Annotated in this window: 42 protein-coding genes and 8 pseudogenes; 9 read left to right on the forward strand and 41 right to left on the reverse strand. The window is 67.7% G+C overall.

Annotated features, from left to right (window positions below; genetic code table 11):
* A partial coding sequence (locus TY51_RS21575) for a PHB depolymerase family esterase (protein WP_231558851.1) occupies positions 1 to 359 on the reverse strand: 359 nt, incomplete at its 3' end.
* A gap of 299 nt (positions 360 to 658) precedes the next feature.
* On the opposite strand from TY51_RS21575, the pseudogene TY51_RS01700 reads away from it, so the two are divergent.
* Positions 659 to 2,334 (forward strand): annotated as a pseudogene (locus tag TY51_RS01700) (alpha/beta hydrolase).
* Positions 2,335 to 2,422: 88 nt separating this feature from the next.
* Here TY51_RS01700 and iolB read toward each other — a convergent pair.
* From iolB to TY51_RS01760, 13 genes and pseudogenes are all read right to left on the reverse strand, one after another.
* A pseudogene (gene iolB / locus TY51_RS01705) lies at positions 2,423 to 3,147 on the reverse strand (5-deoxy-glucuronate isomerase); the annotation flags it as partial.
* A complete protein-coding gene (gene iolE, locus TY51_RS01710; protein ID WP_042245061.1) occupies positions 3,144 to 4,055 on the reverse strand; it encodes a myo-inosose-2 dehydratase in 912 nt (303 codons plus the stop codon). The gene iolE and the pseudogene iolB, both read right to left, overlap by 4 nt.
* A 10-nt stretch (positions 4,056 to 4,065) precedes the next feature.
* Positions 4,066 to 5,885, reverse strand: a pseudogene (iolD, locus tag TY51_RS01715) (3D-(3,5/4)-trihydroxycyclohexane-1,2-dione acylhydrolase (decyclizing)).
* 11 nt (positions 5,886 to 5,896) lie between these two features.
* Positions 5,897 to 7,809: pseudogene (iolC, locus tag TY51_RS01720) on the reverse strand (5-dehydro-2-deoxygluconokinase).
* A 22-nt stretch (positions 7,810 to 7,831) separates the two neighbouring features.
* Positions 7,832 to 8,617: a TIM barrel protein gene (locus TY51_RS01725; RefSeq protein WP_042245064.1), complete on the reverse strand. Its 786-nt coding sequence runs from the start codon at positions 8,615 to 8,617 to the stop codon at positions 7,832 to 7,834.
* Between the two features lie 7 nt (positions 8,618 to 8,624).
* On the reverse strand, positions 8,625 to 9,635 hold the full coding sequence (locus TY51_RS01730; protein ID WP_042245067.1) for a Gfo/Idh/MocA family protein: 1,011 nt from the start codon (positions 9,633 to 9,635) through the stop codon (positions 8,625 to 8,627).
* 10 nt (positions 9,636 to 9,645) lie between these two features.
* Positions 9,646 to 10,542 carry a sugar phosphate isomerase/epimerase family protein gene (locus TY51_RS01735; RefSeq protein ID WP_042245070.1) on the reverse strand — a complete coding sequence of 299 codons (897 nt, stop codon included), beginning with the start codon at positions 10,540 to 10,542 and terminating at the stop codon, positions 9,646 to 9,648.
* Between the two features lie 7 nt (positions 10,543 to 10,549).
* The gene (locus TY51_RS01740) at positions 10,550 to 11,572 is read right to left on the reverse strand and encodes an ABC transporter permease (RefSeq protein WP_042245072.1); all 1,023 of its coding nucleotides are present in this window, start codon (positions 11,570 to 11,572) and stop codon (positions 10,550 to 10,552) included.
* A 15-nt stretch (positions 11,573 to 11,587) separates the two neighbouring features.
* Positions 11,588 to 13,117 (reverse strand): sugar ABC transporter ATP-binding protein, encoded by a 1,530-nt coding sequence (locus TY51_RS01745; RefSeq protein ID WP_042245075.1) that lies wholly within the window; start codon positions 13,115 to 13,117, stop codon positions 11,588 to 11,590.
* Between the two features lie 49 nt (positions 13,118 to 13,166).
* Complete coding sequence (locus TY51_RS01750; RefSeq protein WP_042245078.1) at positions 13,167 to 14,105, reverse strand: sugar ABC transporter substrate-binding protein; 939 nt, start codon at positions 14,103 to 14,105, stop codon at positions 13,167 to 13,169.
* A gap of 237 nt (positions 14,106 to 14,342) precedes the next feature.
* Complete coding sequence (locus TY51_RS23010) at positions 14,343 to 14,954, reverse strand: substrate-binding domain-containing protein (protein ID WP_307533918.1); 612 nt, start codon at positions 14,952 to 14,954, stop codon at positions 14,343 to 14,345.
* A complete protein-coding gene (locus TY51_RS23015; RefSeq protein ID WP_231558852.1) occupies positions 14,837 to 15,379 on the reverse strand; it encodes a LacI family DNA-binding transcriptional regulator in 543 nt (180 codons plus the stop codon). Before TY51_RS23015 ends, TY51_RS23010 begins: the two co-directional genes overlap by 118 nt.
* A gap of 63 nt (positions 15,380 to 15,442) precedes the next feature.
* Positions 15,443 to 17,080 (reverse strand): hypothetical protein, encoded by a 1,638-nt coding sequence (locus TY51_RS01760; RefSeq protein WP_156117827.1) that lies wholly within the window; start codon positions 17,078 to 17,080, stop codon positions 15,443 to 15,445.
* Between the two features lie 174 nt (positions 17,081 to 17,254).
* Between TY51_RS01760 and TY51_RS01765 the strand changes: the two genes are divergently transcribed.
* On the forward strand, positions 17,255 to 17,716 hold the full coding sequence (locus tag TY51_RS01765) for a hypothetical protein (RefSeq protein ID WP_042245081.1): 462 nt from the start codon (positions 17,255 to 17,257) through the stop codon (positions 17,714 to 17,716).
* Between the two features lie 170 nt (positions 17,717 to 17,886).
* Positions 17,887 to 18,699 carry a glycosyltransferase family 25 protein gene (locus TY51_RS01770; RefSeq protein WP_197054601.1) on the forward strand — a complete coding sequence of 271 codons (813 nt, stop codon included), beginning with the start codon at positions 17,887 to 17,889 and terminating at the stop codon, positions 18,697 to 18,699.
* Positions 18,700 to 18,732: 33 nt separating this feature from the next.
* On the opposite strand, the gene TY51_RS01775 is transcribed toward TY51_RS01770, so the two are convergent.
* The 5 genes from TY51_RS01775 to TY51_RS01795 all read right to left on the reverse strand — a co-directional run bounded on the left by TY51_RS01775 (position 18,733) and on the right by TY51_RS01795 (position 22,851).
* Entirely contained in the window at positions 18,733 to 19,440 is a 708-nt protein-coding gene (locus TY51_RS01775; protein ID WP_042245084.1) for a fumarylacetoacetate hydrolase family protein, read from the reverse strand.
* Positions 19,440 to 20,192 carry an ABC transporter permease gene (locus TY51_RS01780; RefSeq protein WP_042245086.1) on the reverse strand — a complete coding sequence of 251 codons (753 nt, stop codon included), beginning with the start codon at positions 20,190 to 20,192 and terminating at the stop codon, positions 19,440 to 19,442. Before TY51_RS01780 ends, TY51_RS01775 begins: the two co-directional genes overlap by 1 nt.
* A gap of 4 nt (positions 20,193 to 20,196) precedes the next feature.
* Positions 20,197 to 21,012 (reverse strand): ABC transporter ATP-binding protein, encoded by an 816-nt coding sequence (locus tag TY51_RS01785; RefSeq protein ID WP_081994654.1) that lies wholly within the window; start codon positions 21,010 to 21,012, stop codon positions 20,197 to 20,199.
* The gene (locus tag TY51_RS01790; RefSeq protein WP_042245089.1) at positions 21,009 to 21,821 is read right to left on the reverse strand and encodes an ABC transporter permease; all 813 of its coding nucleotides are present in this window, start codon (positions 21,819 to 21,821) and stop codon (positions 21,009 to 21,011) included. The genes TY51_RS01785 and TY51_RS01790 overlap by 4 nt, the downstream gene beginning before the upstream one ends.
* Positions 21,822 to 21,921: 100 nt before the next feature.
* On the reverse strand, positions 21,922 to 22,851 hold the full coding sequence (locus tag TY51_RS01795) for an ABC transporter substrate-binding protein (RefSeq protein WP_231558853.1): 930 nt from the start codon (positions 22,849 to 22,851) through the stop codon (positions 21,922 to 21,924).
* A 356-nt stretch (positions 22,852 to 23,207) separates the two neighbouring features.
* Here TY51_RS01795 and TY51_RS24455 point away from each other — a divergent pair.
* The 3 genes and pseudogenes from TY51_RS24455 to TY51_RS01805 all read left to right on the forward strand — a co-directional run.
* Positions 23,208 to 23,594 (forward strand): annotated as a pseudogene (locus TY51_RS24455) (FadR/GntR family transcriptional regulator); the annotation flags it as partial.
* Positions 23,595 to 23,656: 62 nt separating this feature from the next.
* Entirely contained in the window at positions 23,657 to 23,848 is a 192-nt protein-coding gene (locus TY51_RS24460) for an FCD domain-containing protein (protein ID WP_373960223.1), read from the forward strand.
* Positions 23,849 to 23,920: 72 nt separating this feature from the next.
* Positions 23,921 to 26,143, forward strand: a complete 2,223-nt coding sequence (locus TY51_RS01805) for an NADP-dependent isocitrate dehydrogenase (RefSeq protein WP_042245095.1) — start codon at positions 23,921 to 23,923, stop codon at positions 26,141 to 26,143.
* A 38-nt stretch (positions 26,144 to 26,181) separates the two neighbouring features.
* Here TY51_RS01805 and yjfF read toward each other — a convergent pair whose 3' ends face one another.
* The 11 genes from yjfF to chvE are packed head-to-tail and all read right to left on the reverse strand — an operon-like array spanning position 26,182 to position 39,633.
* The gene (gene yjfF / locus TY51_RS01810) at positions 26,182 to 27,138 is read right to left on the reverse strand and encodes a galactofuranose ABC transporter, permease protein YjfF (protein WP_042245098.1); all 957 of its coding nucleotides are present in this window, start codon (positions 27,136 to 27,138) and stop codon (positions 26,182 to 26,184) included.
* A complete protein-coding gene (locus tag TY51_RS01815) occupies positions 27,135 to 28,133 on the reverse strand; it encodes an ABC transporter permease (RefSeq protein ID WP_042245100.1) in 999 nt (332 codons plus the stop codon). The genes yjfF and TY51_RS01815 overlap by 4 nt, the downstream gene beginning before the upstream one ends.
* Positions 28,130 to 29,623: a sugar ABC transporter ATP-binding protein gene (locus TY51_RS01820; protein WP_042245103.1), complete on the reverse strand. Its 1,494-nt coding sequence runs from the start codon at positions 29,621 to 29,623 to the stop codon at positions 28,130 to 28,132. The genes TY51_RS01815 and TY51_RS01820 overlap by 4 nt, the downstream gene beginning before the upstream one ends.
* A gap of 52 nt (positions 29,624 to 29,675) precedes the next feature.
* A complete protein-coding gene (gene ytfQ / locus TY51_RS01825) occupies positions 29,676 to 30,635 on the reverse strand; it encodes a galactofuranose ABC transporter, galactofuranose-binding protein YtfQ (RefSeq protein WP_081994655.1) in 960 nt (319 codons plus the stop codon).
* Between the two features lie 53 nt (positions 30,636 to 30,688).
* Complete coding sequence (locus tag TY51_RS01830) at positions 30,689 to 32,143, reverse strand: aldehyde dehydrogenase (NADP(+)) (RefSeq protein WP_042245106.1); 1,455 nt, start codon at positions 32,141 to 32,143, stop codon at positions 30,689 to 30,691.
* An 11-nt stretch (positions 32,144 to 32,154) separates the two neighbouring features.
* Positions 32,155 to 33,066, reverse strand: coding sequence for a Gfo/Idh/MocA family protein (locus TY51_RS01835; protein ID WP_042245109.1), 912 nt, complete (start codon positions 33,064 to 33,066; stop codon positions 32,155 to 32,157).
* Positions 33,066 to 34,808 carry an L-arabinonate dehydratase gene (gene araD, locus TY51_RS01840; protein ID WP_042245112.1) on the reverse strand — a complete coding sequence of 581 codons (1,743 nt, stop codon included), beginning with the start codon at positions 34,806 to 34,808 and terminating at the stop codon, positions 33,066 to 33,068. Before araD ends, TY51_RS01835 begins: the two co-directional genes overlap by 1 nt.
* Positions 34,809 to 34,819: 11 nt before the next feature.
* Positions 34,820 to 35,806: an AraD1 family protein gene (gene araD1 / locus TY51_RS01845; RefSeq protein WP_042245115.1), complete on the reverse strand. Its 987-nt coding sequence runs from the start codon at positions 35,804 to 35,806 to the stop codon at positions 34,820 to 34,822.
* A 3-nt stretch (positions 35,807 to 35,809) separates the two neighbouring features.
* Entirely contained in the window at positions 35,810 to 37,003 is a 1,194-nt protein-coding gene (gene mmsB / locus TY51_RS01850; RefSeq protein WP_042245117.1) for a multiple monosaccharide ABC transporter permease, read from the reverse strand.
* 7 nt (positions 37,004 to 37,010) lie between these two features.
* Positions 37,011 to 38,528 (reverse strand): multiple monosaccharide ABC transporter ATP-binding protein, encoded by a 1,518-nt coding sequence (mmsA, locus tag TY51_RS01855; protein WP_042245120.1) that lies wholly within the window; start codon positions 38,526 to 38,528, stop codon positions 37,011 to 37,013.
* A 49-nt stretch (positions 38,529 to 38,577) separates the two neighbouring features.
* A complete protein-coding gene (gene chvE / locus TY51_RS01860; RefSeq protein WP_081994656.1) occupies positions 38,578 to 39,633 on the reverse strand; it encodes a multiple monosaccharide ABC transporter substrate-binding protein in 1,056 nt (351 codons plus the stop codon).
* A gap of 119 nt (positions 39,634 to 39,752) precedes the next feature.
* Here chvE and TY51_RS01865 point away from each other — a divergent pair, with 119 nt between their 5' ends.
* On the forward strand, positions 39,753 to 40,691 hold the full coding sequence (locus TY51_RS01865; protein WP_042245123.1) for a LysR family transcriptional regulator: 939 nt from the start codon (positions 39,753 to 39,755) through the stop codon (positions 40,689 to 40,691).
* Here TY51_RS01865 and TY51_RS01870 read toward each other — a convergent pair.
* From TY51_RS01870 to hpbA, 5 genes are all read right to left on the reverse strand, one after another.
* Positions 40,688 to 41,638 (reverse strand): 2-hydroxyacid dehydrogenase, encoded by a 951-nt coding sequence (locus tag TY51_RS01870; RefSeq protein WP_042245125.1) that lies wholly within the window; start codon positions 41,636 to 41,638, stop codon positions 40,688 to 40,690. The genes TY51_RS01865 and TY51_RS01870 overlap by 4 nt on opposite strands.
* A gap of 48 nt (positions 41,639 to 41,686) precedes the next feature.
* The gene (locus TY51_RS01875; protein ID WP_042245128.1) at positions 41,687 to 42,724 is read right to left on the reverse strand and encodes a glycine betaine/L-proline ABC transporter ATP-binding protein; all 1,038 of its coding nucleotides are present in this window, start codon (positions 42,722 to 42,724) and stop codon (positions 41,687 to 41,689) included.
* On the reverse strand, positions 42,724 to 43,764 hold the full coding sequence (locus tag TY51_RS01880) for a proline/glycine betaine ABC transporter permease (protein ID WP_042245131.1): 1,041 nt from the start codon (positions 43,762 to 43,764) through the stop codon (positions 42,724 to 42,726). Before TY51_RS01880 ends, TY51_RS01875 begins: the two co-directional genes overlap by 1 nt.
* A 66-nt stretch (positions 43,765 to 43,830) precedes the next feature.
* Complete coding sequence (locus TY51_RS01885; protein ID WP_042245134.1) at positions 43,831 to 44,817, reverse strand: ABC transporter substrate-binding protein; 987 nt, start codon at positions 44,815 to 44,817, stop codon at positions 43,831 to 43,833.
* A gap of 62 nt (positions 44,818 to 44,879) precedes the next feature.
* Positions 44,880 to 46,916, reverse strand: coding sequence for an N-methyl-L-proline N-demethylase HpbA (gene hpbA, locus TY51_RS01890; RefSeq protein ID WP_042245137.1), 2,037 nt, complete (start codon positions 46,914 to 46,916; stop codon positions 44,880 to 44,882).
* Between the two features lie 137 nt (positions 46,917 to 47,053).
* Between hpbA and TY51_RS01895 the strand changes: the two genes are divergently transcribed.
* Both TY51_RS01895 and TY51_RS01900 read left to right on the forward strand, forming a co-directional pair.
* The gene (locus tag TY51_RS01895) at positions 47,054 to 47,713 is read left to right on the forward strand and encodes a TetR/AcrR family transcriptional regulator (RefSeq protein ID WP_042245140.1); all 660 of its coding nucleotides are present in this window, start codon (positions 47,054 to 47,056) and stop codon (positions 47,711 to 47,713) included.
* 82 nt (positions 47,714 to 47,795) lie between these two features.
* Positions 47,796 to 48,887, forward strand: a complete 1,092-nt coding sequence (locus tag TY51_RS01900) for a catalase family protein (protein ID WP_042245143.1) — start codon at positions 47,796 to 47,798, stop codon at positions 48,885 to 48,887.
* A 3-nt stretch (positions 48,888 to 48,890) separates the two neighbouring features.
* Here TY51_RS01900 and TY51_RS01905 read toward each other — a convergent pair.
* From TY51_RS01905 to TY51_RS01930, 6 genes and pseudogenes are all read right to left on the reverse strand, one after another.
* Positions 48,891 to 51,475: pseudogene (locus TY51_RS01905) on the reverse strand (molybdopterin-dependent oxidoreductase).
* Positions 51,472 to 51,797 (reverse strand): annotated as a pseudogene (gene nirD, locus TY51_RS01910) (nitrite reductase small subunit NirD). The pseudogenes TY51_RS01905 and nirD overlap by 4 nt, the downstream one beginning before the upstream one ends.
* A pseudogene (gene nirB / locus TY51_RS01915) lies at positions 51,794 to 54,222 on the reverse strand (nitrite reductase large subunit NirB). Before nirB ends, nirD begins: the two co-directional pseudogenes overlap by 4 nt.
* Positions 54,223 to 54,226: 4 nt before the next feature.
* The gene (locus TY51_RS01920; RefSeq protein ID WP_231558855.1) at positions 54,227 to 55,021 is read right to left on the reverse strand and encodes an ABC transporter ATP-binding protein; all 795 of its coding nucleotides are present in this window, start codon (positions 55,019 to 55,021) and stop codon (positions 54,227 to 54,229) included.
* 11 nt (positions 55,022 to 55,032) lie between these two features.
* Complete coding sequence (ntrB, locus tag TY51_RS01925; RefSeq protein ID WP_042245149.1) at positions 55,033 to 55,920, reverse strand: nitrate ABC transporter permease; 888 nt, start codon at positions 55,918 to 55,920, stop codon at positions 55,033 to 55,035.
* Between the two features lie 4 nt (positions 55,921 to 55,924).
* Positions 55,925 to 57,229: a CmpA/NrtA family ABC transporter substrate-binding protein gene (locus tag TY51_RS01930; protein ID WP_042245152.1), complete on the reverse strand. Its 1,305-nt coding sequence runs from the start codon at positions 57,227 to 57,229 to the stop codon at positions 55,925 to 55,927.
* Positions 57,230 to 57,671 lie beyond the last annotated feature (442 nt).

Genomic DNA, 57,671 nt, shown 5'->3' on the forward strand with positions numbered 1-57,671 from the left:
AACCAGTTCCAGCAGCGGTTGGGATGCGCCTCGCGCGGCTGCGCGGGATAGACGACGATCACGCCCAGCTGTTCGGCCAGCGCGTTCATGCCGGTGCCCTTGGCGAAATCTTCGGGCGTCTGGCCGCAGCCGTGCAGCATCACCAGCAGCGGCAGCGGCGTCCCCGCCCCGATCGCCGACGGCAGATAGATGCGGTACTTGCGCGTGCCAAAGGCGCAGGCATGGGTCCCGCTGTCGAACCGGGCGGATCGCGGGGCGACGGGGGACCGGGGCTTGGCGGCAGGCTTGGGCTTGGCGGCCTTTGGCGGCGTCGCGGCGGCGACGGCCGCCTGCGTCATGACCTTTGTGGCCGATTTCATGAACGCGCCCATCAGGCCGGCCATGGCGCTGGCGCCGGACTTGCGCCGACGGGTTCCGATCCGGATTCTGGGGCGCCTGGTCACGGGGTTCGGGGCAGCGTTCGGGTGCACATGGTCATCTGCGTCGCATGCGCCCGTGCGATGGGCAAGCGGCAACGCCGGTCGGGCGGTCATGGCAGCCATGACGCCTTGGCAGGTCAGGGCGCGCTTGCCCATTCGCGCGGCGTTTGACATTTTGCGGGCGAACGCCCCGACACCCGGCGCGGTGCAACGAAAAGGTCCCGCCGATGACGGCCGCCATGCTGACTTTCCTGGACTGGCTGGACCGGCGCACGTCGGGCGTGGGGCTGGTCACGGGGGCGCTGTTCGTCGCCGGGTCGCTGACCCCCAGCCTGATCCCGCGCAGCCCCCAGATCCAGGGCATCCTGGCGGGGTTCTGCTTTGCCGCGGGCTATGGGGTGACGGTGCTGGCGGGTGCGCTGTGGCGTTATCTGCAATTGCCGCGCATGACCGACCGACAGGCACGCCTGTTCGTGCCCGCCCTGGGCGCGGTGGCGCTGGTCATCGTGACGGTGTTCCTGGTCCGGTCGGCCGAATGGCAGAACGACATCCGCGCCGCCATGGCCCTGCCCCCCGCCGAGGGGGTGGCCCCCTTTCTCGTGGCCGGTCTTGGCACCGCGGTCGCGTCGGTCCTGCTGATCCTGGGCAAGCTGCTGGCAGCCCTTGGCCGGTATGTCAGCGCGCGCATCGCGCAGGTCCTGCCGCGCAGGCAGGCGCGGGTGCTGGGCATGGTGCTGACGATCCTGCTGACCTATCAGCTGTTCAGCGGCGTTCTGGTGCGCAACGTCGTGTCCAGCATCGACGGATCGGCGCAGGCGCTGGACGACCTGATCCCCGCCGAACAGGTGGCCCCCGACCAGCCCTGGCAGACCGGCAGCGCCGAATCGCTGGTCGCCTGGCAGGATCTGGGGCGCGAGGGGCGCAATTTCGTGGCCACCACCCCCGACCCGCAGGCCATCGCCAGCGTCACCGGACAGCCCGCACTGCAACCGCTGCGCGTCTATGTCGGGCTGAACGCGGCGGACACGCTGGTCGACCGGGCCGACCTGGCGGTGCGCGAGCTGGAACGCGCGGGCGGGTTCGACCGCAGCACGCTGGTCGTCGCCATGCCGACCGGCACCGGCTGGATGGACCCCGCCGCCATCGAGCCGCTGGAGCATCTGAACCACGGCGACGTAGCGACGGTCGCGTTGCAATATTCCTATCTGCAAAGCTGGATCTCGCTGCTGGTGCAGCCCGAACAGGCGGCCGAGGCCGGGCGCGCCTGTTCGGTGCCGTCCACCGCCGCTGGCAGCAGCTGCCAGAGGAGACGCGCCCGCAGCTGTACCTGTACGGTCTCAGCCTGGGCGCCCACAGCTCGCAGCAGTCGCTGCGCCTGCACGAGATGCTGGACCAGCCCATCGACGGGGCGCTGTGGGTCGGGCCGCCCTTCGTCAGCCAGCTGTGGCAGACCCTGACCGCCGAACGCGATCCCGGATCGCCCGCCTGGCTGCCCCGCCTGACGACCGGAGAGGTCGTGCGTTTCACCGACGGCCGTCAGTCGGTGCATGACGGCGGCCCCTGGGGCGAGGTGCGGATCGTGTTCCTGCAATACGGCAGCGATCCGATCGTGTTCTTCCGGTCCGACAGCGCGATCCGCCCGCCCGACTGGCTGGCCACCCCCCGCGCCCCCGAGGTGTCGCCCGATCTGCGCTGGTATCCGATCATCACCCAGCTGCAGCTGGCCTTCGACATGGCCATCGCGCTGGAGGTGCCGATCGGGCACGGTCATGTCTATGCCCATGTCGACCATATCGACCCCTGGCTGGCCATCACCGATCCGCCCGGCTGGACGCCCGAACGGCTGCAGGTCCTGCGGGACCACTTCGTGACCCGTCAGCAGGCGATGACCACGCAGCCCGGCAGCTCCAGCTGAGCGTGGGTCAGGCGTCGCGTGCGATGATCGCCTGAACCTCGGGCGCGGCGACGAAACGCCAGTTGCGGCGGGGACCGGCCATGACGTTCAGGTAATACAGCTCGAACCCATAGGGCGCGCCGCAGGATGGTGGCCGCGCGGGACCAGCACCACGTCGTGATCGCGCACCGCCATGACCTGATCCAGGCTGCCGTCGTCGGTATAGACGCGCTGCACCGCCCAGCCATCGGCGGGGTTCAGGCGATGGTAATAGGTCTCCTCTAGATAGGTGATGCGGGGAAAATCGTCCTCGTCATGGCGGTGGCTGGGATAGGACGACCAATGGCCCGCGGGGGTGAACACCTCGGTCACCAGCAGGCTGTCGCAGGTGTCCTCGGTCTCCATGGCGATGTTGTTGACGTGGCGGGTGTTGGTGCCGCGGCCGCGCGGGGTCAGGGCGATGCCGTCGGGACCGATGCGCCGCGCCGGGTGGCCGCCATGGCCGGGGGCGGAACAGACCGCGATGGTGCAGTCGGTGACCGCCTGAACCGCCCAGTCCTGACCGTTCGGGACGTAGAGGCAATGCGGCGGGGTCTTGTCAAACACGTCCATCCGGTCGCCCAGCACGCCCCAATCCTGCCCTGCCGCCTGCATCGCGGCCTTGCCCTCGACCATGACCAGCATCACCTCGCGGTCGCCGGTGACGTCGTTCACCCGGTCGCCGGTGCGCAGGCGGTGCAGGGCAAAGCCCACGTAACGCCAGCCCGCGTCGGCGGGGGTGATGCGGTGCACCTCTCCATGCGTGCCGAACGGACGTCGCTGCAGATCGCTCATGCCCGCCCCCCGTCGTCCAGCCCCGCCTGGCGTGCGGCGGCCCTCAGCGCGCGCAGGCCCATCGTCTGATAGTGCAGCGGGTTGCGGATCACCGGGTCCTGTTCCGCCTCGATCACCAGCCAGCCGTCATAACCCGCCTGCGCCAGGATGCGCAGCAGCGGCACGAAGTCCAGCGCCCCGTCCGGGTCGCCCGGCACGGTGAAGGCCCCGGCCATCACGCCCTGCAGGAACGACATCCGCTCTGTCCGGACGCGGTCGGTGATGTCGCGGCGGATGTTCTTGGCGTGGAAATGGGCGACGCGGGGGGCATGGCGGGCCAGCACCTGCGCCGGATCGCCGCCGCCGAACGCGCAATGCCCCGCATCGAACAACAGATGGGTGGCAGGCCCCGTCGCCGCCATGAAGGCGTCGATGTCGTCAGAGCTTTCGACCACGGTGCCCATGTGGTGGTGATAGGCCAGCGTGATGCCCTGCGCCGCCAGATAGGCCGCGAATTCCTCCATCCGTGCGCCGAACGCGGTCATCTGCGCCCCGGTCAGATGGGGGCGGTCGCTCACGGGCACGTCCGGGCTGCCATGCACGGTGTTCGAGCATTCGCAGACGATGCAGACCTTGCAGTCGTTGGCCTTCAGCTTGGCCAGATGCGGCTGCACCGCGGCAATCTCATCCTCGACCGACCGGGTCAGCAGCTCGGTCGAATACCACCCCGAGATGAACCGCAGGCCATAGCCGTCCAGCAGCGCCCTCAGCGCCTGCGGATCGTCGGGCCAGCGGTGGCCGTTCTCGATCCCGTCAAAGCCGATGATCCGCCCCGCCTCCTCCAGGATCTGGCGGGTCGGGATATGCGCGCCGATGGACTGATCGTCGTCATTGGCCCAGGCAATCGGGTTGGTGCCGTAAAGGATCATGATGCTGCCTTCAGTTGATCAGGGACTGGCGCGCGGCCATCGTCAGATAATGCGCATAGGCCTGCGCCAAGGCATCGGTGTCGCCGGTCGCAGGAACGGCCACGTCCCACCAATGGCCCGCATCGCCGAAACCGGGGCCGACGGCGGCGGTCGTCTCGATCACGATCACCGTCGGAATATCGCGGGCGCGGGCGGCCGTGACCTGGGCCTGCAGATCGGCGATGGTGGCGCCTTGACGGCATGCGCGCCCATGCTGCCGGCATGGGCCACGAAATCGATCTGCGGCTGTGCCTCGACGTTGCAATCGGCGTACATGTTGTTGAACGGGACGCCCCCGCAGCCGACCTGCAGCCGGTTGATGCAGCCGTAACCACGGTTGTCGGTCAGGATGACCGTGAAGGGGATGCGCCGCATCACCGCCGTCGCCAGTTCGCTGTTGGCCATCATGTAGCTGCCGTCGCCCACGAAACACAGCACCTGCCGATCGGGGCGGGCCAGGGCCAGGCCCATCGCGCCCGCGATCTCGTATCCCATGCAGGAATAGCCGTATTCCATGTGATATCCGCCCTGCGCCGCCTGCCACAGCAGCTTCAGCGCGCCGGGCATGGTGCCGGCCGCGCACATCGCGATGCCGTCGGGGGCGGCGCGCTGAACGGCGCCGATCACCTGCGCATCGGTGGGCAGGCCGTCGCCGGCCGGGGCCGCGCAATGCGCGTCCACCGCCGCCAGCCAAGCCGCGCGAGGATCGGTGTCGGGGGCAAAGCGCAGATCGCCCAAGGCGTCGGTCAGCGCCTGCAACGCCACGCGCGCGTCGGCCACCAGCGTCACCGCGCCATGCTTGGCCGCGTCATGGGGCTGCACGTTGATGCCGATCAGCGGCGCATCGAACAGCGTGCGCGACCCGGTGGTGAAATCCTGTAAACGGGTGCCTATGGCCAGGATCAGGTCCGCCCCTGCCGCCGCCCGGTTGGCCGCCGCCGATCCGTCGACCCCCGCCGCGCCGAAATTCATCGGATGCGCCTGCGGCAGTGCCGATTTGCCGGCCTGTGTCTCGATCACGGGAATGGCGTGGCGGGTGGCGAAATCGGCCAGTGCCTGTTCGGCACCCGAATGGATCACGCCGCCGCCGCAGACGATGACGGGCGCCTTGGCCGCCTTGATCAGATCGACCGCGCGGGCCAGTTCGTCCGCGTCGGGGGCGGGGCGGCGGATGTGCCAGATGCGCGGGGCAAAGAACGCCTCGGGCCAGTCATACGCCTCGGCCTGCACGTCCTGGCAGAAGGCCAGGCAGACCGGGCCGCATTCGGCCGGGTCGGTCATCACGCGCATCGCGCGGGGCAGTGCAGTCAGCAGATGTTCCGGCCGGGTGATGCGGTCGAAATACCGCACGACCGGGCGAAAGCAGTCGTTCGCGCTGACCGTGCCGTCGCCAAACCCTTCGACCTGCTGCAGGACCGGGTCCGGCCTGCGGCTGGCAAAGACGTCGCCCGCGATGAACAGCACCGGCAGGCGGTTCACATGGGCCAGCGCGGCGGCGGTGACCATGTTGGTCGACCCCGGCCCGATGCTGGCGGTCACCGCCTGCGCCCGCCTGCGACCGTGGCCCTTGGCAAAGGCGATCGCGGCATGCGCCATGGTCTGTTCGTTCTGCCCGCGCCAGGTCGGCAGCGCGTCACCGATGCCGTGCAGCGCCTGCCCCAGCCCCGCCACGTTGCCGTGCCCGAAGATCGCCCAGACTCCGTCGATGAAACGGGCCCCGTCATCGGTCCTCTGCACCGACAGCCAGCGGACCATCGCCTGTGCGGCCGTCAAGCGGATCGTCGCGTTCATGTCCTGCCCCGTCATGGTTTCGTCCCCTCTGCCCGCGCCCGGTCCCAGACCGCGCACAGCGCGCCATAGCGGTCGGCCATCCGGCCCACCGCCGCATCATCGTCGATGCCGTCTGCCAGCCAATCCCGCGCGACCTGGCCAAAGATCGTGCGCCCTACCGCAAAGCCCCGCACCAGCGGGAATGCCGCGGCGATGCGAAAGCTGTCGGCCAGCGCCTGTTCGGGCGCGTCCAGCCCCAGCACCACGATGCCACGGGTATGCGGGTCGTGATCGGTGATCGCGGCAATGGCTGCGGCCCATGCGGCATGGCTGGTCAGCGGCTCCAGCTTCCACCAGTCGGGATAGATGCCTGCGGCATAGAACTGGCGGATCAGGGTGGCGGTGGTCGTGTCGTCCACCGGCCCGACCTTGGAGGGGATGATCTCCAGCAGGAAATCCAGCCCGTTGCGGCGGGCGGCGGTGAACAGGCGCGCGACCGTGGCCTCCTGCTCGGCCCGCAGGCGGGATCGTCGTCGGGGTGGCAAAAGCACAGCACCTTGACAACCTGTTCGCGCGGCCATTCGGACAGCGCCCCGCAATCGGGGCCCAGTTCCGGCTCCAGCGTCAGGGGGCGCGATCCGGGCCATTCGGCGGGACGCCCGATCCACAGGCCGGTCCCGGCGGCGCGGTGCAGCGCCATGCGCCCGATGCGGTCGTCGCACAGGATGCCGTGACCGCCCTGCCCGTCCGCTACGCGCAGCGCGGCGTCCAGGCACAGCTGCTTGAACGCCGCGCCCTTGGCCGGGGTGAAGCCCGGCATCTGTTCCAACTGCATCCGGTGGTCGAAGGCGAACACCCGCATGGTGGACCAGTCCCCGCCCATCCGGCCCTGCCGGTTCGTGGACCAGTGGACCTGTTCCAGCGCCGCGTCGTTGCGCAGATCGGGCCGGACCACGCCGCGGACCAGAAAGAAGTGCAGTTCCTTCAGGCTGGGATAGGCGGGGGTGCAGCCGTGGCGGCTGACCGCAAACGCCCCGCAGGCATTGGCGTATTCCAGCGCGCGCGGCCAGTCCTCGTCGTCCAGCCAGCCTTTGAGCAGCCCGGAAAAGAACCCGTCGCCCGCACCCAGCACGTTGAAGACCTCGATCGGAAAGCCCGTCCCCTGCTGGCCGCTGTCCCATCCGTCGATGCCACCCGTGAACGCCACCGCCCCCGCGGCACCCCGCTTGCACACCAGCACCGCGTCGCTGACCGCCCGCACCGCGCGCAGGGCGTCCAGCGTGTCGGTGGTGCCGCCGGCGATGTGGAACTCTTCCTCGGTGCCGACGATCAGGTCGAACAGGTGCAGCGTCGCCTGCAGTCTGGCGGTGATGGCGGCACTTTCGACGAACCGGCTTTCGCCTGCACCATGCCCCGCCACGCCCCACAGGTTCGGGCGATAGTCGATGTCCAGCGCGGTCCGCGCGCCATGCGCCCGCGCCAGTTCCAGCGCGCGCATCACCGCGGCCTCGGTCCGGGCATGCGACAGGTGGGTGCCCGTGGCCAACACGCAGCGCGCGTCCGCGATCAGCGCCTCGTCGATGTCGTCGGGCGACAGGGCCATGTCGGCGCAGTTCTCGCGGTAGAAGATCAGCGGAAAGCTGTCTTGATCGCGGATGCCCAGGATCACCAGCGCGGTCAGCCGGTCCGGATCGGTCGCCACGCCGCGCACATCGACCCCCTCGCGGACCAGCTGTTCGCGGATGAACCGGCCCATATGCTCGTCGCCCACCCGCGTGATGACCGCCGATCGCAGCCCCAAGCGCGCCGTGCCGCAGGCGATGTTCGTCGGGCTGCCGCCGATATACTTGGCAAAGGACCCCATGTCCTCCAGCCGCCCGCCGACCTGCTGGCCATAGAGGTCGACCGACGAACGGCCGATGGTGATCACGTCGAGGGATTTCATGCGCGTTCCTGTCATCGGGGCGTCACAGCGCGGACCGGATGTGGTCGATGCTGGCCTGCAGCGCGGCCTGCGGGTCGGCGGCGTCATGCACGCAGGTCGCGAATGGTTCAAAGCTGAACGGCCCGTCATAGCCCGCATCCAGCAGCGCGCGGATCTGGCCCAGATTGTCCAGCCGGTCGCCGCCGTCCACCAGCACCCGGTGCGCGTCCAGCATGTCGTCCACCGCCACCCCCGGATCGGTCACGCCCGAGATGTGGACCAGGCCGGTCCAGTCCGCAAAGACCTGCGTCTCGGCCGCCAGATGGTGGTGGAAGGTGTCGTGCATCAGCCGGAACACCTCCGCACCGCCGGCCGCCTCGATCGCGCGCACCGCCGTCGCCTTGAGACGCAGGGACGACACGGGAAAGCCCAAGGGCTCGACCAGGCCGGTCAGGCCGCGGTCCGACAGGATCGGGCGGATGGCGCGCAAGGCCGCCACCAGATCGTCGAACGGGACGTCGGTGCCGTCGTTCAGCGGGCACATGACCAACGCGCGCGCGCCGCAGGCCTGGGCGTAATCGGCCATCGCCACCGCGCGGTCCGGCAGATCGCCGGACCAGACGTTGAACGGGTACAGCGCGTTGATCGACGCGATGGTGATGCCGTGGTGTTCGGCCTCGGCGCGGACGCGGGCGGGGTCGATGCTGCCCATGACGTCTGGCAGGTCGTTCCTGATCTCGACCTCGGTCACGCCAAGGCGGCGGGCCATGGCAAGGAAATCCGCCAGCGGCAGGGTCGGGGCCGCGATGTGGTTGATGGCAAAGCGCATGGCGGCCTCAGTCGTACAGGGCCGGGCGGGCCGGCAGGGTGATGGGGATGATGTGCCCGGCCTGTTCCTGCGCCTGGACGCAGGCGTCCGAGGTGATCGCCGCGACATAGCCGTCCCAGCTGGTCGGCCCCGATGCCGTGCCTTGCGCCGCCGCGCGGATGAAATCGGCCAGTTCGACGTCATAGCTGTCGACAAAGCGGTCCTTCCAGTCGGTCATGATCGGGCTCTGCAGCGTGGCGTCGCGGCGCAGGGTGATGGCCATGGGTTCGGGCAGGTTTGCCAACCCCTCCTCTCCGACGACCTGGCACTGGATGTCGTATCCATAGCGGCAGTTCACGAAGACCTCGACATCGATGCGCACGCCCTTGGCCGTCTCCAGCAGCACGATCTGGGGGTCGGCCAGCGCGGCATGCGCATGGGACGACCGGCGCGGAAAGACCACCTGCGCGGACACATAGTCGTCGTCCAGCAGCCAGCGGAACACGTCGATCTCGTGGATCAGGGTGTCGTGGATCGCCATGGGCGTGCCATAGGATTCGGGCACCGTGGGGTTGCGATGGGCGGCGTGGACCATCAGGGGCGCACCGATCCGGCTGTCCACGACCTGCTTCAGCATGCGATATCCGGCGTCATAGCGGCGCATGAAGCCGACTTGGACCAGACGCCGGCCTGCAGCCACCTCGGCATCGACGATGCGTTTCGCGCCATCCGCCGTGGTCGCCAGCGGCTTTTCGCAGAAACACGGCTTGCCCGCGGCGATGGCGGCCAGGACATAGGCCTCGTGCGTGGCGCCGGTCGAACAGACCAGCACCGCGTCCACGTCGGGGGACGCGATCAGGTCTTCGCCCCGGTCATGGACGATGGCGTTGGGCGCCAGCTCCGCCTGCACGGCGCGGGCGGCGGCGGGATTGTAATCGCTCAGCGCGGTGATGTCCGCCCCGGCCAGCACCTGCGCGATGCGCCTTGTGTGGTCGCGGCCGATCATGCCGGTGCCGATGACGCCGATCCTGAGGGTCATGTCTGTCTTCCTATTGCCAGTATTTCGCGACGTATGTCTTGGTTTCGGCCAGCATGAAGCGGGCGCTGTCCTGGGCCCGGTCCTCCCAGCCAAAGACGCAGTTCGACAGCACCCCGTCGAATTGCATCTCGGCCAGGGTGGCGAAGAAGATGTCCCAATCGATCTCTCCCTGCCCGAAATCCAGGTGCTGGTGCACGCGGACGGTCGATCCGGGCGGGTTCACGACATAGCGCAGCTGGGACGATTTCGTGTGGTCATAGGTGTCGGCCAGCCGCACATGCGCCAGCAGCCCTTGGGTCGCGCGCAGGTTGGCGACCATGTCGGGGCCATAGAAGAAGGTGTGCGGCGCGATGAAGGACGCCTTGACCGCCTTGGAATCGATGGTCCGGATGATGTCCATCGCCGGGGCGATCTGTTCCAGCCAGTCTTCTGGATGCGCCTCCAGCGACAGGGTCAGGCCCTCGCGCTCCAGGATCGGGACCAGGATGTCCATGGCGCGAAAGAACTGGTTTTCGCAGGTTTCGGGGCGGTGCAGGCCGGACCGGTCGTTCAGGCTGCGCTCGGGGCTGCCGCCGCGGCCGAATTCGCTGACGACCATCGGGCAGTCCATCTCGACCGCGATCTCTATGGCGCGCTTCCAGTTCTCGATCGCGGCCTCCCATTCGTCGGAATAGGGGCTGGCCCACCGGTACATCGGCTGCAGCGTCGCCAGGCCCAGACCGTGATCCTTGAGCGCCTTCCTGAAGGACGCGACCCGTTCCGGCCAGACCTTGGGCCGGGTCCACCAGGACAGGAAATCCGGGCGCGGCGACAGCTCGACATGGTCGTATCCCAGGTCGGCCACCGTGCGGCAGGTTTCCTCCAGCGACAGGTGGCGGAACATGTGCGGATCAAGCGTGTGTTTCATGGTCCGGTCACCCCTTCTTCACGCGTTTCTTCTGGCGATAGGTGTCGATGACGACGGCGGCCACGATGATCGCACCCTTGATCATCTCCTGGTAATAGGCGTCCAGCCGCAGGAAGGTGAAACCCGAGATGATGACACCGAAGATCACCATGCCGATGGACGTGCCGATGATCGACCCGCGCCCCCCGGCCAGCGACGTGCCGCCGATGACGGCCATCGCGATGGCGTCCAGTTCGTACATCATGCCCATCCCGGCCTGCGCGGTCTGGCCGCGTGCGGCGACGACGATCCCGGCCAGTGCCGCAAGGGTCGCGGCGACGACGTACAGCTTGACCAGGTGGCGTTCGACATCGATGCCCGACACGCGCGCCGCCTGCGGATTGGCCCCGATCGCATAGGTGAACTTGCCATAGCGGGTGTATTTCATCGCCACGTGAAAGACCGCCGCGACCGCCAGGAAGATATAGACAGGCATCATCCCCGACCCCAGGAACACGAAGCCGTCCGTGGGAAAGCTGACCGGCTGGCCCTTGGTGTACCATTTCGCGAAACCGCGCGCGGTGACCATCATGCCAAGCGTGGCGATGAAGGGCGGGATCTTGGTATAGGCGATCAGCCAGCCGTTCACGAACCCCGCGACCGCCCCGCAGACCAGCCCGATCAGCACCGGCACGATCACCGGCATGTCGGTCAGCGCCGGATAGACGGCGCGGGCGTATTCCGCCGATTGCGCAAAGCTCATCGACACCATCGCCACCGCGCCCACGATGGACCCCGACGACAGGTCGATCCCGCCCGAGATGATGACCTGCGTCACCCCGACCGCGATGATGCCGATCACCGACACCTGCAGGATCATGATCTTGAGCCGGCCGATATTGCCCAGAAACGTCTGGCCCTGAAAGATCCAGCCCAGGATCTCGAAGATCAGCGCGATGCCGATCAGCACCAGCAGGATGTTGATTTCCGAAGGCAGCTTGCGATGCGCCTTGGGTGCGGCGCGTTCGCCGCCGATTGCCTGTGTGGCCATCTGGCCGCTCCTTTCCTATTTCGCCGCCAGTTCCATGACGCGCACCTGGTCGGCCTCGGCCCGGTCCAGGAACCCGCTGACACGGCCTTCGTGCATGACCATGATCCGGTCCGACATGCCCAGAACCTCGGGCAGTTCGGACGAGATCATCAGGATCGCCACACCCTCGGCGGCCAGTTGCGTGATCAGCCGGTGAATCTCCGATTTCGCGCCCACGTCGATGCCGCGTGTCGGCTCGTCCAAAATCAGGATGCGGGGTTTCGTCAGCAGCCAACGCGCGATCAGCAGCTTTTGCTGGTTGCCGCCCGACAGGTTGGCCACGGTTTCCGCCAGGTTCGGCGTCTTGACGCGCAGTTTCGCGCAGAACTCCTCGGCCAGGCGGTTCACCTCGCGCTGGTTGACGAAACCGCGATTGTCGACCTTGCCGCTGGACAGCAGCGCCACCTGGATGTTCTCGATGCAGTCGAGGTTCAGGAAACAGCCCGTCTCCTTGCGGTCCTCGGTCAGGAAGGCCATGCCGTGGCGCATCGCCACCGGCGGCGCGGTGATCGCCACCGCCTCTCCGTCGATCAGGATCTGTCCGCCCGTCGCGGGGCGCACGCCGAACACGGCCTCGGCCACGTTGGACCGGCCCGATCCGACCAGGCCCGCCACGCCCAGGATCTCTCCGCGGCGCAGGGCAAAGCTGACATCCTCGAAGACGCCGGGCAGGGTCAGGTTTTGCACCTCCAGGATCGTGTCGCCGATGGGGCAGTCGATCTTGGGAAACATGTCGGTGATCTCGCGGCCGACCATCATCTTGATGATCTGGTCGCGGGTGACGTCCTTGGCGTCGACGGTCGCGATGAACTTGCCGTCGCGAAACACGGTCAGTTCGTCCGCGATCTCGAACAGCTCGCTCATCTTGTGGGTGATATAGACGATGCCGACACCCTTGGCGCGCAGGTCGCGGATGATGCGGAACAGGTGCTCCACCTCGGTCTCGGTGATGGCGCTGGTCGGCTCGTCCATGATCAGCACGTCGGAATTGAAGGACACGGCGCGCGCGATCTCGACCATCTGCTTTTGCGCGACGGTCAGGTCACCCACCATGTCGGCCGGGTCAAGGCGGATGCCCAGATCAGCAAACAGCGTCGCGGTCTGGCGCGCCATCCGGCCGTGATCGATCAGGCCAAAGCCGAACTTGGGCTCTCGCCCGATCCAGATGTTTTCCGCGACGGTCATCGTGTTCATCAGGTTCAGTTCCTGATGGATCATCGCGATGCCGCTGTTCAGCGCGTCCAGCGGGGTGCGGATGTCCAGCGGTTTGCCCGCAAAGCGGACCTCGCCCCGGTCGGGGGTATAGACGCCGGCGATGATCTTCATCAGCGTCGATTTGCCGGCGCCGTTCTCGCCCATCAGGGCGTGAACGGTGCCGGGACGCAGCCGCAGCTGCACGTCATCCAGGGCGACGACGCCGGGAAATTCCTTGCGGACGTTGTCGACTTCCAGGATGTATTCGCCCGCGTGAACGCGGCGTATGGGGGCGCCTGCCTGATCCAGCATCGTGATCTCCTGCCGGGTAAGGACGGGGCCATGGCGGCCCCGCCGCCTGTCACTGCTGGTATTCGGCCAGGTTCTGGGGCGTCACCAGTTCGAACGGCACATAGACCTTGGAGTCCACCGCCTCTCCCCGCGCCAGGCTCAGCGCGGCATCGACCGCGCCCTGGCCCTGACCGGCGGCGTTCTGGAACACGGTCACGTCCAGATCGCCCGCCTGCATCGCGGCCAGCGCGTCGGCGGTGGCGTCGATGCCGCCGACGATCACCTGGTCCATCGCCATGCCCGACGTCTTCAGCGCCTGGATCGCGCCGATCGCCATCTCGTCGTTGTTGGAGATGACCGCGTCGAACTGGATCCCCGCCGACAGCCAGTTGGTCATCAGGTCGGTGCCCTGGGTGCGCGACCACATGGCGGTCTGCTCCTCGACGATCTCGATGAAGCTGCAGTCGTCGGTGGCGATCACGTCCTTGATGTCCTGGGAGCGGATGCGGGCGGCCTGGTTGGACAGCTCTCCCATCATCACGACGGCCGTGGCGCCGTCGCCCTTGCCCGCCTCCTTCAGCAGGCGGCAGATCTCCTGCGTCTGCAGGGTGCCGGACTCGACCTCGTCGGACGCGACAAAGGCCTGGCCCTCGGGCAGTTCGTCCACGTTGACGGGCTGGCGGTTGACATAGACCAGCGGGATGCCTGCCTCGGCCGCAAGGTTCGACATGGCGATGGTCGCGTCGGTGTCGACCGGGTTCACGATGATCGCATCCACCCCCGATGCGACGAAATTCTGGATCTGGTTCAGCTGGCGGCCCACGTCGTTCTGCGCGTCCTCGACCTGCAGGGTCACGTCGTCCATGCCGGCGGCATAATCCTGCATGCCGTTGCGCAGCACGGTCAGGAAGTTGTCGTCGAACAGCGCCATCGAGACGCCGATGTTCTCCGCCGCGGCGGCGCTGCCAAGTCCGGCCACCAATGCCGTGGTCATCAGGAATGTCTTCACGTCGGTCCTCCTCCTCTGATGGCGCGAACGCGCCGGGCACGTCCTGCAGGCATGGGGCGTCCCGGCACCGGCCATCGACCGGTGCGGCATGCGCGTGCTGCCTTGTCCTGCATGGGCCGACGGGTCTCCTCCTCCGCCAGCCAGGGGAACGATGCCTCCGTTTCCGGCCATCGGTCAACGGTCTGCCGCAGCGCTTCGCATCATCCATGATGCAAACCGCCACGCAGAATGATGGGATTACCTCATGGTTTCGCTTTCCGGGGTCCAGACCTCGGACGGAAAGAAGCGCTGGCCGGGCATGCGCGCCATGCCGCTGTCGCGCGTCGCGATCACCGTGGCGATCAGCTGTGTCGCCAGATCCCGGATCGGGGTGCCCAGAACGACGCTGACCACCCGGTCCTGCAGCCCGGCCTGAGAATCGGGCGTCAGCTCGTTCACGACCAGCACGACCCGGGACCCCGCCGCCATTTCGCGGACCGCCTGGATCGCCCCCTCCATCCCGCCGCCTGCGACGTAAAGGCCGACCAGATCGGCGTGACGGGCCAGCAGGTTGATCGTCGCCTCATAGGTCAGCTGCCGGGTCTCGAGGTTGATCTGCGTGTCCAGCAGCTGAAACTCCGGCGCGTCGTCGCGAACAAAGCTGCGGAACCCCGTCTCGCGCAGCTCGTGCCCGTGAAAGCGCGATCCGCCGATGAACAGGGCGATCTTGCCGGGGCGCGTGGCCAGCTTGGTCACGAACCAGCCCGCAACCCTGCCGACCTTGAGGTTGTTGCTGCCGAAATAGCTTTCCCGCACACCCTGCGCGAAATCGGACAGCAGCGAAAAGACCGGCGTTCCGGTGGCCTGCAGGTCCTGGACCGCTTGGTGACCAGATGGTGGTCCTGCCCGGTCGCGGCCACCGCATCGACCCGCCCGCGCAGCGATGCCAGCACATCGGCCAGTTCCGCCGCCTGCGTCGTCTCGACAAAGCGGGGGATGATCTGAACGCGCGCCTGCGTGGTGGCGCGGGCCTGCGCCTCGAAGATCGCCTGCACGTCCTGATAGAACCGATGGCGCGGCTTTTGCAGCACCAGCCCAAGACGCAGTTCGGGCCGGTCGGCCAGCATCCGCTGCCGGATGACGTTGGCGCCGTGATAGCCGATCTGTTCCGCCGCCTGATGCACGCGGCGCACGGTCTCGTCGCGCACGTTCGGGCGGCCGTTCAGGACGCGGTCAACGGTGGCGGTGCTCAGCCCTGCGGCCTGTGCCAGATCTGCAATCGTGGGTCGTGCCATCACGCCTCGCATCAATCGGATGATGGCATTCTATCATCCGCCCAACCGCGGATGGCAAGCGCGTCAGGCGCGGCTGTCCGCGATCGCACGCCAGCGCGGATTGTCGTCGCCGACATGGCGGCGCGCGCCCCAGAACCCCGCCGGACCGGGGCCGGCCACCTCGACGAAGGCGTTGAAGAACGCCCCGCCCGCGGCGCCAAAGCTGTCGATGGCGCGGCGGTACAGCCCGCCCATCTGGTCCGAATAATGAAACCGCTCGATGAAATCGAACAGTTCGGGGTCGGCATCGATGGCGGCGCGGTCGGGGACGATGTGGCTGCCGCCCTCGTACATGATCAGCGACAGGCCCGCATCCTGCGCGATGGCCTGCTGGGCGGCCCAGACCTCCTCCAGCGTGGCGATGGTGGTGCCGCCCTCCTCGCCCGCGATGTGGCGCCCGTCGGCGACCTGTTCGGCCATCAGGTCGAACGCCTGCGCGTCGCCCATGTCGCGCCAGGACCGGATCTGCGACAGGTTCGCCGGGCGCCCGATGCCGCCATCGAAATAGCCTGTCACCGCATAGGCGTCGAAATGGGTCTTGGGCGCACGGCGACCTTCGCCATCCGCGACCCACAAAGGCGCCTCCAGCATCGCATGGTTCAGGTCGATCCAGGCGGTATGCGCGGTGATGACCTTGCGCAGACGGTCGGGCGCATCGGCATAGACCGCGTCCAGCAGCCCGGCCATTTCTGCGGACCTTCCGCCATAGACCTGCATCCAGCCGTCACCTTGGCCGGGCCATTGCGCCTCGGCCTGCTGCAGGGCCCATTGGGTCTGGCCGAACTGGAAATTCCAGACCTCGTTCGAAAATTCATACCAAGCGGTCAGGCCCGGATCCAGACTGTCGCGGACCAGCGTGGCAAAGCGGGTAATGTGGTCGTCGGTGGCCAGATGCGGAAAGCAGAACCAGGGATCGATGCCCAGCTGGTTGGCCAGCGTCACCATCACCTCGACCGGAACGCCCAGGGTCCAGGTGGCCGAGGTCAGGCGCGGGCGATCGTCCCATTCCGACAGCGTGCTGTCGTTCGTGGCCATCCAGTCCATGAACCGGATCACCCGGAACCCGCAGATCAGCGCCAGCCAGTCGGGCCGAAAGATCTGGCCCGCATCATATTCCGCCTGCAACGCCTGATGGATGCAGCGAAAATTGCGCGCGGGGTCGGTGGCGTCCTGATCGACGATGTCCACCGCCACGATCCCCGTGTCCGACGCGACATAGTCGAATTCGGCCCATCCCGGACCGGTGGTGACGTTCGTGCCGGTGCCGTTGATGCGCACGTCGGCGGTCCCGTCCCAGGTCATGCGGTAATGGCCGTTCAGGCTGGTGTCATCGGCAGACAGGTCGCACAGGATGATCGTACCCACTGCGGTCGACCCGTCGGGGATGCTGATCGGCCAGCCATCCGCGTCCAGATGCCCGCCCTCGCGCAGTTCGGCGTTGGTGTGGGACACGAATTCGGCCTCTGACCGGCCCATCCATTCGCGGCTTTGGCGCATCACGTCGATGAACGGCTGCGAGGCGCCCCAATCGGAGATCCCCGACAGCCCCACCGCGATGCCGCCCGGTTCGGTGCGCATCGCGGCCCGCGCCAGGGTCGGCAGCCCGATCGCCACCTGCAGCCCAAAGGCGGCGCCAAGCATCAGCACGGAACGACGTTTCACCAAGGGACCCTTTCGCATGGTCCCGACAGGTGGGACGGTGAATTTCTAACAGCGCCGCCCCCGACCGGGCAAGGTCTTTCCCCCGGCAGGATTGCGCCGATTCCCCCGCGTGGGGTTTACGACCGGTGTCCGGCAGGGTCATCTTGCAAAAGATGAACAGCATCCGGTATTCCCTTGAAACAGCTATGCCTTCTCCTGACCCTGTGCCCCGCTCTGGCGCATGCCGCCCCAGTTCTGGACCGGCCGCAGACGTTCGAACCGCTGAGCCGCACCGCCGAAGCGATCACCGGGCCGATCACGATCACGCAAGATGCGGTGGTGTTCGGCGAGAACGTTCAGGTCGACCTGCAACCGTTGGGTGAACGCGACGGGGTCTGGGCTGATGGCAGCAGCACGACCGCGGCACAACTGTTCCGCGTCGCGTCGGATCCCGGAACGCTGCTGAACGGAAACACGATCTGCGGGGCGGACCAGCCGCTGCGCCATCTGGCCGTGCGGCAGGATGAATCCTATGGCGGGTGGGTGCTGACGCTGCTGGCGTTCGGTGGCAACGCGGAACCCCAGGGCATCGCATCACCCGACCTGTGCGGGACCTATGCCTATCTGATGGACGGCCCGGTCGGCGCGACGGAGTAGCGGCGGGGGCGCCACCGCATCTGCGCCGCAGTTTTCCGCCGCCGGGACACCGACCGATCCCGACGAACCGTCTTGACGGAATGACCCGCAATCGACATGCGGGACAGGTGTGTCATCGAATCGAGAAAACGGTGCCGAATCAATCATTACCCGCCGGGTTGACGGTCTATTTGATCAATCTTGACCGGGCCGTCGACCGGCTGCGGCGGATGACCGCGAAATGCGATGCCGTCGGCCTTCCCTTTGAACGGGTGACGGCGGTGGACGGATCGACGCTGAGCTTTCCGCATCCGGCCTTCGATGCCTGGGGCTATCGCCATCTGCACGGCCGCCGGGTGATCCCGGCCGAAGTCGGCTGCTATCTCAGCCATGTCGCCTGCGCGCAGCGGTTGCTGGACGGCCCGGACACGCATGCGCTGATCCTTGAGGACGATGTGGCCTTTCCGCCCGATTTCACGGCGATCCTGCGCCATGCGATGGCCGAGGACGACAGCTGGGACATCCTGCGGCTGAGCACGATGAACACCGGGCGCAAGTTCGCCTTTCGCGACCTGCCCGGCGGGCGGCGCCTGGCCAAGGCGTTCACGCGGGAAAAGGGCGCCGGCGCCTATGTCATCAACCGCGCCGCGGCACGGTGGATCACGGGGCGGCTGATGCCGATGCGGCTGTCCTATGACATTGCCTTCGATCTGGAATACCTGGCCGGGCTGCGCGCGGTCTTTGTCGATCCGCCGCCGGTCAATCAGCGCGACGAACCCGCCTCGCAGATCCAGATGAACCTGCGCGCGTCGAAATATCCCGCGACGCGCTATCTGACGGTCCTGCCCTATCGCGCCTGGCTGGAGGTCAGCCGGCTGATTGCGCGCAGCGGCCAGTACGTCTATGCGCGGGCGCATTACCTGCCCTACAAGACCGTGCTGAAGGTCGCGTCCTTTTTCCTGGCCATCACCCTGGGCATCGACGAGATCTTTGATCACATGTGATGCGGGCCGCCCCACGCGGGGGCGGCCAAGGGGTCAGACGACCGTCACGCGGATCGATCCGACGCCCTCGATCCGCGCGTCCATCACGTCGCCGCGGCTGACCGCGCCCACGCCGGACGGGGTGCCGGTCATGATCACGTCGCCGGGCTGCAGGTCGAAATAGCGCGACAGTTCAGCGATCATTTCGGGGATCTTCCAGATCATCTGGTTCAGATCGCCGGTCTGGCGGCGCTCTCCGTTCACGTCCAGCGTCACGGCACCCGCGTCGGGGTGGCCGATCCGCGATGCAGGCACCAGCGGGCCGCAGGGGCCGGATTTCTCGAAGCTCTTGCCGACCTCCCACGGGCGGCCCATCTTCTTGGCCTCTCCCTGCAGGTCACGGCGGGTCATGTCCAGACCGACGCCATAGCCCCAGACATGATCCAGCGCCCGGTCCACCGCGATGTCGGTCCCGCCCTTGGCCAAGGCCACGACCAGTTCCACCTCGTGATGCACGTCAGAGGTCAGCGTCGGATAGGGAAACGTCCCGTCCGACGTCAGGTTGGCCGGGCTTTTGAAGAAGAAGAACGGCGGTTCGCGGTCGGGGTCATGGCCCATCTCGATGGCGTGGGCGGCATAGTTGCGGCCGATGCAGAACACGCGGTTGACCGGGAACACCTGGTCGCTGCCGTCGATGGGCAGGGTTGCGGGCGCCGCGGGGGCGATCACGTAATCGGTGGGCTTGGACAGATCGTTGGGCATCAGTTTCTGACTCCTGCGTAGTATTGAACACGTTTTTCCAAGCGCGAGACCCCTTCGGCAAGGGTCAGCGCGCAGGTGAAGAGGATGACGACCAGCGCCCAGAAATGGGCCATCAGGAAGTTCTGCTGGTACAGCGAAAACAGCGCACCCACGCCGATGATCGACACCAGCAGCTGGCCGATGACCACGCCCTTGACGCCGCGCACCATGCCAAGGCGGACCCCGGCCAGGATTTCCGGCAGGGCCGACAGCACCATCATGCGGGTGCGTTCGTACCGGGTCGCCTGAAAGCTGTCGGCCATCTCCATCAGCGACGGGGTGATGTGCTGGACGCCGGCGCGGGTGTCCAGGACGATGATCCAGACCGCGAACATGAACACGGTCACGATGACCGTGGGCGTGCCCAGGCCGAACAGGATCATGAACACCGGCACCAGCGCCGACAGCGGCGCGGACAGGAAGGTGTTGACCCACATGTTCAGCATCCGGTCGGCGGCGGGGACCAGCCCCATCAGAAAGCCCAGGGGAATGCCCACCACCAGCGCCAACGCGATGCCCGCGAAATAGGACAGCAGCGTGATGCGCATCGCCTCTCCGAAGCTGCGCGAGGTCACGACCTCGGTCATCGCGGCCAGCACCTCGGAAAAGGGCGGGAACAGCAGGACCAGGTCGAACCGGCCGATGATCTCCCACAGGATCACCCAGATCAGCAGCGATGCCATCTTGGGGACGTGGTATCCGTAAATGGTCATCGCCCTACTCCACGTATTGCTTGATGCTGGTCCAGATGCGTTCGACCGTGTCCAGATAGGCCTCGTCGCGGCGCAGCTCGTCAGGGGTGATGCCGGCACGGATCTGCGGGTCGATGATCTCGGATATGCGGCCCGGGCGCGGCGACAGCATCACGATGCGGTCCGAGACATAGACCGCCTCCTCGATCGAATGGGTGACGAACAGGAAGGTCTTGTTCTCGACCTCGCGCAGACGCATCAGGTCCTCCTGAAACTTGCGCCGGGTCTGTTCATCCACGGCCGAGAAAGGCTCGTCCATCAGCAGGATGTCCGCATCGACCGCCAGGGCGCGGGCCAGGCCCACCCGCTGGCGCATGCCGCCCGACAGCTCGTGCGGGTACTTGCCCTCGAAGCCCGACAGGCCGACCTCGGCGATGTAATGGCGCGCGCGCTGTTCGCGGTCGCGCTTGCCCACGCCCTGCATCTTCAACCCGAACGCCGCGTTCTCCAGCACGCTGGCCCAGGGCATCAGGGCGAAATCCTGGAACACGAAGGCGCGTTCGCGCCCTGGCCCGGTGACCGGCTTGCCGTTGACCAGGATCTGCCCCGAGGTCGGCTCCAGCAGGCCTGCCACGATCTTCAGCAGCGTGGTCTTGCCGCAACCCGACGGGCCCAGCAGGCTGGTCAGGTGGCCGCGTTCGAACGACAGGTCGATGTTCTGCAGCGCGGTGACGGAACTGCCGTATTTCTTGGAAATCCCCCGGATCTCGACGATGGGATCGCGCACGGCGCCTTGGGTGACGCGCGTGGCGTCCTTTGGCATGGCGTATTGCTGCATCATGACCCCCTCCTTTCGGGACGGAACAGTTTGGCCTCGACCCACTGAAGCGAGCTGACGGCAAGGATGGCGAACAGCACGATCGACACGATCGTGGCGTACATGTGGGCAAAGTTGGCGACCGACCGGTGGAACGTGATCAGATCGCCGATGCCCGTGGGGGTGATCAGCAGCTCGGCCAGGACGGCGCCCGAAAACCCCTCGGCCACGCCAAGGCGCAGGCCCGCGAACATCATCGGACTGGCGGCGGGCAGGATGATCTGGGTGACCTGCTGGGTCCGGCTGCCGGTGAACGACGCGCACATCGCCACCATCGACGGCGGCACGTTGCGCACCGCCTTGTAGCTGTTCATGGCGATGACCGGCATCGACAGCATCACCACCGCCAGCACCTTGGACGTCAACCCGATGCCATAGACGAAGGTGACCAGCGGGATCAGCGCCGCCATGGGCGCCGCCTGCATGACGATGAACAGGGGCAGCGTGATCCATTCGACGGTCTGGCGCAGCCCCATGGCGACGCCCGCGCTGATCCCCACGGTCAGGGAAATGGTCAGCCCGATCACCAGAGGCTCCATCGTGCGCAGATAGGCGGCCCCCATCGATCCGTCGGCGATCATCGACCACAGCGCGGCCATGGTGGCGGTGAAGGTGGGAAAGGCGAAGTTGAAGCCCGACCTGGCGGCGATTTCCCAGATCAGGGCAAAGATGGCGACCGACAGGATCTTCCAGTGCAGGCCGGACTGCCACAGGCGCAGGCCCAAGCCGGGCTGCAGCGATGTCCGCGTCGCGGTGATGTTGGCTGATGTCATGGGTACATGGCCCCCAGGGCGGGATGCGACCCCTGCCCGCCGGATCGCGGATCAGGGGGGTGGCGGCGCCCCCGCGGGGAGGCCGCCCATGGTCGGGCAATCAGTCCCGCGCCGCGGTCAGCAGGTCGAAATCCCAGTACTGCCCGGTGTCCAGATCGGCCTCCGGCGCCTGGACCTGCCCCGCGGCGGCCAGGAAGGTAAGGTCGTCGATGACGTCATCCGGGGCGCCGCCGGCCGTGGGCAGCATGCCGTCGGTCACAGCACCCTCGAAATAGGGGGTGATCTCGGCCACCGCCTGTTCGGGCAGGTCGGGCAGCAGATCGTACTGGGTGCGCAGCTCGGCCACGACGGTGGGCGTCTGGTTGATCTCGGCCCAGGTGCGCAGCAGCTCCTCGACAAAGATGGCCATGTCGGCCTCACGCTCGTTCAGGAAATCCTCGTTGCCGTACAGCGCCTCGTCGGTGGCGTTGACGCCGTCCAGCGGCAGCCGCTCGAACTTGCCGCCGCCCTGTTCGGTCAGCAGGCGAAAGCCCGAACTGTCGACGATCGTCGCCTTGACCGCGCCCTGCAGCATCGCGCCGGCGCGCACCTCGGACCCGGGGACATAGCTGATGGCGGAATATTCGATGCCGTGCTGTGTCTCCATCAGGCGCATCAGCGCCTCGGTGCCCGATCCGCGGGAGTGGACGGTGACCTCCTGCCCGTCCAGATCCTCCCACGTGGTGTAGAATTCGGTGTTCACCACCGGAAAGAACTGCAGCGTGCTCATCCGATAGAACATGCGGATCGGCGCCTTGGAGTTCTGGATGAACGCATAGGGCGCGCCCACCCCGATATCGGCCTGCCCGCCGACGACCGCCTGCGTCGCCACGTCCTCGGAGTTGAAGAAGGTGATGTCCATGGGCACGCCGCGTTCCTTGGTGCGCTCCATCGCGATCAGCAGGCCCAGGGTTTCGACGGACGCGATGTCGCCCATCGCGACCCGCATCGGCGTCTGCGCCGCAGCCCCCGTGGCCAGTGCGACCGCCATCGCGCCGCCCGCAACCCATGCCGCAAGCGGCCCTGTCAGTATCCTCGTTCCCCTCATCTCGGCGCTCCTCCCAAAGCGGCAATGTCGGCGCGAATCCCGGCTGCGCCTCGATTGGTTTGACCATGACACCCGATTGGTTAATTGGTCAACAGTGCAGTTCAGATGTTTCCACCCGTAAAACCTAAGGATGATGGGCGATTGACCCCAGACCAATCCGCGTTTATCCTGACTCAATTGAAGAATTGGTTACGATGGTGATCTTGAGCGGCAGCCCCGACCCCCTGGCCGGATTTCCGGCCCATGACGACGACAGCGGCTCGCCGCAGGCGACGCTGGTGCAATTGCGCGCCTGGCTGATGCGCCACGATTTCGCCCCCGGCACCCGCCTGCCCCCCGAACGCGACCTGTCCGAGACGTTGGGCGTTTCGCGCGGCGAACTGCGCAAGGCGCTGGCCACGCTGGAGGCCGAGGGCCAGGTCTGGCGGCATGTCGGCAAGGGCACCTTCATCGGATCGCGCCGCGTCGAGGTGATGAGCCTGTCCGAGATCGACCGCGTGACCAATCCCGCCGAAGTCATGCGCGCCCGCCTGCTGATCGAGCCGATGCTGGCGCGCGAGGCCGCGCTGAACGCCACCCAGGATCATATCGAGGCGATGGCCGCCTGCATCCTGCGCACCCGCAGCGCCCAGACCTGGCGCCAGTACGAGACCGCCGACAACGAATTCCACCGCCTGATCGCGCAGGCGACCGGCAACCGGCTGCTGCTGGCCCTGTTCGATGCGCTAAACGCGGTGCGGCGGCAGTCGTGTGGGGCGCGCTGCGGTCGGGGCGGCAGCGGCCGCCGGACGACCATCATTCCTTTGCCGAACACGACCGGATCGCCGCCGCGATCGCCCGGCGCGACCTGTCCGGCGCGGCCGAGGCGATGCATCACCACCTGCGCGCGGTCCAGAAAAAGCTGATCGACCCGCAGGGGCCTGCGATCCACCCCGAATAACGGGGCAGATGGTGGACATTTCCCCCCGACGCGACGCACAATCCCGCGCATAAGAACGAGGATCAACAGACCATGGCCGAACAAGACACACCCCAGATCATCTATACCAAGGTCGACGAGGCGCCCGAGCTGGCGTCGGCATCGCTGCTGCCGATCATCCGCCGCTTTGCGGATGCGGCCGGAATCACCGTCGCCACGCGCGACATCTCTCTGGCGGGGCGCATCATTTCGGCGTTTCCAGAACGGCTGACCCCGGAACAGGCGCAGTCGGACGATCTGGCGGCCTTGGGCGCATGGGTCAAGACGCCCGCCGCCAACGTCATCAAGCTGCCCAACATCTCGGCCTCGGTGCCGCAGCTGGTGGGCGCGATCAAGGAATTGCAGGCGCAGGGCTATGACCTGCCCGACTATCCGGTCGATCCGTCGGGTGACGCCGAGGCGGACATCCGCGCGCGTTACGACGCGCTGAAGGGGTCGGCCGTGAACCCCGTCCTGCGCGAGGGCAATTCGGACCGCCGCGCCGCGCGGGCGGTCAAGAACTATGCCAAGGCGCATCCTCATTCGATGGGCAAGTGGTCCCCCGACAGCAAGACCCGCGTGTCGTCCATGCCCGCAGGCGATTTCCGCCGCAACGAGACGTCGGTGACGCTGACGGCCGACCAGGCCGGCCCCGTGCGCATCCAGCTGACCGGCGCGGACGGCCAGGTGACCGTGCTGAAGGACGGCCCCGACCTGCCCGCAGGCACCGTGGTCGATGCCAGCTTCCTGTCGGTCGCCGCGCTGACCCGTTTCCTGGAGGCAGAGATCGAGGCGACGCAGGCCGAAGGCACGCTGTTCTCGGTCCACCTGAAAGCCACGATGATGAAGGTGTCCGACCCGATCATCTTTGGCCACGTGGTGCGCACCTGGCTGGCCCCGGTGTTCGAACGCCACGGCGCGGCGCTGGTCGCGGCGGGTGCCGACCCCAATGGCGGCCTGGGCACCGTGCTGGCCCGCGTGGCGCAGATGCCCGACGGCGACGCGATCCGCGCCGAGATCGATCAGATCATGGCGCAGCGCCCGCCGCTGTACATGGTGAACTCCGACAAGGGCATCACCAACCTGCACGTGCCGTCCGACGTGATCATCGACGCGTCGATCCCGGCGCTGCTGCGCGCGGGCGGCAAGGGCTGGGGTCCCGACGGGGCCGAGGCCGACACCAACTGCGTCATCCCCGACACGTCCTATGCCGATGTCTATGACGAGAGCGTGCGCTATTTCAAGGAAACCGGCGCGCTGGACCCGCGCACCGCGGGCACCGTCCAGAACGTCGGCCTGATGGCGCAGAAGGCCGAGGAATACGGGTCGCACCCGACCACGTTCGAGATCCCGCATGCCGGCACCGTGACCGTGACCGCCGCCAATGGCGACGAACTGCACAGCCACGCGGTCGATGCGGGCGACATCTGGCGTCTGTGTTCGACCCGTCAGGCCGCGATCGAGGACTGGGTGCGCCTGGCCATCGACCGCCAGCGCCTGGAGGGCTGCAAGGCGGTGTTCTGGCTGGACCGCGACCGCGCGCATGACCGCGAGCTGCTGGCCTATGTCCAGCCGATGCTGGAGGCGGCAGGCGTCGCCGACCGGTTCGAGGTTCTTGCCCCGCGCGCGGCCACGCGCCTGTCCTTCGAGACGATCCGCGCGGGTCAGGACACCATCGCGATCACCGGCAACGTGCTGCGCGACTATCTGACCGACCTGTTCCCGATCCTGGAGCTGGGCACCTCGGCCAAGATGCTGTCGATCGTCAAGTTGATGCAGGGCGGCGGCATGTTCGAGACGGGCGCCGGCGGGTCCGCCCCCAAGCACGTCCAGCAGCTGGCCGAGGAGAACCACCTGCGGTGGGACAGCCTGGGTGAATTCTGCGCGCTTGGCGAAAGCCTGAACTTCCTGGCCGAAGCCACGGGCAACGAAAAGGCCCGCACCCTGGCCGCCGCGGTCGAGGCCGCGACCCAGGGCGTGCTGGACCACGAACGCTCTCCCGGCCGCAAGGCGGGTGATCCGGACAACCGCGACAGCCACTATTACTTTGCAATGTACTGGGCGCAGGCGCTGGCGCAGCAGAATTCCGACGCCGACCTGGCCGAGGAATTCCGCCCCATCGCCCACGACCTGACCGAGCTCGAGGAGCAGATCGTGACCGAACTGCGCGCGGGTCGCGGTCGTCCCGTCGACTTGGGCGGCTATTATCACGCGGACCCGGAAAAGGTCGCCGCGGTCATGCGCCCGTCGGCCACGCTGAACCGCATCCTGGGATAAGACCCCTTGTGCGCGCGGGTTTTCCCCGCGCGCCATGCCTATCTGCGCGCCGACAGCGTCAACAGACCCTTCTGCAGCAGGATGAAGACCAGCAGCAGCAGGCCGATGACGATCTTGGTCCACCAGCTGGACAGGGTCCCGTCGAAGACGATGTAGGTCTGGATCAGCCCCATCGTCAGAACGCCGACCAGCGTGCCGAACATGTATCCCGATCCGCCCGACAGCAGCGTGCCTCCGATGACCACCGCGGCGATGGCGGTCAATTCCGTCCCCACCGTCGCCAGCGAATAGCCCGACCCGGTATAGACCGCAAAGACGATCCCCGACAGCCCGGCCATCAGCCCCGAAAACCCATAGACCAGCACCGTCGTGCGCCCCTGCGGAACGCCCATCAGGCGGGCGGTCTGCGCGCCGCCGCCCAAGGCATAGACGCTGGTACCGAACCGCGTACGGTGGGCGATGACCATGCCGACGGCAAAGACCGCCAGCATCAGCACCCCGATCAGCGTCAGCCGCCCCTTGCCCGGCATCAGCACATAGGCGCTCTGCAGCTGGCCGAAGAACGGGTGCGTGATGGGCACTGACTGCACCGACAGCAGATAGGCCGCGCCCCGCGCCAGGAACATCCCGGCCAGCGTGACGATGAAGGCGGGCATGGCCAGACGGTCGATCAGGAACCCCATCGCCGCCCCGAACGCGGTCGTAAGCATCAGCAGGATCGCAAAGACCGCCAGCGGATGCAGCCCCGTGTCGCGCAGCATCACGGCGATGAACACGCCCGAAAACGCGATCACGGCCCCCACCGACAGGTCGATCCCGCCCGACAGGATGACCAGCGTCATCCCAACCGCGACGATGCCCAGATAGGCGTTGTCGGTCAGCAGGTTGCCGATCACCCGCGTCGACAGGATGTTCGGAAACTGGCTGTAGGCCAGCGCATAGGCCGCGACAAAGATCAGAATCGTCGCGTAAAGCGGCAGGGCACGGGCGTTCATGCGCGGTCCCCCTGGGCGCGGTGACTGTCGCGCCACAGCCGCCATTCGGACGCGATGCGCGGCGATTGTAGGATCAGGATAACCAGCACCAGCCCGGCCTTGATGATCAGGTTGTATTCGGACGCGAACCCGGCCAGCAGGATGCCCGCACTGATGGTCTGGATGATCAGCGCCCCCAGCACCGACGCCGCGATGGAGAACCGACCCCCCAGCAGGGAGTTGCCGCCGATCACCACCGCCAGGATGGCGTCCAGCTCCAGCCACAGGCCGGCGTTGTTGGCGTCGGCGCCGCGGATGTCTGCGGTCACGATGATCCCCGCCAAGGCGGCGCACAGCCCGCTGGCGACATAGACGGCGATCAGCAGGACCGTGGCGTTGACCCCGGCCAGCAGGGCGGCGCGGCGGTTGATGCCCACCGCCTCGACCAGCAGGCCAAGCGCGGTGCGCCGCATCAGCAGGGCCACGGCGGCGGCGGTGGCCAGCCAGATCCAGACCGGCACCGGCAGACCCAGGGCCGTCCCCGAGCCCAGCCAGGAAAAGCCCGGATCGGTGAAAGTCAGGATGCGGCCTTCGGTGATCAGCTGGGCCACGCCGCGGCCCATGGTCATCAGGATCAGCGTCGCGACAAAGGGCTGGATGCCCACGACCGCCACCAGCACCCCGTTCCACAACCCCGCCACCAGCCCCGCGCCAAGCGCCACCGCCAGCGCGGCCCCCGCGCCAAGCCCCGCGGTCAGCGCCCAGGCCGCCGCCGCGCCGCAGATCGCCATGATCGTGCCGACCGACAGGTCGATCCCGCGCGTGGCGATGACCAGCGTCATGCCGACCGCCAGCAGCGCCACCGGCGCGCTGCGTTTCAGGATGTCGATGACCGGGCCGACCAGCCGGTCGTTCTGGACCTCGATGGACAGAAAGCCGGGATAGAAGACCGAGACCAGCGCCACCAGGGCGGCCAGCGCGATCAGCTGCGGGGCGATGCGCGACAGGACCGTCATGCCGCCTCTCCGGTTCCGGCGATGGCGCGCATGATCGCATCCGCGCCGACCGCGCCTCCGGTCAGTTCCGCCACATGGGCACGGTCGCGCAGAACGATCACGCGGTCGGCCACCGCGACCAGTTCGTCCAGTTCGCTGCTGATGATCAGCAGGGACAGGCCGCCCTGTGTCAGGTCGCGGATCAGGCGCAGGATCTGGGCATGCGCGCCCACGTCGATGCCGCGCGTGGGTTCGTCCAGGATCAGAAAGCGCGGGTTCATCGCCAGCCAGCGGGCCAAAACGGCCTTTTGCTGGTTGCCGCCCGACAGCTCTCCGATGGGTTTTTCACGACCGGATGTGCGGATGTCCAGCTGCCGGATATAGTCGTCGGCCAGCCGGTTCTGTTCCGCCCGCGGTATCGGGCGTGCCCAGCCCCGGCGGGCCTGCAGGCCCAGAATGATATTCTCGCGGATCGACAGGTCGGCCACGATGCCGTCGGTCTTGCGATCCTCGGGGGCAAAGCCGAAGCCCGCGGCGATGGCCGCGCGGGGGGTGCGCAGGTCGATGGGGCCCGCGTCGTCGCGGGCGGTGCCGGTCTGGGCGGGGCGGATGCCGAACAGCAGTTCGGCCGTCTCGGTCCGGCCCGACCCCAGCAGTCCGGCCAATCCGACGACCTCTCCGGCGCCCACGTCCAGATCAAAGGGCTGGATGGTGCCGGCGCGGCCCATCCCCTGGAACCGCAGGATCGGGGCCGTGGGGGCGGCGTCCGCGGCGGGGATGGCCACCACATCCTCCAACGCGCGGCCCAGCATCTGTTCGACCAGGGTCATGCGGTCCAGCCCGGCGATGGGCTGGCTGGCGACGCGGCGGCCGTTGCGCAGGATCGTCACCTGGTCGGCCAGGTCGAACACCTGGTCCAGGAAATGCGACACGAAGACGATCGCCATGCCCTGATCACGCAGCGACCGCAGCACGTCAAAGACCATCCGCACCTCGGCCTTGTCCAGGCTGGCGGTGGGTTCGTCCAGAATCAGCACCTTGCCCGAGATGCGGACCGCGCGGGCGATGGCCACGATCTGCTGGATGGCCACCGAATAGCGGCCCAGATCGCGGTCCACGTCGATGTCCAGGCCATAGCGGGCCAGCGTCTCGCGCGCTTGGGCGCGCATGGCGCGGGTGTCGATCAGGCCGAACCGGCGGGGTTCATGCCCGAACATCAGGTTCTGCGCGACCGTCAGGTTCGGCAGCAGGTTCACCTCCTGATAGACGGTGCCGATGCCCAATTCCTGCGCCTGCAGGGTGGACCGCGGGTCGATCGGGGCACCGTCCAGCGTGACCGTGCCCCCGTCGCGGCGATAGGCGCCGGTCAGGCACTTGATCAGCGTGGATTTCCCCGCGCCGTTCTCGCCCAGCAGGGCGTGGACCTGGCCCGCCGCGATGTCCAGGTCGACATCGTCCAGCGCGCGCGTGCCGGGAAACACCTTGGTCAGCGACCGGATCGACAGCAGCATCGGCATTCCTTTCAGGGGTCGGGCGGGCCTGTCCTGGCCCGCCCGCATGACATCAGTAGCCCAGATCCTTGCGGCGATCGTATTCGCCCTGCGGATCGTCGGCCGAGGTGTACAGCTTGGATTCGGTCTGGATGAACTTTTCGGGCATGGTGCCGTCGGCCCAGTACGCCTCCAGCGCGTCAAAGGCGGGACCGGCCATGTTCGGGGTCAGTTCGACCGTGGCATTGGCCTCGCCCGCGGCGATGGCCTGGAAGATGTCGGGAACCGCGTCGATGGACACGACCAGGATGTCGGTCCCCGGCGCCAGACCCGCCTCCTTGATGGCCTGGATCGCGCCCACGGCCATGTCGTCGTTATGGGCATACAGCGCACAGATGTCCGCCCCGCCGCCTTCGGCCTGCAGGAAGCTTTCCATGACCTCCTTGCCGCGGGCCCGGGTGAAATCGGCGGTCTGGCTGCGCACGATCTCCAGGTTGTCGTGATCCGCGATGGCATTCTCGAACCCGGTCTTGCGGTCGATGGCGGGGCTGGAGCCGGTCGTGCCCTGCAACTCGACGATGCGGCATTCCGCGCCCGCGACCTGGTCGACCAGCCATTGGCCGGCGACCTCTCCCTCGTGGACCAGATCCGATCCCACGGCGGTCAGGTACAGGTCGTCCGCGCTGTCGACCTGACGGTCCAGCAGGACGACGGGGATCTCCGCCTCGGCGGCCTCCTGCAGGACACTGTCCCAGCCTGTGGCCACGACCGGCGCCAGCAGAATCGCATCGACCCCCTGGGCCACGAACGACCGGATTGCGGCGATCTGGTTTTCCTGCCGCTGCTGGGCGTCCGAAAACTGCAGTTGATAGCCGCGCTCCTCCGCTTGGCTGCGGGTCAGCGTGGTTTCCGCCGCGCGCCAGCCCGATTCCGAACCGATCTGCGAAAAGCCGATCGTCTCTCCGTCGGCAAGGGCCGCACCGGCCGACAGGGCCAGCGCGGCAACAGTCGTCAGCATGGTTGCATGGGTCATGTGAACATCCTCCCTGGATATGTGTAGACGTTTGTCCGCGCGGCTGTCTTCCCTCAGTCGCGAAGGTCGTGTGGCAGCAGGGCGTCGGGCAGGTTCTGGAAACAGACCGGGCGCAGCCAGCGCCGGATCGCCAGAGTGCCGACGCTGGTCGCGCCGAAATTCGTGGATGCCGGATAGGGGCCGCCATGGACCATGGCGTCTGACACCTCGACCCCGGTGGGCCAGCCGTTGGCCAGGATGCGTCCGGCCTTGCGTTCCAGCACCGGCATCAGCCGCGCCGCAAGGTCCGTGTCGCCGTCGTCCATCTGCAGCGTCACCGTCAGCTGGCCGTCCAGCGCGCGGGCCACGTCCAGCATCTGCGCATCGTCGTTCGCGGCGACGATCAGGCCAAGCGGGCCGAACACCTCGTGCGCCAGCGCGGGGTTGTCCAGGAACGCGGCCGCCGTGGCGCGGAATACGGCGGGGCGCGCGTTCCGTCCAGGCGCCTCGGCCACGGTCACGGGGGTCGCCGCGCCCGCGACCGCCGCCACGCCGTCGCGGAACGATTGCGCGATGCCGTCGGACAGCATCCCCTGCGCGGGTGCGTCGGCCAAGGCGGTGGCGGCGGCCGCGGCGAATGCGTCGGCGGTGGCGGCGGGCAGGATCACCACGCCGGGATTGGTGCAGAACTGGCCCGCGCCCATCGTCAGGCTGACGGCCCAGCCTTGGGCGATCTGATCGCCCCGCGCGGCCATGGCGGCGGGCAGCAGGAAACAGGGGTTGATGCTGCCCAGTTCGCCAAAGAACGGGATGGGTTCGGGACGCGCGGCGCACAGGTCGAACAGCGCGCGCCCGCCGCCCAGGCTGCCGGTAAAGCCCACGGCCCGGATCAGCGGATGGCGCACCAGCGCCTGTCCGGTCTGATGCCCCGCCCCGTCCAGATAGGCGAACACCCCCGCAGGCATGCCGGTCCGATTGGCGGCCTTCAGGATCGCCTCGGCCACGATGCGGCCGGTTTCGGGATGGGCAGGGTGGCCCTTGACCACGACCGGACAGCCCGCCGCCAGTGCCGAGGCCGTGTCCCCGCCCGCGGTTGAAAAGGCCAGCGGAAAGTTCGACGCGCCGAACACCGCGACAGGCCCCACCGGCCGCTGGATCATGCGCAGGTCGGGGCGCGGCAGCGGCTGGCGGTCGGGCAGCGCCGTGTCGTGGCGGCGGTCCAGGTAATCGCCCTTGCGCATATGGTCCGCGAACAGGCGCAGCTGGCCCGTGGTGCGCCCGCGTTCGCCCTGCAGCCGGGCGGTGGGAAGGCCGGTTTCGGCGGCGCCGGTTTCGGTGATGGCATCGGCGCGGGCCTCGATCGCATCGGCGATGGCGTCCAGGAACCCGGCGCGGGCATCGCGCGACAGGGCGGCGAAATCAGGAAATGCCGCCTCGGCCGCGCGGGCGGCGCTGTCGACGGCGTCCTGGCCGTCAGCGTCCTGCCAGCGGCCAAAGATCAGGTGCTGTCCGTCGCGAGGGTGGGTCATCAAGGTCTCCTTCAGAATTCGAACGGCTCGACGGTATGCCGCCGACCCGAGGTAAAGGCGTCCGCGACCAGCACCATCGGTGCCAGGTCCACGTCGGACGCCCCTTGCCGCACCAGCCGCGCCATGCGGTCATACAGCGCGGGATATTCCTGCATGATGCTGTCGCCGCCCGTCACGGGGCGGTCGTCGATCTGCACGATGTTGCCGCCGTTGCGCAGCACCAGCGTGCCGTGATCGGTGACGATGCGGATGTCCCAGGTCTGCGGCCCCTGCTGGCGGAAATCCAGATCGGCCGTGATGCCGTGCGACAGCTGCAGCAGCGCCGCGATAGGGGCCTGCCGGTTGGCGGGCACGTCCAGGTCGGCGGCCTGCAGGTGCACCGGTTCGGGCAGGATCGCGGTCAGGATCGACAGCGCGTTGATGCCCGGATCAAAGACGCCCATGCCGCCCGCATCCAGGATCCAGTCCTGGCCGGGGTGCCATTTGCGGATATCCTCGCGCCAGGTGATCCGGCCTTCGCGGACGGTGCGACCGGCCAGCCAGTCACGGGCGGCGGCGACCCCCTGAGCCATGCGCGAATGCCAGGTGGCAAAGATCGACAGCCCTTGCGCCGCGGCCATGTCGCGCAGGACATGCACCTCGGACAGGGTGGCGCCGGGGGGCTTTTCCAGCATCAGGTGGCGCCCCGCCCGCAGCACCGCCACCGCCGCGGCAAAGCGCGGCACCGGCGGCAGGCACAGGCTGATCGCGCAGATTTCGGGGTGGGCCTCCAGCATCGTGTCGATGTCGTGAAAGGCCAGAACGCCCGGAACCTGCCCGCTGCGCGACACGGTGGCCGCCAGGTCCCAGTCCGGGCTGGCGGCCAGCGCGGGCACGTGCTGATCCAGGGCGATCTTGCCGATACCGACCAGGGCGATCTTCATCAGTGGCTGTCCTTTCCGACGGCGTTACCGCGGCATCCGCGCAGGAAATCCATGTCGGCCCCGGTATCGGCGCCCATCACATGCGCCTGGTGCAGAAAGGCGTAACCGCTGGTCGGCTGGCCGGGCAGCGGCCGCCATGCCAGCAGCCGCGCCGCCAGTTCCGCGTCCGGGATGTCCAGGTGCAGACGGCGGTTCGGCACGTCCAGCTCGATCATGTCGCCGTCCTTCACGACCGCCAGCGGGCCACCGGCGGCGGCCTCGGGGGCGGTGTGCAGGACCACGGTCCCATAGGCCGTGCCCGACATGCGCGCATCGGAAATGCGGATCATGTCGGTAATGCCCTTGCGCAAGACCTTGGGCGGCAGGCCCATGTTGCCGACCTCGGCCATGCCGGGATAGCCCTTGGGGCCGCAGTTCTTCAGGACCATCACGCAGGTCTCGTCGATGTCCAGCGCCTCGTCGTTGATGCGTTCCTTGTAGTGGTCGATATCCTCGAACACGACCGCGCGGCCGCGATGCACCAGCAGATGCGGGCTGGCGGCGGAGGGTTTCAGCACCGCGCCGTCGGGGGCCAGGTTGCCCTTCAGCACGGCGATGCCGCCTTGGGGGGTCAGCGGGTTCGATGCCGGGCGGATCACGTCGGGATTGTGGTTCATCACATCGCGGACCTCGTCCCAGATGGTCTGGCCGCTGACGGTCAGCGCGTCCCGATGCAGCTGCCCGGCCTCGGCCAGGTGCTTGATGACCACGGGCAACCCGCCGGCATAGAAGAACTCCTCCATCAGGTACTGGCCCGACGGCATCAGGTTGACGATGGTCGCCACGTCCCGCCCGCAGCGGTCCCAATCGTCCAGCGTCAGGTCCACCCCCACGCGGCCCGCCATGGCCAGCATGTGCACCACCGCGTTGGTCGACCCGCCGATGGCGCCGTTCACGCGGATCGCGTTCTCGAACGCCTGCTTGGTCATGATGTCGGACGGTTTCAGGTCGTCCTTGACCATCTGCACGATGCGCCGTCCCGACATCTGCGCCATGACCCGGCGGCGACTGTCCACGGCCGGGATCGCGGCATTGCCGGACAGCGCCATGCCCAACGCCTCGGCCATCGATGCCATCGTGCTGGCGGTGCCCATCGTGTTGCAGGTACCAGATGAGCGGGACATGGACGCTTCGGCCTCCAGGAAGTCATCCTGGCTCATGGTGCCGGCCTTCACGGCCTCGCTGAACTTCCACAGATGCGTGCCCGACCCCACGCGTTCGCCGCGGAAATAGCCGTTCAGCATCGGCCCGCCGGTCACCACGATCGACGGGATGTCGCAGGATGCCGCCGCCATGATCAGGCTGGGCGTGGTCTTGTCACAGCCGACCAGCAGCACTGCACCGTCCATCGGCTGGCCGCGAATGGTTTCCTCGATCGCCAGCGCGGCCAGGTTGCGGAACATCATGGCCGAGGGGCGGAACGTATTTTCGGACGCCGAGAACACCGGCACTTCGACCGGGAAACCGCCCGCCTCCCACACGCCGGCCTTCACCTTTTCGGCCAGTTCCCGCAGGTGCCCGTTGCAGGGCGTCAGGTCGGACCAGGTGTTCAGGATGCCGATGATGGGCCGCCCGTCGAACAGATCGTGCGGATAGCCCTGATTCTTCATCCAGCCGCGGTGATAGATCGTGTCGCGGGACGTGCCGCCATACCATTCCTGCGAACGCAGACGGCGGGGCCAGGGGGCAGGGGTGAATGTCATGGGCCGGACCTCTACAGGGCCGCGACCGCGACAGGCGTCGCGTCGGCGGGGCGTTGCGTCAGCGGATTGACCAGCGGCAGGCCGAAATCCGGGCATTCGATCTGAAAGCTGTCGCCGTCACGCGTGGTGACACCATCGGCGAATGACAGGGTCGCGGTGCCGAAGAAATGCACGTGCACGTCGCCGGGCTGACGGAACAGATCGTACTTGAAATGGTGGTGTTCCAGGTTGGCCAGGCTGTGGGACATGTTCGCCTCTCCGGACAGGAAAGGCTTTTCCCAGATCACCGCGCCCTCGCGCAGCAGACGGCTGGTGCCGCGCAGATCGGCAGGCAGGTCGCCCACCCGCAGTTCGGGGCCGAAACTGGCCACGCGCAGCTTGGAATGCGCCAGCCACAGATAGTTGCCGCGTTCGGTCACGTGGTCGGAAAACTCGTTGGCCAAGGCAAAGCCCAACCGGAAGGGGCGGCCATCTGGGGCGATGACGTAAAGGCCCGCGATCTCCGGCTCCTCTCCGGCGTCCAGGGCGAAGCCGGGCGATGTCAGGGCCGCGCCGGGGGCCACGGCGGCATGACCGTTGCCCTTGTAGAACCATTCGGGCTGCGCGCCGATGCGGCCCGTGTCGGGCTTGCCGCCCTCCAGCCCCATGCGGAACATCTTCATGCTGTCGGTCAGGTTCTCGGACGCGGTCTGGTGCATCGCGTCGCGCGTCGATGCCGATCCCAGATGGGTCAGCCCGGTCCCGGTCAGGTGCAGATGCGCCGGATCGTCATGGTCCAGCGGCACCAGCAGGCGCCCCTGGTCCAGCGCCGCGGCCAGATCGATCGCATCCCCCTGCCCGCGGGCCGCGACCTCGGCCACAAGCCCACGGCCCGCGGCGATCGCCGCCAGCGCCAGGTCGCGGGTCGAGGTCGCGCCGGGGACCAGATGCGCCGCGCCATCGGTGCGGGCGGCGACGGCGCGGGTGCCGTCCGTCAGGGTCAGTTGCGACAGGAACATGGATCAGACCTCGCGGTTCTTGTTGTAGACGTCGAAGAACACCGCGGCCAACAGGACCAGGCCCTTGATCACCTGCTGGTAATCGATGCCGATGCCCATGATGGACATGCCGTTGTTCATCACGCCCATGATGAAGGCGCCGACGACGGCCCCCACGATGCGGCCCACACCCCCCGACATGGACGCGCCCCCGATGAAGACGGCGGCGATCACGTCCAGTTCGACCGCAAAGCCTGCGCGCGGGGTGGCGGTGTTCAGGCGCGCGGCGAAGATCAGGCCCGCAAGGGCGGCCAGCAGGCCCATGTTGACGAAGGTCAGAAAGGTCAGACGCTCGGTCCGGATGCCGGACAGTTTCGCGGCCTTGGCATTGCCGCCGACCGCATAGATGCGCCGCCCGATCGTGGTGCGTTCGGTCAGGAACACATAGATCACCGTCAGCACCACCATCGACAGCAACACGTTGGGCAGGCCGCGGAACCAGGCCAGCTTCCACGTCACGAACAGCAGGGCGGCGGCGACGATGGCGTTGCGCAGCACGAACAGGGCAAAGGGCTCATCCTCGATCCCGTACCGGGCGTTGCGGGCGCGGGTGCGCAGGCCCAGCCACACGATCAGCAACGTGGCCATCACGCCCACGGCCATGGCCAGCCCGTTCGGCCGCCCGATGCCCAGGATGTCGGGAATGAACCCGGTCGACAGCAGCTGGAAATTCGCCGGGAACGGCCCGACCGACTGGCCCGCCAGCAGCCACAGCGACAGCCCGCGAAAGACCAGCATCCCCGCCAGCGTGACGATGAAGGATGGGATCTTCCAATAGGCCACGAAATAGCCCTGCACCGCCCCGATCGCCATGCCCGTGACCAGGCAGATCGCCATCGCGGCCCAGACCGGCATGTCCAGATTGACGATCATCACCGCCGCCAGCGCGCCGACGAACCCCATGACGGAACCGACCGACAGGTCGATATGGCCCGACACGATCACCAGCAGCATGCCAAGCGCCATGATGATGATATAGCTGTTCTGCAGGAACAGGTTGGTGATGTTCACCGGGCGCAGCAGCACGCCCCCGGTCACGATCTGGAAGAACCCCATGATCGCGATCAGCGCGAACAGCAGCCCGTATTCGCGCAGGTGCTTCTTGATATAGTCGCCGATGCCTGCGGCCGGCGCGCGGTCCGTCTGTTCCACGGCCATGTCCTTTCTATTCCCTGACGATCAGCGACATGATCGCTTCCTGGCTGGCCTGATCCGCGGTCAGTTCCCCGACAAAGCGGCCCTCGTTCATCACATAGATGCGGTCGCACATGCCCAGCAGCTCCGGCATCTCGGAGGAGATCATGACGACCCCCTTGCCCGCGGCACTCAGGTCGTTGATGATGCTGTAGATTTCGTATTTCGCGCCGACATCGATACCGCGCGTGGGTTCGTCCAGGATCAGCACGTCGGGGTCGGTGAACAGCCATTTGGCCAGGATGACCTTCTGCTGGTTGCCGCCCGACAGGTTCATGACCTTCTGGAACACCGACGGCGTGCGAATGCGCAACTGCTTGCGATAGGTCTCGGCCACCTCGGTCTCGCGGCCCTCGTCGACGATGCCGCGGCGGGCGACGCCGTCCAGGTTGGCCAGGATCGTGTTGCGCCGGATCGTCTCGTCCAGGATCAGGCCCAGGGTCTTGCGATCCTCGGTGACGTAGGCAAGGCCTGCGGCGATGGCGCGGTCGACGGTGGACAGGTCGACCGCCTGTCCCCGGACCAGGGCCTGACCCGCGATGTTGCGGCCATAGCTGCGGCCAAAGACGCTCATCGCCAGTTCGGTCCGGCCCGAGCCCATCAGGCCGGCGATGCCCACGACCTCTCCGGCGCGGACGGTCATCGACAGGTCGCGGATCATCTGGCGGTCGCGCTGTTCGGGATGCCAGACGTTCCAGCCCTGCAGCTCGAACAGCACCTCGCCCGCACGGCGGTCGCGGTCGGGATAGCGGTGGGCCATGTCCCGGCCCACCATGTCGCGCACGATGCGGTCCTCGGTCAGGCCCTGCCGCGCGTCCAGCGTGCTGATCGTGGCGCCGTCGCGTATCACGGTGACGCTGTCGGCCACACGGCGGACCTCGTTCAGCTTGTGGCTGATGATGATGCTGGTGACGCCCTGACCCTTCAGCTCCAGCAGCAGGTCCAGCAGCGCCTGGCTGTCGCTTTCCGACAGGGCGGCGGTGGGTTCGTCCAGTATCAACAGGCGCACGTTCTTGGACAGCGCTTTGGCGATCTCGACCAGCTGCTGCTTGCCCACGCCAAGCGTGTCGACGATGGTGCCCGGCGTCTCGCGCAGGCCGACCTTGGCCAGCAGCGCCTCGGTCTGGCGGAACGTTTCGGGCCAGTCGATGACGCCGCGGGTGGCGCGTTCGTTGCCCAGGAAGATGTTCTCGGCGATGGTCAGCAGCGGCACCAGCGCCAGTTCCTGGTGGATGATGATGATGCCGCGATCCTCGCTGTCGCGGATGGTGCGGAAATCGACGGGCTGGCCGTCGAAGACGATCCGCCCGTCATAGCTGCCGGTGGGATAGACGCCCGACAGCACCTTCATCAGTGTCGACTTGCCCGCGCCGTTCTCTCCGCAGATGGCGTGGATCTCGCCCTGCGCGACGGTCAGGCTGACATCGTCCAGCGCCTTGACGCCGGGAAATGTCTTGCTGATCCCCTGCATTTCCAGAAGGTCTGTCATGGCTTTGCCCTGGATGGGGACCGCCCCGCGGGGGGCGGTCCGGCTGGTGTCACTGCAACTGCTCGGGGGTGTAATAGCCGCTCTCGACCAGGATCTGCTCCCAGTTCGATCCGTCGACCGGCACCGGCTCCAGCAGATACGAGGGCACGACCTTGACGCCGTTGTCATAGGTCTCGGTGTCGTTCACCTCGGGCTCGGTGCCCTTCAGCATGGCGTCGACCATGCCAACGGTGACGCGGGCCAGTTCGCGGGTGTCCTTGAAGACGGTGGAATACTGCTCTCCGGCCTGGATCGACTTGACCGACTGGACCTCGGCGTCCTGGCCGGTGACGATGGGCATGGTCTGATCGCCCGACCCGTAGCCCACGCCCTTCAGCGACGACAGGATGCCGATCGACAGTCCGTCATAGGGCGACAGGACGCCATGCACGGTGGCTTGGGTATAGTTCGACGACAGCAGGTTATCCATCCGCGCCTGCGCGGCCGATCCGTCCCACCGCAGCGTGCCGACCGTGTCCATGCCCATCTGGCCCGACGGGATCGCGATGCGGCCGTCGTCGATCAGCGGCTGCAGGATCGACATCGCGCCATCATAGAAGAAATAGGCGTTGTTGTCGTCCGGGCTGCCGCCGAACAGCTCGACGTTCCACGGCGACACGTCGGGGAAACGCTCCTCCAGGCCCGCGACCAGTGAGTTCGCCTGCTCGACGCCGACCGAGAAGTTGTCGAAGGTCGCGTAATAGTCGACATCCGGCGTGTCGCGGATCAGGCGGTCATAGGCGATGACCTTGATGTCGGAGGCGGCCGCATTGGCCAGCGCGTTCGACAGGGTGGTGCCGTCGATGGCGGCGATCACCAGGACGTCGACGCCCTTGGTGATCATGTTCTCGACCTGCGCCAGCTGGTTGGGGATATCGTCCTCGGCATATTGCAGGTCGGTCTCGTAGCCGGCTTCCTGGAACTGGCGGACCATGTTGTTGCCATCGTCGATCCAGCGGGCCGACGATTGGGTGGGCATGGAAATGCCCACGGTCTGGGCCGCGGCGCCAAAGGCCAGCCACGACGTTCCGATCGCCAGCGCGATCGCGGCGGTGTTCAGTCTCATGTGATTCTCCCTTTCGGCGCCGTGGCGCCGCCCCTCTCGGATGCTCCCGACAGGACGATAGCAAAAAGGTGGGTTATCAGTAAAATGAGATTCGCGACCTTCAACATACCGGAAAACGCATGTCCGAGATTCCTGCACGGTCCTATCTGAAACCCGCCCAGCTGCGCCTGATCCTGGAGATCGCGGACAGCGGACAGCTGCGACAGGCGGCGGCGAACTGCGCGATGACCCAGCCCGCCGCATCGCGGATGTTGGCCGAGGTGGAACGCCTGTTCGACGCGCCGCTGTTCGACCGCCAGCCCAAGGGCATGTCACCCACCGAGATCGGCACCACCGTTCTGCGCCGCGCCCGCGTGATCCTGCGCGAGATGCACAGCATGTCCGCCGACGTGCATGCCCTGCGCGGCGGCCAGGCGGGGTCGGTCCATGTTGGCGCGGTCACCGGCCCCGCGGTCGGCTATCTGATGGCCTCGATCCGCGAGATCAAGAAGGAGACGCCAGAGGCCGACATCACCGTCGATGTCATGCCGTCGCGCGAACTGCTGGGCCATCTGACCACCGGCAAGATGGATTTCGCGCTGGCCAGGATCCTGCCCGAATTCGACAGCCGCGATTTCGAGATCCTGCCGCTGCGCGATGAAAAGGTGACGTTCTGCGTGCGCGCCGATCACCCGATGGCGCGCGCGCCCATGGTCACGCTGACCGAACTGCATGACCACGAATGGATCATGCAAAGCCGCGGCGCCCCGATCCGCGAGGCCACGATGGAGGCGTTCGCCGCCGTGGGCCTGGCCGAGCCGCGCAACATCGTCAACAGCCCGTCGATCCTGTTCACCATCGCCTATCTGGCGCATAGCGACGCCATCGCCTCGGTCTCTGAGGAGGTGGCGCAGCTGTTGATGCGCCCGCCGGTCCACGCGGGGTTCGCGCTGCTGGCCCAGCCCCGGGAAATCCGCGTGGACCCCTATTACCTGCTGAACCTGCGGCGCAGGCCCCTGTCGCGTCTGGCGCGGCGCGTGCGTCAGAAGGTGATCGAAAAGACCTTGGCCGCGGATTAGGGGCGCGTCAGGTCGACCGGGCTGATCAACGGCTGACCGGCGAAATGCGCCTGCAGGTTGTCGACGATCAGCGATGCCATCGCATCCCGCGTCTGGACCGTGCCCGACCCCTGATGCGGCGACAGGGTGACGTTGGGCAGCGCGGTCAGGCGCGGATCGGGGTCGGGTTCGGACCAGAACACGTCCAGTGCAGCAGCACCCAAGCCCCCGTCCTGCAGCGCCGCGATCAGCGCGGGTTCGTCCACGACCGATCCGCGCGCGACGTTGACGAACAGCCCGTCCGGCCCAAGCGCGCGCAGCACCCGGTCCGAGATCAGTCCCTGCGTGTCCGGCCCCCCGGCGACGATGGCGATCAGGATGTCGCTGTCCTGTGCCAGCTGCTCCAGGTCGGGCTGGAACGGATGGCCCGCATCCTTGTCGCGGCGGTTCCAATAGGCGACCTGCAACCCCTGCTGGCTGGCCAGCTCGGCGATCTTGTGGCCGATCGTGCCCATGCCAACGATGCCCAGCCTGCGCCCGCGAAAGCTGCGCTGCAGGGGGAACGCGCCCTTGCGCGCCCAATCGCCGCTGCGGACCCAGGCATCGGCGGCCACGACGTTGCGCCAGCCCATCTGGGCCAGCAGCAGGGCCATGTCCGCCACCTCCTGCGCCAGCGCCGGAGAGGCGTTGGTCAGCGCGATGCCGCGGCCGGCGATGGCATCGACGTCGAACGCGTCATAGCCCGCCGACCCGCAGCTGATGATTTCCAGCGCGGGCAGCTGCTCCAGCAGGTCCGCGTCGACGGTCGTGTGCCCCATCGCGACCATGCCCCGGCAGGCGGCGCCGTGGCGCGCCAGAAAGGCGGGCTTGTCGTCGGCCAGGTCCAGGCGGTGCAGGGTGAACTGCTGTTCAAGGCGGGCTTGCGCGTCGGGGCGGGTCGGGGACAGCATCAGGACGTCGGGCTTCATAAGGCTCTCTTTCTGGCGGTTCGGGTGCCAGCATGCACCGCGTCGCCGTCAATCGCCACCCATGCGCTGCGGCGGGACCAGCGCGCGGATGACCGCGCCCATGTCGACCACGCCCACCGCCTGTCCGTCGCGCATCACCTGATAGTGCCGCCGCACATCGCCCCGCGACAGGGCGATCACGCTTTCCAGCGTGTCGTCCGCATCCACCTGCCCCGACGGGACACCTTCGCCCGCCTGCGTCATGACCGACCGCACGCGCAGCACGCGGGCGCGGTTGATGTCGGCGATGAACGCCTCGATATACGGGTCGGCGGGGTTCAGCAGGATGTGCTGCGGCTCTCCCTGCTGGATGACCTGGCCGTCCTTGAGGATCACCAGATGGTCGGCCAGCTTCAGCGCCTCGTCCAGGTCGTGGGTGATGAAGACGATGGTCTTGTGCAGCTCCGCCTGCAGCTCCAGCAGCAGGTTCTGCATGTCGGTGCGGATCAGCGGGTCCAGCGCCGAGAACGCCTCGTCCATCAGCATGATGCCCGCATTCGACGTCAGCGCCCGCGCGATGCCCACGCGCTGCTGCATGCCGCCCGACAGCTGGTGCGGGAAATGCGCCCCGTATCCGCCCAGGCCCACCCGGTCCAGCCACTTGCGGGCATCGGCCTCGTAGCCCTCGCGCGGGACGCCTTGCGTGAACAGCGCCATGCCCGCGTTGTCCAGCACCGTGCGATGCGGCAGCAGGGCGAATTTCTGGAATACCATCGACATGGTCTTGCGCCGCAGGTCGCGCAGGCGGCGGTCGTTCCAGGTCAGGATGTTGTCGCCGTCGACCAGAACCTCTCCGGCGGTGGGTTCGATCAGGCGGTTCAGGTGGCGGATCAGCGTGGACTTGCCGGACCCGGACAGGCCCATGATCACGGTGATCTGGCCTTCGCGGATGTCGACGTTGATGTCGCGCAGGCCCAGCACATGGTTGTGACGCGCCAGCAGGTCGGGCTTCGACAGGCCCTCCAGCACCTGCGGCAGGACGCCGGCGGGCCTGCTGCCGAAGATCTTGTACAGATTGCGGATTGAGACCTTGACCGGGGCGTTCATCAGCGACCGTCCCGGCTGACGTCGATGCGCGCCAGCGATGCCTTGGTCACGCGGTCCAGGATGATGGCCAGCAGCACGATGCCGAACCCCGCAACCAGCCCCACGCCCAGTTCCAGGTTGCGGATGCCGCGCAGCACCAGGACCCCCAAGCCCGGCGCCGACACCAGGGATGCGATGACCACCATCGCAAGGCTCATCATGATGGTCTGGTTCACGCCCGCCATGATGTTGGGCAAGGCCAGCGGGATCTGCACGCGCCACAGCTTTTGCCCGCGAGTCATGCCGAACGCGTCCGCGGCCTCGATCACGTCGGGATCGACCAGGCGGATGCCCAGGTCGGTCAGGCGAATGACCGGCACGATGGCATAAAGGATGATCGCGATGCCGTACAGTTTCGGTTCGGTCACGCTGAACAGAAAGATCAGCGGGATCAGATAGACAAAGGCGGGCAGCGTCTGCAGCATGTCCAGAACAGGCGTGCCGATCCGGCGCAGGGTGTTGCTGCGCGACATGGCGATGCCCACCGGCACCCCGATCAGCACGCAGATGAACGCGCAGACAAAGATGATCGCCAGCGTCTGCATCGCCTCGGTATAATGGTCGACAAAGGCCAGAAACCCCAGGGACACGGCCACCAGCCCGACCACCCGCCAGGACCGCGCCACGAACCACGTGACGCCCAGCAGCACGGGCAGCATGATGAACCACGGCGTCGCCACCATCAGCGCGATCATCTGGCGCAGCATCCAGCTGAGCGGTTGCGTCGCCGGGTCCAGCACGATGCGCAGCGCGTCGCGCGCCGACAGGAACGCGCGTTCCAGCCCCAGGGTCAGGTCACGCGTCTGCCAGACCGCGCCGCAGGCCGCATGCAGGTTGTTCAGCGACGGCAGCGGCAGGTCCCACCAGGACACCTCCTGCGCGGCCGTTCCCCCGGATGCCTGCGCCATCAGGTCGGCCATCGACATCGGGCCGCCCCCGCCGCCCGCATCGCACCAGTCCCTCAGTCCCAGGGCGTTGAACAGCCCGTCATAGGTCGCCATGTCAGTCCCCCGATGGATGCGCCTCCGCGATGCCGGACCGGGACAGGCCCCGGCCCGGTCCGCCGATCAGTTCTGGCCCAGCAGGGCCGACAGCTTGACCTTGGCATCGTCCGACAGCCAGCCGGACCAGTCGTCGGTGTTGGTGGTCAGGTAATGGACCGCCACCTCCTCGGCCGAGGCGCTGTTCTCGTCCTGCCAAGCCAGCAGGGCGTTCAGGTCATCGGTCTTGAAGGTCATCTTGCGCAGGAATTCGACCACCTCGGGCTGATCGTCGACCAGCGCCGCGGTGACGGCGGTGACACTGGGCGCCTCGGGGAAATCGGACGCCTGCGGGTCGGGGGCGTCGGGGTTCGTCAGCGGCGTGAACTTGGCCTCGTCATAGCCGCCAAGGTCGATCTTGGTCATGTCGTATTTGCCAAGCGGCACTGTCGGGCCCCAGTAGTAACCGAACCACGGCTCTTGTGCGCTGACCGCCGACCCCATCGACGATGCCAGCGTTTCGCCCGACCCGTGGTTGAACACCTCGATGCCCGCGCCCTCCAGGTCCAGCGCGCGGATCAGGTTGTCGCTGACCACGCGGCAGCCCCAGCCCTCGGGGCAGTTGTTGAACCGCCCCACCAGCTCGGGGTTGTCCAGCACGCCCTGGATGGTGGTCAGTTCGGGATGCGCCTCGGCCAGATAGGTGGGGATCCACCACCCCTCGATCCCGCCCGGATCCAGCACGTTGGCCAGCGTCACCATGGTGCCCGCGGCCTCCAGCCTTGTATAGGCCTCGCCCGCCGAATTCAGCCACAGGTCGGTGACGATGTCCGGCTCTCCATTCTCGGCGACCGAGGTGATGGCCGGGATGGTATCCGACTTGACCAGCGTCACGTCGCAGCCATAGCCCTGTTCCAGCAGGAACTTGGCCACCTCGGTGATGATCTCGGCCGAGGTCCAGCCCATCTGGGCGATCGACAGCGCGCCGCATGTCGCGGGCGCGTCCTGCGCCATGGCGGGGGCGGCAAGGGCGGTGCCCAGTACCAGAACCGTCGTGGATAGAAGATGTCTCATCGTCAGTCTCCCGGTTGATGTCCGTTGGGGTGCCCGGCAACGTCTGCGGTTGCCGCGACGTGTCAAAGATCCTTGACCAGACGCAGCGCGTCATAGATCGCGGCATGGGTGTTGCGGGCGGCGACCGCGTCGCCGATGCGGAACAGGCGGAACCGCCCGTCGGGGTTCGGGGCTGCGCCCTGCGCGTCGCCCGCGATCAGCGCGTCGTAATCGACCTGGCCCAGGTTGCGCGACAGCGGCTTCAGGTCGAAATACAGCTCGTCCAGCGGACGGGTTCCGTGATTCACCACCACCTGATCGACCAGCCGTTCGCGCGTCATGTCGCCGTAATCGCTGCCAAGCGTGGCACGCAGGCGGTTGCCGTCGCGCACCACGGACAGCAGGCGCCACGTCACGGTGAATGTCACGTCCCGGCGCTGCAGGCTGCGCATGTAGGGGACCAGGTTCATCGCCATCACCTCGGGGGCAAAGGCGCGGTCGGGGGTCACGATTTCCACCCGCGCGCCGGTGGCGGCGATGATGTCGGCGGCCTGCAGGCCCGCATGGTCGCCCGCGTCGTCAAAGATCAGCACGTCCTGGCCCGGTTTCACATCGCTCGACAGGATGTCCCATGCCGAACAGACCAGATCGTTCCCCGCGCCCAGCACATCCGTATGAGGCAGCCCGCCGGTGGCCACGATCACCTCGTCGGGGTCGGTGGCCAGCACGTCGTCCGCCTCGGCATAGCTGTTGAAGCGGAACGACACGCCGCGCTTTTCGCACATCGCCATCCGCCACGAGATGATCGAGATCATCTCGCGACGCCGCTCCTGCTGGGCGGTCAGGCGGATCTGGCCGCCGGGACGGTCCGCGGCCTCGAACACCGTCACGGCATGCCCACGTTCGGCGGCGACGCGCGCGGCTTCCAGCCCGGCGGGACCGGCGCCGACGATGGTCACGCGGCGTTTGTCGGACGCGGGCGGGATGTCGTGGGGCATCGTCTCCTCGCGCCCGGTCGCGGCGTTGTGCAGGCAAAAGGCCAACCCGCCCTGATAGATGCGGTCCAGGCAATAGTTGGCGCCGACGCAGGGGCGGATGTCATCCTCGCGCCCTTCGATGATCTTGCGCACCAGATGCGGGTCGGCCATGTGCGCCCGCGTCATGCCGACCATGTCCAGCAGGCCCGCGGCGATGGCGTGACGCGCGGTCGCCACATCGGGGATCTTGGCGGCGTGGAAGGTCGGAAAGCCCGTCGCGGCGCGGATCTGGCCCGCGAATTCCAGATGCGGGGCATTGCGCATGCCCTGCACCGGGATCAGGTCGGTCAGCCCGGCATCGGTGTCGATGTGGCCGCGCACCACGTTCAGGAAATCGACCAGCCCGCTGTCCTTCAGCATGTGCGACACGCGGAACCCGTCCTCGGCGCCCATGCCGCCGGACAGCACCTGATCGCCGGTATAGCGCAGGCCCACGATGAAATCCGGCCCGCAGCGGTCGCGGATCGCCTGCAGCACCTGCATGGTGAAGCGCAGGCGGTTTTCCAGGCTGCCGCCCCACGGGGCCTCCAGGTCGTTGGTCAGGGGCGACCAGAACTGTTCCAGCAGGTGGCCATATGCCTCCAGCTCGATCCCGTCGACGCCCGCGGCCTGCATGCGTTCGGCGGCGTCCGCGAAATCGCGGGTGATGCGGGCGATGTCCCAATCCTCCATCCGCTTGGGAAAGGCGCGGTGGGCGGCCTCGCGTTCGTGGCCGGGGGCCACCACGGGCAGCCAGTCGCCCTTGTCCCACCGGGTGCGCCGGCCCAGATGGGTCAGCTGGATCATCACCGCGGCACCATGGTCGTGGCATTCGTCGACCAGCTTGCGCATCCAGCCGACGACCTCGTCCTTGTAGGCCAGGATGTTGTTGAAGACCGGCGGGCTGTCGCGCGACACCGCCGCCGACCCCGCGGTCATGGTCAGCGCGACCCCCGCGCGGGCCCGCTCGACGTGATAGGCGCGATAGCGGTCCTTGGGCATCCCGTCCTCGGGATAGGCCGGTTCGTGGCTGGTGATCATGATCCGGTTGCGCAGGGTCAGATGCTTCAGCCGATAGGGCTGCAGAAGGGGGTCCTGTGACATCCGTGCCTGCCTTTGAGGAAACCGCATGGGGACATACGGCGCAAAATGTTCACCTGTGTCAATTAAAAAGACAGGGGTGCATACTTTCGGCGGAGTGTCGTCTTGCAGGGGGGACAGTCACCCCCTAGGGTTGCCGCATGGACGCACAGGACATGGCCGGCACAGGCTGGCGCGGATCGCGGGAGGGCTGGTTGGACGCGGGCTATCGCGCGCTGATCGAGGGTGGCGTGGACGCGGTCAAGATCATGCCGCTGGCGCGCCAGTTGAACCTGTCGCGCACCAGCTTCTACTGGTTCTTTCACGACCGCGAGGCGCTGCTGGCGGCGCTGCTGGACGGCTGGCACGCGCGCACCACCCTGCCCCTGACCGCCGCGACGCGCCATTACGCCGAGACCCAGGCCGAGGCGATGCTGAACGTCATCGGCTGTTTCCTGTCCGCCGAGACCTTCGATTCCCGGCTGGAATTCGCGGTGCGCAGCTGGGCCCTGCAGGACCGCGCTGTCGAAGATCGGGTCAAGGTCGCCGACGACGCCCGCATCGCCGCGCTGACGCGGATGCTGACCGAATGGGGCCATGATCCGATGTCAGCGGATGTGCGGGCGCGCACGGTCTATCTGGTGCAGATCGGCTATATCTCGATGCAGTCGTCCGAGGATATCGACACCCGCCTGTCGCGCATCCCGTCCTATGTCCACATCTATACCGGCGCCGCCCCCGAACCGCGCGAGATCGCCCGCTTCACGCCCGGTTCCGCCGCGACATCGCCAGCTGACGGGCGATGCGGCGCGCGACGCTAACAATTATCTGCCGGAACCGGCCCGCGGCCCCGCCCGTTTTCAGGGCACACGCGGCCATGCCGCAGCCAGCCAGGACAGTCCCATGACCCAAGCCCCGATCGCCTATCACCCCGGATTGGAAACCCCCGCAGACGACGAGGCCGACACCATCGCCGAGCTGAACCGGACCTTCGACACGATCCTGGAGCGCGTGGCCGATGACGAGGGTCACGCCTATCGCGCCGTGCACGCCAAAAGCCATGCCCTGATCGAGGCGCGGCTGACCGTCCTGGACGATCTGCCGCCCGAACTGGCGCAGGGCATCTTTGCCCGGCCCGGCGCGCATGACGCGATCCTGCGCGTCTCGACCAATCCCGGCGACGTGCTGGACGATTCCGTGTCGGTCCCGCGCGGGGTGTCGCTCAAGGTGCTGGACGTGCAGGGCGACCGCCTGGAAGGGTCCGAAACGGACCGGTCGCAGGACTTCATCATGGTCGACGGCCCCGTCTTCACCGCCAAGGACGCGGCGGCGTTCCTGAAGAACCTCAAGCTGCTGGCCAAGACAACCGACCGCGCGCAATGGGCGAAAAAGCTGCTGTCGACCGCGCTGCGCGGGGTCGACAAGGTGCTGACCGCGACGACCGGGCCCAGCCCCACGATCCGCACCATGGGCGGCGCGCCGAATTCTCATCCGCTGGCACTGACCTATTATTCGCAGACGCCCTATCGCTATGGCAACCACGTGGCCAAGGTCCAGCTGGTCCCGGTCCTGCCACGGATGACCGAGCTTGCCGACCACACCGTCCACACGCGTGGCCGCCCCGACGCCATTCGCGAAGATATGGACGACACGCTGCAATCCGGCCCCGCCCGGTGGGAGCTGCGCGTCCAGCTGTGCCGCGACCCGGAACGCCAGCCGATCGAGGATTCGACCGTGGCGTGGGACGAGGACGCTGCCCCCTTTCAGACCGTAGCGGTGATCGAGGCCGCGCCCCAGCCCGGCTGGACCCCCGCGCGGGCACGGGCCGTCGATGACGGGATGCGGTTCTCTCCGTGGAACGGTACGCAGGATCACCGCCCGCTTGGGTCGATCAACCGTGCGCGGCGCCAGACCTATCGCCATTCGTCCGATTTCCGCGCGCGGGTGAACGGCTGTCCGGTCCACGATCCGGCATCGGCGCGCCTGCCCGCCTGACGGCTATTCCGCTGCCTGCATCGGGACGGGGCGCAGCAGGGCCGACAGCTCGGGCCGACACGATCCGCAATTCGTGCCGGCCCCGGTGACCGCGCCCAGGGACGCGACGCTGTCGCACCCGCGTGCGACCGCCTGCCGGATCGTGTTCAACCCCACGCCCAGACAGGCGCAGACGGTCGGGCCAGGATCAGGCATGTCCGACCGCGGCCGCCCGGCCAGCGCGCCTGTCAGGGCACCGCCCAGCATCGCGGCCAGATGCGACCGTGACAGTGCCACGGGTTGCGGCCCCACGAACAGCGCCGCCGCCAGCCGCCCGTCGCGGTGAAACGCCATCCGATGAAGACCGCGCGCCGGATCGCCCATCTGCTGGGCGGGCGCACCCAATCCCAGCAGCCGTTCCGCCCAGTCCTGCCAGTCGTGCATGGCTTGGGTTCCCGCCATCTCGACCTGCCAGCCGCCGGGCAGACGGCTTTGCGCCCAATAGGCGCAGTCGGGCGTCACTGGGGCGTCGCTGACCAGAAACGCGTGCCATGCCGTGGCCAGCGCGGCGACCGTCACCGCTGCCGACTTGCTGGCCGGCTGGCCAGAGACGGGATCGACCTGCCCCGCCACCAACGCGTCGACGCGCCCGGCGGATGCGGTCTGCCCGCTCCAATGGATCGGGGCAAAGGGGTGGCCGGGGCGCACCCGTCGCTGATCATCACGCGCAGGATGGCGCGGCCCTGCGGGCTGTCGACCTGCGCCAGATCGGCGGCGGCCAGCCCAAGGCGCGCCGCGTCACCGGGATGCAGTTGCAGATAGGGTTCCGCCAGATGCCGCGCCAGGCGGGGCGACAGGCCGGTGCGGGTCATCGTGTGCCACTGGTCCCGCGTCCGCCCGGTGTTCAGCAGCATCCGCCCCACGGGATGGTCCGGGACCTGCGCGACGACCGGAACCATCCGCGCGCGCCCGTCCGGCGTGTGGAACCGCCCCGTCCCAAAGAACCGCCCCCCGCGCTGCGCGGGCCCTTGGGGCCAGTGCACCGGCTGCATCGCCTCGTAATCCGCGCCTGCAAGGTCCGAGATGTCGAAATCGCTGCCCAAGGCACCGGCGACACGCGACAGGGCTGCATGTTCCGCAAAGATCTGCGCGGGCTCGGTCCAGCCGAAACCGCGGAACCCCATGCGCCGCGCCACCTGCGCCACCGCCCACCAATCGGGCCGCGCCTGCCCCGGCGCGGGCAGGGCCGCGCGCTGACGGCTGATCAGGCGTTCGGAATTGGTGACCGTGCCATCCTTTTCGCCCCACGCGGTCGCGGGCAGCAGCACGTCGGCCAGCCGCGCCGTGTCGGTGTCGGGCCACGCCTCGCTCACGACGGTGAAATCGCAGGCGGCGATGGCGCGGGCCACGCCGTCGGCCTCGGGCATGGTGACGGCGGGGTTGGTGTGGATGATCCACAGCGCCTTGATGCGCCCCTCCTCGACCGCGCGGAACATGTCGACGGCCTTGAGGCCGGGTCGGTCGGCCATGCGGGGCGCGTTCCAGAAACCCGCGACCGCATCGCGATGCGTCGCATCCTCCAGCGTCAGGTGGCAGGCCAGCATGTTGGCCATGCCGCCGACCTCGCGCCCGCCCATGGCGTTGGGCTGGCCGGTGACGCTGAACGGGCCCATGCCGGGACGACCGATACGGCCCGTCGCCAGATGACAGTTCAGGATCGCGTTCACCTTGTCCGTGCCGGTGTCCGACTGGTTGATGCCCTGCGAATAGACCGTGACGACCCGGTCGGTCAGGGCCCACAGGTCCAGGAACGCGGCCACATCGCGCGGGTCCAGCCCGGTGGCCGTCGGATCGGCCCGCCGCGCCGCGGTCAGCGCCGCATCCAGCCCCGCGACATGGGGCAGGAAATCCGCGCTGATGCGACCCGTGTCGAACAGGTGGCACAGCAGCAGGTTGAACAGATGCGCATCCGCCCCCGGCGCGATGGCCAGATGCAGGTCCGCGCCTTCGCAAGTGGCGGTGCGACGCGGGTCGATGACGACGATGCGCATCTGGGGCCGCGCCGCGCGGGCCGCCATCAGCCGCTGGTGCAGGACCGGGTGGCACCACGCCAGGTTCGACCCGGTCAGCACGACCAGATCGGCCAGCTCCAGATCCTCGTACAGGCCCGGCACGGTGTCGCTGCCAAAGGCGCGGCGGTGCCCTGCCACCGATGAGGCCATGCACAGCCGTGAATTCGTGTCGATGTTGGCGCTGCCGAGGAATCCTTTCATCAGCTTGTTGGCGACATAGTAATCCTCGGTCAGCAGCTGACCCGAGACATACATGGCCACCGAATCCGGCCCGTGCTGTGCGACGGCGTCGGTAAAGCGGTCGGCCACCAGATCCAGCGCGCTGTCCCAGGTCGCCTGCGCCCCGGCGACGCGCGGGGTCAGCAGGCGGCCTTGCGTGGCGACGGTTTCGCCCAAGGCCGCACCCTTGACGCACAGGCGGCCCCGGTTGGCGGGGTGGTCCGGGTCGCCCTGTACCGTCAGCCCCCCCTGCCCGTCCGGGGTGGCCAGCACCCCGCAGCCCACGCCGCAATAGGGGCAGGTCGTGCGAACAGTCATGCCGCCCGCCGCATCGCGCGCGTGTCCAGCCAGATGCGCCCGTCTTGGACCCGCACGGGGTGGGTGGCGACATGGCCGCTGTCGGCGCCCTGCGCCTGTCCCGTCGTCATGTCGAACACCCAGTTGTGCAGCGGGCAGGTCACGGATGTGCCATGCACGATCCCCTCGGACAAAGGGCCGCCCTTGTGCGGGCAGCGGTCGTCCAGCGCAAAGACCCGGTCGTCCGCGGTGCGAAAGATCGCGACGCAGCCGTGCGGCGTGCGCACGACGCGGGCGCCTGCGGCGGGATGTCGTCCAGTGCGGCGATGTCGATCATGCTCATTCGGCGGCCCTCAGGGTCAGGTCGGCCACGGGGGCCCATTCCGCGGGTCGGGCTGCGTGTTCGGCCCAGGGGTCGGCCTGATAGACCGATTGGCTCAACGCGAACCGCGCCACCAGCGCGGCCCGGATGTCCGGGTCCGCCACCTGATCGCGGCACCAGTCCAGCCCCACCTTGTCCACCCATTTGTAGATGCGGTGCAGATAGCGGGCGTGTTCGCGGTACAGCTGCACGAAGGCCGCCGTGACATCGCAGACCTCGTCGGCGGTGGCGACCGTCAGCAGCGGCACGGTTTCGCGCACGTCCATGCCGGCGGCGCCTGCCACGCTGATCTGGAACCCGCTGTCCACGCAGACGATGCCGATATCCTTGCACGTCGCCTCGGCGCAGTTGCGCGGACATCCCGAAACCCCCAGCTTGACCTTGGCGGGCGTCCAGGACCCCCACAACATCTTCTCCAGCCGGATTCCCAAGCCGGTCGAATCCTGGGTGCCAAAACGGCAGAACTGTTCGCGACGCATGTCTTGACCGTGCGAAGACCCTTGGCATAGGCGTGGCCCGACACCATCCCGGCATCGTTGAAATCGGCCCAGATCGCGGGCAGATCCTCCTTCCTGACGCCCAGAAGGTCGATGCGCTGGCCACCGGTGACCTTGATCATCGGCACCGCGTATCGGTCGGCGGCATCCGCGATGGCGCGCAGTTCGGCGGCGGTCGTCACCCCGCCCCACATGCGGGGGACCACCGAATAGGTGCCGTCCTTCTGGATGTTGGCGTGGTTGCGCTCGTTGACGAAGCGGCTCTGCCGGTCGTCGCGGTATTCCGTGGGCCAATCCGCGATCAGGTAATAGTTCAGCGCCGGGCGGCAGGACGCGCAGCCGCCGACACTGCGCCACCCCAGATCCTGCATGACGGCGGGAATAGATTTCAGGCCCATCGACTTGATCAGGCGGCGCACGTCCTCATGGGTGTGATCGGTGCATTTGCACATGGGCGGGTTGGCGTTGGCCGCGAACCCGTCGCCCAGGGTCAGGGCCATCACCTGTTCGACCAGCCCGGTGCAGGTCCCGCAGGACGCGCTGGCCTTGGTCAGCCCGCGCACCGCGTCCAGGCTGTGCGCGCCGCCCTGGATCGCTGCCGTGATCTGCCCCTTGCACACGCCGTTGCACCCGCAGATCTCCGCCTCAGGCGGCAAGGCTGCAACGGCTGCCAGAGGGTCCGCTTGGGCCCCCCCGGCGAATGCGGGACCAAAGATCAGCGTGTCGCGATCCGCCGTGATGTCGGCCCCGCTGCGGATCTTGTCAAAGAACCACGCCCCGTCGGCCGTATCGCCATACATGACGGCGCCGATCAGGCGGTCCCCCTCCAGGATCAGGCGTTTGTAGATGCCGCGTCCGGGGTCGCGAAACACGATATCCTCGCGCCCCGGCGCATCCGCGAAATCGCCGGCGCTGAACAGGTCGCAGCCGGTGACCTTCAGCTTGGTCACGGTCTGGATGGGTCTGAACGCGGCCTGATCGCCGGCCAGCGTCGCGGCCAGAACGCGCGCCTGATCATACAGCGGCGCGACCAGACCGAACAGCTGATCGTCATGTTCGACACATTCGCCAAGCGCATAGATCGCCGGGTCGCTGGTCCGCATCTGGTCGTCGACGGTGATGCCGCGCGCGACCTCCAGCCCCGCGTCATTGGCCAGCCGCGTCTCGGGGCGGATGCCCACGGCCATGCAGACCAGATCGGCGGGATAGACCGTGCCATCCTCCAGCAGCACCGCGTCGACGCGGGCCTCGCCCAGGATCGCCTTGGTCGCGCCCTTGCAATGGACGCGGATGCCGCGCCCCTCCAGATCGCGCTGCAGCAGATAGGCGGCGGCGGGGTCCAGCTGGCGTTCCATCAGGTGGCCCATCAGGTGAATGACCGTCACCTCGGCCCCCCGCGCGGCCATGCCGGCGGCGGCCTCCAGCCCCAGCAGGCCGCCGCCGATCACGACCGCCTTCGCGCCGGGGCGGCTGGCCTCGATCATCGCGTTCGTATCCTCGAGGTCGCGATAGGCGACCACGCCGGGCAGCCTGTGCCCCGGCAGCGGGATGATGAAGGGTGCCGAACCGGTCGCAATGACCAGCGCGTCATAGGGCACCGGCCCGTTCGCGCCCTGCACCACCTGCGCGTCGCGGTCGATTGCGGTCACGCTTTCCCCGAACCGGCATGTGACGCCATGGGCGGCATACCAGGCGTCGTCATGGGTGACGATCTGGTCATAGGTCTTGTCGCCCGACAGCACCGGCGACAGCATCAGCCGGTTGTAATTGCCGCGCGGTTCCGCGTTGAACAAGGTGACGTCCCACTGGCCGGGGGCCATGTCGAACAGATGCTCCAGCATCCGGCCCGAGGCCATGCCCGCGCCGATGACGACCAATTTCTGTGCCATGATGCTACTCCGCCGCTTCGACAAAGCGATGACGTTCGTAGAGGAACCGCAGGACCGATTCCCGGGCGCGCACGTAGTCGGGCTGGCTGGCCAGCCGGATGCGGTCGCGCGGGCGGGGCAGATCGACGCTCAGCACCTCTCCGATGGTGGCGGCGGGGCCGTTGGTCATCATCACGATACGGTCGGCCAGCAGCACGGCCTCGTCCACGTCATGGGTGATCATGATCATCGTGTTGCCAAGCCGGGCGTGGATCTCCATCACCGCATCCTGCAGATGCGCGCGGGTCAGCGCGTCCAGCGCGCCGAAGGGTTCGTCCAGCAGCAGGACCTTGGGCTCCATCGCAAGCGCCCGGGCGATGCCGACCCGCTGGCGCATGCCGCCGGAAATCTCGGCGGGGCGCTTGTCGGCGGCGTGGCTCATCTGGACCAGGTCCAGGTTCTGCATGATCCAGTCGTGGCGTTCCGCGCGGGTCTTGGTCGACCCGAACACCTTGGACACGCCCAGCTTGATGTTGTCATAGACCGACAGCCACGGCAGCAGGCTGTGGTTCTGGAACACCACGGCCCGGTCTGGGCCCGGTGCGTTGACCTCGCGCCCGTCCAGGGTGATGGCGCCGCGGGTCACGTCGGTCAGGCCGGCGATCAGGTTCAGCAGCGTCGATTTCCCGCAGCCGGAATGGCCGATGATGCTGACGAATTCGCCCTTTCCGATGGTCAAGGTGATGTCGGACAGCACATGCGCCGCCTTGGCCCCGGACCCGAAGGTCTTGGACAGATGCTCGATGGACAGGTATTTCATGGTCATTCCCCTTACACGGCCGTGCCGCGAGAGACGACGCGTCCGATCCAGCCGACCAGACGATCCAGGATGAAGCCCGTGCCGCCGATATAGGCCAGGGCCACGATGATGTCGCTGAGGCGGGACGAATTCCACGCATCCCAGATGAAGAAGCCGATGCCCACGCCGCCGGTCAGCATCTCTGCCGCGACGATGGCCAGCCAGGACAGGCCCACCCCGATGCGCAGCCCCGAAAAGATGTAGGGGGCGGCGGCGGGGACCATGATCTTCCAGAAGAACTCGACCTGGTTCAGGCGCAGGACGGCGGCGACGTTGCGGTAATCCTGCGGGATGGCGCGCACGCCCGCGGCGGTGTTGATGATCACCGGCCAGATCGCGGTGATGAAGATGACAAAGATCGCCGACGGCCCGCTGTCCATGAACGCGGCCAGGCTGATGGGCAGCCAGGCCAGCGGCGGCACCGTACGCAGGATCTGAAAGATCGGGTCGAACCCGCGCATCATCAGCGCCGACTGCCCGATGACCGCGCCAGTCAGCACGCCCACAACGGCGGCCAGCCCGAACCCATAGGCCACACGCTCCAGCGAGGTCAGCACGCGCCAGCCCAGGCCGATGTCCTGGGTGCCATAAACGTAGAACGGCTCCAGGATCAGAAAGCCGCTGTCGATCCAGACCTGCACCGGCGTGGGCAGGCCGCTGCCCTCGCCCGATGCGCCGACCTGCCAGATCGTCAGCAGGACGACCAGCACGGCCAGCGGCGGCAGGACGTTGCCGGCCAGCGCCACCCCGCGTTTGCGCCAGGGGGCCAGCCGGTCGGGGCGGCGGGTGGGCAGCGCCACGACTGGGGCTGCGGGTTTCGGGGTCAGGTCCAGCTTGCGCTTGAGGGCTGTGACGTTCATCGGATCACACCATCGCCTTGATGGACTGGGCGTCCAGATAGGCGTCGGGGTCCGCCGGATCGAAGGTCTTGCCGTCAAAGAACGTCTCGACCCCGCGGCTGTCGCCGAAATCGACGCTCAGGCCCAGGCCCGCGGCGGCGGCCAGCCACAGATCGCTGCGGTTGGTGCCGTTCACCAAGGCTGCCGTGTCCAGATCGCCCGGCAGGTATCCCCACCGCTTGTTCTCGGTGATGAACCACGCATCCAGCGATTTCCACGGGTACGACGTCTCTCCGTTCTGGCCCCAGAACTTCATCGCCAGGTCGGGGCGCAACTCGTTGCGGCCGTTGCCGTAATTGATCTGGCCCTGGATGCGGCCGACGATGTCGGCCACGGGGACGTTGTACCATTGGCGGCGGCCGATGATCTCGGCCATCTCCTGCTTGTTCTCGGGCAGGTCGCACCACATCTGGGCCTCCATCACCGCCATCATCAGCGCGACGGTGGCGTTGGGGTTGGCGTCCACCCAATCGGCGCGCATCCCCAGGATCTTTTCGGGATGGCGCGCCCACAGCTCTCCGGTCGTGGCGGCGGTGAAACCGATGCCTTGGTTCACCAGCTGTTCGTTCCACGGCTCTCCGACGCAGAAGGCCTCCATGTTGCCGACCTTCATGTTGGCGACCATCTGCGGGGGCGGCACGACGATCAGGTCGACATCCCTGGTCGGGTCGATCCCGCCCGCCGCCAGCCAGTACCGCATCCACAGATCATGCGTGCCGCCGGGGAAGGTCATGGCGACCGGGATCTCCTCGCCCGCGGCGCGGCGGGCGGCAAAGATGTCCTTGAGGGGGCTGCTGTCGATGCCCACGCCGCTGTCGGCATATTCCTGGCGCACCGACAGGCCCTGCCCGTCCTCGTTCAGGTTCAGCAGGGTGTACATCGCCAAGGGCTGGCTGTTCTGCATCACGCTGCCGGTGGAGTACAGATGCACCTTGGGGCGCAGGATGTGCCCGCCATCGATGCCGCCCGACGCCGACCCCAATGCCATGTTGTCGCGCGTGGCGCCCCAGCTGGCCTGCTTTTCCACCAGCACGTCGGGCATGCCGTATTTGGCATACAGCCCCTTTTCGGACGCGATGATCAGCGGCGCGCTGTCGGTCAGGGCGATGTATCCCAAGGTGCAGCCGGTGACTTCGGGCGTGCCGGGAGTGGCGGCCCAGGCCCCGGCGGGCAGGGCCAGGCGGGCGGCGGCCATCGTGGCCATTGCGCCGGTCGCCTGCAGGAAACGGCGGCGCGAGGGGGGCGTGATCAGGGACGTGATCTGGGTCATGGGGGCTGGTCCTTGGACTGGCGCGCAGCGGGGCGCAGGAACGCGAAAGGCCACCTGCCGCAGCCCCGGAAACAGGGCACGATCAGATGGCGTCATTGCCGAAGATGGGGAACCGCATCCTTGCGGCCAGGGGGTCAAACGCGGTGCGCCGTTGCATCCGCCTTTCCCCGATCATTCACGGCGCCGGGACCACCGGTCAAGCACGCGGGGGGCACACGCCCCCCCTGCCCCGCCCGTCGCCGCGAATTGCGCCACCCTGCCCGCGAATTCAGCGCCGCGCGAACGCCGCGTCGAAACGGTGGCCGTCAAAGAACGCATCGGCGCCCAGAATCATTCGGCCCTGTTCGGTCGCGACGGGGGTCGGGGCGGCCATTGCGCCTTCGACCTTGGCGGATGCGGCGGGCAGGTCGGCCCCGGCCTCTCGCGAGGTGGCGGCGGTACA

The organism is Paracoccus sp. PAMC 22219 (genome assembly GCF_000787695.1).
GTDB lineage: Bacteria > Pseudomonadota > Alphaproteobacteria > Rhodobacterales > Rhodobacteraceae > Paracoccus.

Excerpts from the sequence above, each read along its gene's own strand:
- ytfQ (WP_081994655.1), bottom strand. The coding sequence starts at position 30,635 with ATGACCCATGCAACCATGCTGACGACTGTTGCCGCGCTGGCCCTGTCG.
- TY51_RS01815 (WP_042245100.1), bottom strand. The coding sequence starts at position 28,133 with ATGACGGTCCTGTCGCGCATCGCCCCGCAGCTGATCGCGCTGGCCGCC.
- TY51_RS01775 (WP_042245084.1), bottom strand. The coding sequence starts at position 19,440 with ATGCCCAACGATCTGTCCAAGCCCACCGATTACGTGATCGCCCCCGCG.
- araD (WP_042245112.1), bottom strand. The coding sequence starts at position 34,808 with ATGACATTCACCCCTGCCCCCTGGCCCCGCCGTCTGCGTTCGCAGGAA.
- araD1 (WP_042245115.1), bottom strand. The coding sequence starts at position 35,806 with ATGTTCCTGTCGCAACTGACCCTGACGGACGGCACCCGCGCCGTCGCC.
- TY51_RS01820 (WP_042245103.1), bottom strand. The coding sequence starts at position 29,623 with ATGCTGCTGTCGATCCGGTCGCTGACCAAGGTGTTTCCCGGCACGCGC.
- TY51_RS01900 (WP_042245143.1), top strand. The coding sequence starts at position 47,796 with ATGACCCAAGCCCCGATCGCCTATCACCCCGGATTGGAAACCCCCGCA.
- ntrB (WP_042245149.1), bottom strand. The coding sequence starts at position 55,920 with ATGAACGTCACAGCCCTCAAGCGCAAGCTGGACCTGACCCCGAAACCC.
- TY51_RS01920 (WP_231558855.1), bottom strand. The coding sequence starts at position 55,021 with ATGAAATACCTGTCCATCGAGCATCTGTCCAAGACCTTCGGGTCCGGG.
- TY51_RS01730 (WP_042245067.1), bottom strand. The coding sequence starts at position 9,635 with ATGACCCTCAGGATCGGCGTCATCGGCACCGGCATGATCGGCCGCGAC.
- TY51_RS01870 (WP_042245125.1), bottom strand. The coding sequence starts at position 41,638 with ATGAAGCCCGACGTCCTGATGCTGTCCCCGACCCGCCCCGACGCGCAA.
- TY51_RS01835 (WP_042245109.1), bottom strand. The coding sequence starts at position 33,066 with ATGAAGATCGCCCTGGTCGGTATCGGCAAGATCGCCCTGGATCAGCAC.
- yjfF (WP_042245098.1), bottom strand. The coding sequence starts at position 27,138 with ATGAACGCCCGTGCCCTGCCGCTTTACGCGACGATTCTGATCTTTGTC.
- TY51_RS01930 (WP_042245152.1), bottom strand. The coding sequence starts at position 57,229 with ATGACCCAGATCACGTCCCTGATCACGCCCCCCTCGCGCCGCCGTTTC.
- TY51_RS01805 (WP_042245095.1), top strand. The coding sequence starts at position 23,921 with ATGGCCGAACAAGACACACCCCAGATCATCTATACCAAGGTCGACGAG.
- TY51_RS01865 (WP_042245123.1), top strand. The coding sequence starts at position 39,753 with ATGTCCGAGATTCCTGCACGGTCCTATCTGAAACCCGCCCAGCTGCGC.
- TY51_RS01895 (WP_042245140.1), top strand. The coding sequence starts at position 47,054 with ATGGACGCACAGGACATGGCCGGCACAGGCTGGCGCGGATCGCGGGAG.
- TY51_RS01885 (WP_042245134.1), bottom strand. The coding sequence starts at position 44,817 with ATGAGACATCTTCTATCCACGACGGTTCTGGTACTGGGCACCGCCCTT.
- iolE (WP_042245061.1), bottom strand. The coding sequence starts at position 4,055 with ATGATCCTTTACGGCACCAACCCGATTGCCTGGGCCAATGACGACGAT.
- mmsB (WP_042245117.1), bottom strand. The coding sequence starts at position 37,003 with ATGGCCGTGGAACAGACGGACCGCGCGCCGGCCGCAGGCATCGGCGAC.
- mmsA (WP_042245120.1), bottom strand. The coding sequence starts at position 38,528 with ATGACAGACCTTCTGGAAATGCAGGGGATCAGCAAGACATTTCCCGGC.
- TY51_RS01735 (WP_042245070.1), bottom strand. The coding sequence starts at position 10,542 with ATGAAACACACGCTTGATCCGCACATGTTCCGCCACCTGTCGCTGGAG.
- TY51_RS01875 (WP_042245128.1), bottom strand. The coding sequence starts at position 42,724 with ATGAACGCCCCGGTCAAGGTCTCAATCCGCAATCTGTACAAGATCTTC.
- TY51_RS01830 (WP_042245106.1), bottom strand. The coding sequence starts at position 32,143 with ATGACCCACCCTCGCGACGGACAGCACCTGATCTTTGGCCGCTGGCAG.
- TY51_RS01880 (WP_042245131.1), bottom strand. The coding sequence starts at position 43,764 with ATGGCGACCTATGACGGGCTGTTCAACGCCCTGGGACTGAGGGACTGG.
- TY51_RS01795 (WP_231558853.1), bottom strand. The coding sequence starts at position 22,851 with ATGGCGGTCGCACTGGCCACGGGGGCTGCGGCGCAGACGCCGATGCGG.
- chvE (WP_081994656.1), bottom strand. The coding sequence starts at position 39,633 with ATGAGACTGAACACCGCCGCGATCGCGCTGGCGATCGGAACGTCGTGG.
- TY51_RS01780 (WP_042245086.1), bottom strand. The coding sequence starts at position 20,192 with ATGACCATTTACGGATACCACGTCCCCAAGATGGCATCGCTGCTGATC.
- TY51_RS01725 (WP_042245064.1), bottom strand. The coding sequence starts at position 8,617 with ATGCGCTTTGCCATCAACCACATCGCGGCCCCGACCCTGCCGCTGGCG.
- TY51_RS01785 (WP_081994654.1), bottom strand. The coding sequence starts at position 21,012 with ATGATGCAGCAATACGCCATGCCAAAGGACGCCACGCGCGTCACCCAA.
- TY51_RS01745 (WP_042245075.1), bottom strand. The coding sequence starts at position 13,117 with ATGCTGGATCAGGCAGGCGCCCCCATACGCCGCGTTCACGCGGGCGAA.
- TY51_RS23015 (WP_231558852.1), bottom strand. The coding sequence starts at position 15,379 with ATGGCACGACCCACGATTGCAGATCTGGCACAGGCCGCAGGGCTGAGC.
- TY51_RS01740 (WP_042245072.1), bottom strand. The coding sequence starts at position 11,572 with ATGGCCACACAGGCAATCGGCGGCGAACGCGCCGCACCCAAGGCGCAT.
- hpbA (WP_042245137.1), bottom strand. The coding sequence starts at position 46,916 with ATGTCACAGGACCCCCTTCTGCAGCCCTATCGGCTGAAGCATCTGACC.
- TY51_RS01790 (WP_042245089.1), bottom strand. The coding sequence starts at position 21,821 with ATGACATCAGCCAACATCACCGCGACGCGGACATCGCTGCAGCCCGGC.